53 protein-coding genes and 1 riboswitch (2 of these 54 cut by a window edge) are annotated in these 56,285 nt (G+C 61.0%); of the genes, 34 read left to right on the top strand and 19 right to left on the bottom strand.

Annotated features, from left to right (window positions below; translation table 11 throughout):
- From WHX55_RS29090 to madM, 11 genes are all read left to right on the top strand, one after another.
- Positions 1–3,221 carry the 3' portion of an Hpt domain-containing protein gene (locus WHX55_RS29090; protein WP_353741738.1) on the top strand. It extends 2,797 nt beyond the left edge of the window, so the window shows 3,221 of its 6,018 coding nt (coding positions 2,798–6,018); its start codon lies beyond the left edge, outside the window; it ends in the stop codon at positions 3,219–3,221.
- Positions 3,214–3,675: a chemotaxis protein CheW gene (locus WHX55_RS29085; RefSeq protein ID WP_353741737.1), complete on the top strand. Its 462-nt coding sequence runs from the start codon at positions 3,214–3,216 to the stop codon at positions 3,673–3,675. Before WHX55_RS29090 ends, WHX55_RS29085 begins: the two co-directional genes overlap by 8 nt.
- Positions 3,676–3,896: 221 nt before the next feature.
- Entirely contained in the window at positions 3,897–5,567 is a 1,671-nt protein-coding gene (gene mdcA, locus WHX55_RS29080) for a malonate decarboxylase subunit alpha (RefSeq protein ID WP_150755109.1), read from the top strand.
- Positions 5,567–6,442 (top strand): triphosphoribosyl-dephospho-CoA synthase, encoded by an 876-nt coding sequence (locus WHX55_RS29075; protein ID WP_353741736.1) that lies wholly within the window; start codon positions 5,567–5,569, stop codon positions 6,440–6,442. The genes mdcA and WHX55_RS29075 overlap by 1 nt, the downstream gene beginning before the upstream one ends.
- Complete coding sequence (locus WHX55_RS29070) at positions 6,442–6,741, top strand: malonate decarboxylase subunit delta (protein ID WP_007975424.1); 300 nt, start codon at positions 6,442–6,444, stop codon at positions 6,739–6,741. Before WHX55_RS29075 ends, WHX55_RS29070 begins: the two co-directional genes overlap by 1 nt.
- Positions 6,734–7,585, top strand: a complete 852-nt coding sequence (locus tag WHX55_RS29065; protein WP_353741735.1) for a biotin-independent malonate decarboxylase subunit beta — start codon at positions 6,734–6,736, stop codon at positions 7,583–7,585. The genes WHX55_RS29070 and WHX55_RS29065 overlap by 8 nt, the downstream gene beginning before the upstream one ends.
- Complete coding sequence (gene mdcE / locus WHX55_RS29060; RefSeq protein ID WP_353741734.1) at positions 7,582–8,385, top strand: biotin-independent malonate decarboxylase subunit gamma; 804 nt, start codon at positions 7,582–7,584, stop codon at positions 8,383–8,385. Before WHX55_RS29065 ends, mdcE begins: the two co-directional genes overlap by 4 nt.
- On the top strand, positions 8,379–8,999 hold the full coding sequence (locus WHX55_RS29055) for a malonate decarboxylase holo-ACP synthase (protein ID WP_353741733.1): 621 nt from the start codon (positions 8,379–8,381) through the stop codon (positions 8,997–8,999). The genes mdcE and WHX55_RS29055 overlap by 7 nt, the downstream gene beginning before the upstream one ends.
- Complete coding sequence (mdcH, locus tag WHX55_RS29050) at positions 8,996–9,907, top strand: malonate decarboxylase subunit epsilon (protein ID WP_353741732.1); 912 nt, start codon at positions 8,996–8,998, stop codon at positions 9,905–9,907. The genes WHX55_RS29055 and mdcH overlap by 4 nt, the downstream gene beginning before the upstream one ends.
- Before the next feature lie 65 nt (positions 9,908–9,972).
- Complete coding sequence (gene madL / locus WHX55_RS29045) at positions 9,973–10,389, top strand: malonate transporter subunit MadL (RefSeq protein WP_353741731.1); 417 nt, start codon at positions 9,973–9,975, stop codon at positions 10,387–10,389.
- Between the two features lies 1 nt (position 10,390).
- Positions 10,391–11,155 (top strand): malonate transporter subunit MadM, encoded by a 765-nt coding sequence (gene madM / locus WHX55_RS29040; protein WP_085716398.1) that lies wholly within the window; start codon positions 10,391–10,393, stop codon positions 11,153–11,155.
- A 111-nt stretch (positions 11,156–11,266) separates the two neighbouring features.
- Here the strand turns inward: madM and WHX55_RS29035 are convergent, their stop codons facing one another.
- Entirely contained in the window at positions 11,267–12,181 is a 915-nt protein-coding gene (locus tag WHX55_RS29035) for a LysR substrate-binding domain-containing protein (RefSeq protein WP_046039288.1), read from the bottom strand.
- A 131-nt stretch (positions 12,182–12,312) separates the two neighbouring features.
- Between WHX55_RS29035 and WHX55_RS29030 the strand changes: the two genes are divergently transcribed.
- Positions 12,313–12,930, top strand: a complete 618-nt coding sequence (locus WHX55_RS29030) for a hemolysin III family protein (RefSeq protein ID WP_150725075.1) — start codon at positions 12,313–12,315, stop codon at positions 12,928–12,930.
- Here WHX55_RS29030 and WHX55_RS29025 read toward each other — a convergent pair.
- Positions 12,927–13,844: a LysR family transcriptional regulator gene (locus tag WHX55_RS29025; protein ID WP_353741730.1), complete on the bottom strand. Its 918-nt coding sequence runs from the start codon at positions 13,842–13,844 to the stop codon at positions 12,927–12,929. The two genes, WHX55_RS29030 and WHX55_RS29025, sit on opposite strands and share 4 nt — an antisense overlap.
- A 109-nt stretch (positions 13,845–13,953) precedes the next feature.
- Here WHX55_RS29025 and WHX55_RS29020 point away from each other — a divergent pair, with 109 nt between their 5' ends.
- Genes WHX55_RS29020 through WHX55_RS29010 form a run of 3 tightly spaced genes read left to right on the top strand, consistent with a single transcriptional unit; the run spans position 13,954 to position 16,505 of the window.
- Positions 13,954–15,195 (top strand): D-amino acid dehydrogenase, encoded by a 1,242-nt coding sequence (locus WHX55_RS29020; RefSeq protein ID WP_353741729.1) that lies wholly within the window; start codon positions 13,954–13,956, stop codon positions 15,193–15,195.
- A gap of 27 nt (positions 15,196–15,222) precedes the next feature.
- Entirely contained in the window at positions 15,223–15,573 is a 351-nt protein-coding gene (locus WHX55_RS29015) for a RidA family protein (RefSeq protein ID WP_150725078.1), read from the top strand.
- Positions 15,574–15,602: 29 nt separating this feature from the next.
- Positions 15,603–16,505, top strand: a complete 903-nt coding sequence (locus WHX55_RS29010) for a transporter substrate-binding domain-containing protein (protein ID WP_353741728.1) — start codon at positions 15,603–15,605, stop codon at positions 16,503–16,505.
- Between the two features lie 122 nt (positions 16,506–16,627).
- Here WHX55_RS29010 and WHX55_RS29005 read toward each other — a convergent pair whose 3' ends face one another.
- On the bottom strand, positions 16,628–17,347 hold the full coding sequence (locus WHX55_RS29005; RefSeq protein WP_150755119.1) for a 16S rRNA (uracil(1498)-N(3))-methyltransferase: 720 nt from the start codon (positions 17,345–17,347) through the stop codon (positions 16,628–16,630).
- 142 nt (positions 17,348–17,489) lie between these two features.
- Positions 17,490–18,896 carry an adenosylmethionine--8-amino-7-oxononanoate transaminase gene (locus WHX55_RS29000; protein ID WP_150755120.1) on the bottom strand — a complete coding sequence of 469 codons (1,407 nt, stop codon included), beginning with the start codon at positions 18,894–18,896 and terminating at the stop codon, positions 17,490–17,492.
- A 224-nt stretch (positions 18,897–19,120) separates the two neighbouring features.
- Between WHX55_RS29000 and WHX55_RS28995 the strand changes: the two genes are divergently transcribed.
- The 3 genes from WHX55_RS28995 to WHX55_RS28985 all read left to right on the top strand — a co-directional run bounded on the left by WHX55_RS28995 (position 19,121) and on the right by WHX55_RS28985 (position 22,291).
- Complete coding sequence (locus tag WHX55_RS28995) at positions 19,121–20,857, top strand: flavin monoamine oxidase family protein (protein WP_353741727.1); 1,737 nt, start codon at positions 19,121–19,123, stop codon at positions 20,855–20,857.
- Between the two features lie 262 nt (positions 20,858–21,119).
- Entirely contained in the window at positions 21,120–21,671 is a 552-nt protein-coding gene (locus WHX55_RS28990; RefSeq protein ID WP_150755122.1) for a cytochrome b, read from the top strand.
- Between the two features lie 32 nt (positions 21,672–21,703).
- A complete protein-coding gene (locus WHX55_RS28985; protein WP_150755123.1) occupies positions 21,704–22,291 on the top strand; it encodes a YceI family protein in 588 nt (195 codons plus the stop codon).
- Between the two features lie 177 nt (positions 22,292–22,468).
- On the opposite strand, the gene WHX55_RS28980 is transcribed toward WHX55_RS28985, so the two are convergent.
- From WHX55_RS28980 to ahcY, 4 genes are all read right to left on the bottom strand, one after another.
- A complete protein-coding gene (locus WHX55_RS28980) occupies positions 22,469–24,337 on the bottom strand; it encodes a DEAD/DEAH box helicase (protein WP_150755124.1) in 1,869 nt (622 codons plus the stop codon).
- A 223-nt stretch (positions 24,338–24,560) separates the two neighbouring features.
- Entirely contained in the window at positions 24,561–25,376 is an 816-nt protein-coding gene (locus tag WHX55_RS28975) for a transporter substrate-binding domain-containing protein (protein ID WP_150755125.1), read from the bottom strand.
- 193 nt (positions 25,377–25,569) lie between these two features.
- On the bottom strand, positions 25,570–26,415 hold the full coding sequence (gene metF / locus WHX55_RS28970) for a methylenetetrahydrofolate reductase [NAD(P)H] (protein WP_046039302.1): 846 nt from the start codon (positions 26,413–26,415) through the stop codon (positions 25,570–25,572).
- 159 nt (positions 26,416–26,574) lie between these two features.
- Positions 26,575–27,984, bottom strand: coding sequence for an adenosylhomocysteinase (gene ahcY, locus WHX55_RS28965; protein WP_150755126.1), 1,410 nt, complete (start codon positions 27,982–27,984; stop codon positions 26,575–26,577).
- Between the two features lie 23 nt (positions 27,985–28,007).
- A riboswitch (S-adenosyl-L-homocysteine riboswitch) is annotated at positions 28,008–28,110 on the bottom strand.
- 198 nt (positions 28,111–28,308) lie between these two features.
- On the opposite strand from ahcY, the gene WHX55_RS28960 reads away from it, so the two are divergent.
- Both WHX55_RS28960 and WHX55_RS28955 read left to right on the top strand, forming a co-directional pair.
- Positions 28,309–28,713 carry a hotdog domain-containing protein gene (locus WHX55_RS28960; protein ID WP_046039304.1) on the top strand — a complete coding sequence of 135 codons (405 nt, stop codon included), beginning with the start codon at positions 28,309–28,311 and terminating at the stop codon, positions 28,711–28,713.
- A gap of 175 nt (positions 28,714–28,888) precedes the next feature.
- Positions 28,889–29,785, top strand: a complete 897-nt coding sequence (locus WHX55_RS28955) for a formate/nitrite transporter family protein (protein ID WP_150755127.1) — start codon at positions 28,889–28,891, stop codon at positions 29,783–29,785.
- Between the two features lie 3 nt (positions 29,786–29,788).
- On the opposite strand, the gene WHX55_RS28950 is transcribed toward WHX55_RS28955, so the two are convergent.
- A complete protein-coding gene (locus WHX55_RS28950; protein WP_150755128.1) occupies positions 29,789–30,958 on the bottom strand; it encodes an MFS transporter in 1,170 nt (389 codons plus the stop codon).
- A 315-nt stretch (positions 30,959–31,273) separates the two neighbouring features.
- On the opposite strand from WHX55_RS28950, the gene WHX55_RS28945 reads away from it, so the two are divergent.
- Positions 31,274–32,107, top strand: a complete 834-nt coding sequence (locus WHX55_RS28945; protein WP_150755129.1) for an EamA family transporter — start codon at positions 31,274–31,276, stop codon at positions 32,105–32,107.
- Positions 32,108–32,138: 31 nt separating this feature from the next.
- A complete protein-coding gene (locus WHX55_RS28940; RefSeq protein WP_353741726.1) occupies positions 32,139–32,522 on the top strand; it encodes an MAPEG family protein in 384 nt (127 codons plus the stop codon).
- Between the two features lie 114 nt (positions 32,523–32,636).
- Here WHX55_RS28940 and WHX55_RS28935 read toward each other — a convergent pair whose 3' ends face one another.
- The gene (locus WHX55_RS28935; RefSeq protein ID WP_150755130.1) at positions 32,637–33,821 is read right to left on the bottom strand and encodes an MltA domain-containing protein; all 1,185 of its coding nucleotides are present in this window, start codon (positions 33,819–33,821) and stop codon (positions 32,637–32,639) included.
- A gap of 128 nt (positions 33,822–33,949) precedes the next feature.
- On the opposite strand from WHX55_RS28935, the gene WHX55_RS28930 reads away from it, so the two are divergent.
- Complete coding sequence (locus WHX55_RS28930) at positions 33,950–34,399, top strand: cytochrome c (protein ID WP_353741725.1); 450 nt, start codon at positions 33,950–33,952, stop codon at positions 34,397–34,399.
- Between the two features lie 130 nt (positions 34,400–34,529).
- Here WHX55_RS28930 and WHX55_RS28925 read toward each other — a convergent pair whose 3' ends face one another.
- The 4 genes from WHX55_RS28925 to WHX55_RS28910 form a co-directional block, all read right to left on the bottom strand.
- On the bottom strand, positions 34,530–34,925 hold the full coding sequence (locus tag WHX55_RS28925; protein ID WP_150755132.1) for a DUF1090 domain-containing protein: 396 nt from the start codon (positions 34,923–34,925) through the stop codon (positions 34,530–34,532).
- A gap of 96 nt (positions 34,926–35,021) precedes the next feature.
- A complete protein-coding gene (gene ligB, locus WHX55_RS28920; protein ID WP_353741724.1) occupies positions 35,022–36,701 on the bottom strand; it encodes an NAD-dependent DNA ligase LigB in 1,680 nt (559 codons plus the stop codon).
- 281 nt (positions 36,702–36,982) lie between these two features.
- Positions 36,983–38,173: a methionine adenosyltransferase gene (metK, locus tag WHX55_RS28915; protein ID WP_008050251.1), complete on the bottom strand. Its 1,191-nt coding sequence runs from the start codon at positions 38,171–38,173 to the stop codon at positions 36,983–36,985.
- 18 nt (positions 38,174–38,191) lie between these two features.
- Positions 38,192–39,187 (bottom strand): metalloregulator ArsR/SmtB family transcription factor, encoded by a 996-nt coding sequence (locus WHX55_RS28910; RefSeq protein ID WP_150725093.1) that lies wholly within the window; start codon positions 39,185–39,187, stop codon positions 38,192–38,194.
- 261 nt (positions 39,188–39,448) lie between these two features.
- On the opposite strand from WHX55_RS28910, the gene tkt reads away from it, so the two are divergent.
- The 7 genes from tkt (at position 39,449) to WHX55_RS28875 (ending at position 46,428) form a co-directional block, all read left to right on the top strand.
- Complete coding sequence (gene tkt / locus WHX55_RS28905) at positions 39,449–41,446, top strand: transketolase (protein WP_150725094.1); 1,998 nt, start codon at positions 39,449–39,451, stop codon at positions 41,444–41,446.
- 150 nt (positions 41,447–41,596) lie between these two features.
- Positions 41,597–42,649: an erythrose-4-phosphate dehydrogenase gene (gene epd / locus WHX55_RS28900; protein WP_353741723.1), complete on the top strand. Its 1,053-nt coding sequence runs from the start codon at positions 41,597–41,599 to the stop codon at positions 42,647–42,649.
- A gap of 12 nt (positions 42,650–42,661) precedes the next feature.
- On the top strand, positions 42,662–43,825 hold the full coding sequence (locus WHX55_RS28895) for a phosphoglycerate kinase (protein ID WP_150725096.1): 1,164 nt from the start codon (positions 42,662–42,664) through the stop codon (positions 43,823–43,825).
- Positions 43,826–43,859: 34 nt separating this feature from the next.
- On the top strand, positions 43,860–44,081 hold the full coding sequence (locus tag WHX55_RS28890; protein ID WP_150725097.1) for a hypothetical protein: 222 nt from the start codon (positions 43,860–43,862) through the stop codon (positions 44,079–44,081).
- A 56-nt stretch (positions 44,082–44,137) separates the two neighbouring features.
- Positions 44,138–44,467 carry an MliC family protein gene (locus WHX55_RS28885; RefSeq protein WP_150755135.1) on the top strand — a complete coding sequence of 110 codons (330 nt, stop codon included), beginning with the start codon at positions 44,138–44,140 and terminating at the stop codon, positions 44,465–44,467.
- A 235-nt stretch (positions 44,468–44,702) separates the two neighbouring features.
- Complete coding sequence (gene fba, locus WHX55_RS28880) at positions 44,703–45,767, top strand: class II fructose-bisphosphate aldolase (RefSeq protein ID WP_007981624.1); 1,065 nt, start codon at positions 44,703–44,705, stop codon at positions 45,765–45,767.
- 250 nt (positions 45,768–46,017) lie between these two features.
- Positions 46,018–46,428, top strand: coding sequence for a hypothetical protein (locus tag WHX55_RS28875; RefSeq protein WP_353741722.1), 411 nt, complete (start codon positions 46,018–46,020; stop codon positions 46,426–46,428).
- A gap of 94 nt (positions 46,429–46,522) precedes the next feature.
- Here WHX55_RS28875 and WHX55_RS28870 read toward each other — a convergent pair whose 3' ends face one another.
- Complete coding sequence (locus WHX55_RS28870) at positions 46,523–47,191, bottom strand: polysaccharide lyase family 7 protein (RefSeq protein WP_150725100.1); 669 nt, start codon at positions 47,189–47,191, stop codon at positions 46,523–46,525.
- A 323-nt stretch (positions 47,192–47,514) separates the two neighbouring features.
- Here WHX55_RS28870 and WHX55_RS28865 point away from each other — a divergent pair, with 323 nt between their 5' ends.
- Genes WHX55_RS28865 through WHX55_RS28855 form a run of 3 tightly spaced genes read left to right on the top strand, consistent with a single transcriptional unit; the run spans position 47,515 to position 50,506 of the window.
- Positions 47,515–49,638: an EAL domain-containing protein gene (locus WHX55_RS28865; RefSeq protein ID WP_150755137.1), complete on the top strand. Its 2,124-nt coding sequence runs from the start codon at positions 47,515–47,517 to the stop codon at positions 49,636–49,638.
- A 45-nt stretch (positions 49,639–49,683) separates the two neighbouring features.
- Complete coding sequence (locus WHX55_RS28860; RefSeq protein WP_102699232.1) at positions 49,684–50,172, top strand: M48 family metallopeptidase; 489 nt, start codon at positions 49,684–49,686, stop codon at positions 50,170–50,172.
- A gap of 37 nt (positions 50,173–50,209) precedes the next feature.
- Complete coding sequence (locus WHX55_RS28855; RefSeq protein ID WP_007894945.1) at positions 50,210–50,506, top strand: winged helix-turn-helix domain-containing protein; 297 nt, start codon at positions 50,210–50,212, stop codon at positions 50,504–50,506.
- 122 nt (positions 50,507–50,628) lie between these two features.
- Here the strand turns inward: WHX55_RS28855 and WHX55_RS28850 are convergent, their stop codons facing one another.
- Positions 50,629–51,081 (bottom strand): GNAT family N-acetyltransferase, encoded by a 453-nt coding sequence (locus WHX55_RS28850; protein ID WP_151214102.1) that lies wholly within the window; start codon positions 51,079–51,081, stop codon positions 50,629–50,631.
- Positions 51,082–51,339: 258 nt separating this feature from the next.
- Here WHX55_RS28850 and WHX55_RS28845 point away from each other — a divergent pair, with 258 nt between their 5' ends.
- Positions 51,340–52,077 carry a transporter substrate-binding domain-containing protein gene (locus WHX55_RS28845; protein ID WP_150759061.1) on the top strand — a complete coding sequence of 246 codons (738 nt, stop codon included), beginning with the start codon at positions 51,340–51,342 and terminating at the stop codon, positions 52,075–52,077.
- A 156-nt stretch (positions 52,078–52,233) separates the two neighbouring features.
- Here the strand turns inward: WHX55_RS28845 and yccS are convergent, their stop codons facing one another.
- The 3 genes from yccS to dbpA all read right to left on the bottom strand — a co-directional run.
- A complete protein-coding gene (gene yccS / locus WHX55_RS28840) occupies positions 52,234–54,417 on the bottom strand; it encodes a YccS family putative transporter (protein WP_150725105.1) in 2,184 nt (727 codons plus the stop codon).
- 220 nt (positions 54,418–54,637) lie between these two features.
- Positions 54,638–55,816: an NAD(P)/FAD-dependent oxidoreductase gene (locus WHX55_RS28835; protein ID WP_353741721.1), complete on the bottom strand. Its 1,179-nt coding sequence runs from the start codon at positions 55,814–55,816 to the stop codon at positions 54,638–54,640.
- 152 nt (positions 55,817–55,968) lie between these two features.
- Positions 55,969–56,285 carry the 3' portion of an ATP-dependent RNA helicase DbpA gene (dbpA, locus tag WHX55_RS28830; protein ID WP_256589093.1) on the bottom strand. Its footprint extends 1,021 nt past the window's final position, so only the last 317 of its 1,338 coding nucleotides appear in the window; the start codon falls outside the window, past its right edge — the gene reads right to left on this strand; it ends in the stop codon at positions 55,969–55,971.

Raw genomic sequence — 56,285 nt, 5'->3', positions numbered from 1 at the left:
GGCAGCAACACCCCGGCGAACGTCAGGAGCTCAGCGCGCTGCTGGACGAATTGACCACCCTCGGCGAAGGCGCCCATCTGGCCGACCTGCACCCGGTGGATGAATTGTGTGAAGCATTGCTCGATCTGTACGGTGCCGTGGAGGAAAGCAGCCTGGCGGTCAGCGAGCGGTTTTTCCATGAAGCACAGGGTGCCCACGAAGCACTGATCAACATGCTCGACGAACTGGCCGCCGGCCAGGATGTCAGCCCGCAACCGCAACGGATCAGGGCCTTGCGCGAGCTGCTCGACGAGAGCCTCGACCCGTCGGCCATGGGCCTGATCCGCAGCGATGGCAGCCGCAACCTGAGCATCCGTGAATTGGGCGCCGCCACCGCCGAACTCGAGCACACGCTACCCCCTGTAGGAGCGAGCCCGCTCGCGATGGACGTTAACGATGACGCATTGTCATTGGATAAACGCGGCTCCGGTGAGTCCTTCGCTGGCAAGCCAGCTCCTACAGAGGACCGCGTTGTCGACTTGGACGATGAAATCGTCGCGATCTTCCTTGAAGAAGCGGTGGATATCCTCGAAAGCGCCGGTCAGGCCTTGCAGCGCTGGTTGCGCGACTCGGACAACGCCGCGCCGCTGTCATCCCTGCAACGGGATTTGCACACCCTCGAAGGCGGCGCACGCATGGCCGAGGTCGGGCCGGTCGGCGATCTGGCCCATGAACTGGAATGCCTTTACCAGGGCCTGGTGGACCGTCGTTATGCCTTCAGCGATTCACTGGCGCTGCTGCTGCAACAGAGCCATAAGCGACTGGCGTTGTATCTCGAACAGTTGCAGCTCAACCAGCCGCTGGACGATTCCCGTGAGCTGATCGAAGCCATTCGTGCCTACCGTCAAGGGCATGCGGGTATCGCCGAGGCGGCCCGGCAGGCAACCGGCAACGACTCGGCTGCGCACGATCCGGAATTGCTGGAGATCTTCCTCGAGGAAGGCTTCGACATCATCGAAAGCTCCGGGGCGGCGCTGGAGCGCTGGCAGGCCCAGCCTTCGAGTCGTCAGGAAGTGGAAACCCTGCTGCGTGACCTGCACACCCTCAAGGGCGGTGCGCGCATGGTGGAAATTACCGCGATTGGCGATCTGGCCCACGAACTGGAGTTCCTTTACGAAGGCCTGTCCACCGGTGTGTTGCAACCGACGGAGCCGTTGTTCGCGCTGTTGCAGCGCAGCCATGACCGCCTGGCGCAGATGCTCGATGCGGCCCGCGCCGGTGAGCCGATGCCGCCGGCCGACCGCTTGATCGATGCGATCAAGAACTTCAGCCACCCGGCCGTGCCGGAAACACCCGCGCCGGTTGCGACGCCGGCCACGCCCAAGGCCGAGCTGCTGGTGCCTCCGTCCGATACCGGCGCGGACATGGTCAAGGTCTCCGCGGAGCTGCTCGACGATCTGGTCAACCTGGCCGGTGAAACCTCGATCTTCCGTGGCCGGATCGAACAGCAGGTCAACGATGCGCAAATCGCCCTGAATGAGATGGAGACCACCATCGAGCGGATGCGCGACCAGTTGCGCCGCCTCGATACCGAAACCCAGGGGCGGATCCTCAGCCGCCAGCAAGTCGACGCCGAACGCCTGGGCTACGAGGAGTTCGACCCGCTGGAAATGGATCGCCACTCACAATTGCAGCAATTGTCCCGGGCGCTGTTCGAATCGGCCTCTGACTTGCTCGACCTCAAGGAAACCCTCGAGCGACGCAATCACGACACGGAAAACCTGCTGCAACAGCAGGGCCGCATCAATACCGAACTGCAGGAAGGCCTGATGCGCACGCGCATGGTGCCGTTCGAACGCATGCTCCCGCGTTTGCAGCGCATCGTCCGGCAGGTGTCCAGCGAACTGGGCAAGGACGTGGACTTCATCGTCGACAACGCCGAAGGCGAGATGGACCGCAACGTTCTCGAGCGCATGGCCGCGCCGCTGGAACACATGCTGCGCAACGCCGTCGACCATGGACTGGAGTCCGTTGACGTGCGGCTGGCGGCGGGGAAGCCGGCCAAGGGCAAGATCACTCTCGATCTGCTGCGCGAAGGCGGCGACATCATTTTCGACATCCGCGACGACGGTGCCGGTGTGCCGCTGGACGCGGTACGGCGCAAGGCGATCAAGCGCGGCCTGCTCGCCCCGGACAGCGTCATCAGTGATCACGACGTGTTGCAGTTCATCCTGCAACCGGGGTTTTCCACCGCCGAAAAAATCACCCAGATCTCCGGGCGCGGCGTCGGCATGGACGTGGTGCACGAAGAGGTGCGGCAACTGGGCGGCACCATGAGCATCGACTCGGTGCCTGGGCAGGGCGTGCACTTCCGCATTCGCCTGCCGTTTACCGTATCGGTCAACCGGGCGTTGATGGTGCAGTGCGGTGAAGACCAATACGCGATCCCGCTCAATACCATCGACGGCATCGTGCGCGTCCTGCCCAATGAACTCGAAGGGTATTTCCGTTTCGATTCGCCGACCTACGAATACGCCGGACAACGTTACGAGTTGTGCTACCTGGGTGAGCTGCTGAAAACCAGCCCGCGCCCGAAGCTGTTAGGCCAGAGCCTGCCATTGCCGGTGTTGCTGGTGCAGTGCAACGAACGGCACATCGCGGTGCTGGTGGACGCCATGGCCGGCACTCGCGAAATCGTGGTCAAGAGCCTGGGACCGCAGTTTGCGGCGGTGCAAGGGGTGTCCGGGGCGACGATTCTCGGGGACGGCCGGGTGGTGCTGATTCTGGATTTGCTGGCGCCGATCCGCGCCATGCAGGTCCGTGTCCCCCAGCGTCCGGCGGGGCAAGAGATCGAGGCCGAACCGCATCGGCCGCTGCTGGTGATGGTGGTCGACGACTCGGTCACCGTGCGCAAGGTCACCAGCCGCCTGCTCGAACGCCACGGCATGAACGTGCTGACCGCCAAGGACGGGGCTGATGCGATGCTGCTGCTGGAGGAGCACATGCCCGACCTGATGCTGCTGGACATCGAGATGCCGCGCATGGATGGCTTCGAAGTCGCGACCCAGGTGCGCAACGACGAACGCCTGCAACACCTGCCGATCATCATGATCACCTCCCGCACTGGCCAGAAACACCGCGACCGCGCCATGGCCATTGGCGTCAACGACTACCTGGGCAAGCCGTACCAGGAATCGGTGCTGCTCGAAAGCATCGCCTTGTGGAGCAAGACCCATGCTTGAGCACCGCACCAGCAACCTGACCGGCCTGCTGCTGCCGTTGGTCGACCGCAACCTGATCCTGCCCAACGTCGCCGTTGCCGAGCTGATCGATTACCAGCAGCCGGGGACGTTCGACCTCGACACACCGCCGTGGTACCTGGGCTTGGTGACATGGCGCGACCGGCAGATTCCGCTGCTGAGTTTCGAGTCGGCATGCGCGCAGAAAATCGTCATCGGCGAACGCGCGCGGATCGTCATTCTCAATGCTCTCGGTGGGCGCCCCGAGCTGAAGTTCATCGCGCTGTTGGTGCAGGGGATTCCGCGCTCCTGCAAGCTCGATAGCCAGCTCAGTTACGTTGATGTGCCGTTGTGTTCGCTGGAGCAGGCGGCGGTGCAGGTGGGCGAACAGGTGGCCAAGGTGCCGGATTTGTTGGCGCTGGAGGAATTGTTGGTGGATGCCGGGTTGATCGACTGACACTGGTTTTGCTGTGACTACACTGGCCCCTTCGCGAGCAGGCTCGCTCCCACAGGGTTTTTGTTTGCGACACAGATCCATTGTGGGAGCGAGCCTGCTCGCGAAGGCGTCAGTCCAAGCAACCATTAACCTGAGCGTAACGATCCACCACTCTGCTTGATTGATACGCTACGCCCAACACTCCTAAGGTGACCCCACGACAGCGAACCCGTGGAGTGGTCATGACAACAACAATATCCCCCGACTCGCGATGGACGCGGCGGCGCAGCGAAAAGCAGCGGCGCCTCGAGCTGGTGCGAGGCCTGGCCGACGGTGTGGTGTTGCCCACCGACAACATCGTCGCGGCGCTTGAAGCGCTGATCCTGCCTGGCGACCGCGTGGTGCTCGAAGGCAACAACCAGAAGCAGGCGGATTTTCTTTCACGCTCCCTGGCCAAGGCCGACCCCGCGAAGCTGCATGACCTGCACATGATCATGCCCAGCGTCGGACGCTCCGAGCACCTGGACCTGTTCGAACGCGGCATCGCCCGCAAGCTCGACTTCTCTTTCGCCGGCACCCAAAGCCTGCGCATCAGTCAGTTGCTCGAAGACGGCCTGCTGGAAGTCGGCGCGATCCACACCTACATCGAACTCTACGCACGGCTGGTGGTGGACCTGATTCCCAACGTCGTGCTCTCGGCCGGGTTCATGGCCGACCGCGCCGGCAACATCTACACCGGGCCCAGCACTGAAGACACTCCGGCACTGATCGAGCCGGCGGCTTTCAGCGACGGCATCGTCATCGTCCAGGTCAACCAGTTGGTGGACGACGTCAGCGACCTGCCGCGGGTAGACATTCCAGCGTCCTGGGTCGATTTCGTGGTGGTGGCCGACAAGCCGTTCTATATCGAACCGCTGTTCACCCGCGACCCTCGGCACATCAAGCCCGTGCACGTGCTGATGGCGATGATGGCGATCCGCGGAATCTACGAAAAACACAACGTGCAATCCCTCAACCACGGCATCGGTTTCAATACCGCTGCTATCGAACTGATCCTGCCAACCTATGGCGAATCGCTCGGCCTCAAAGGCAAGATCTGCCGCAACTGGACGCTCAACCCGCACCCAACCCTGATTCCCGCCATCGAAAGCGGCTGGGTCGAAAGCGTGCATTGCTTCGGCACCGAGTTGGGGATGGAGAACTACATTGCGGCGCGGCCGGATGTGTTCTTTACCGGGCGCGACGGCTCCTTGCGTTCCAATCGGATGTTCAGCCAACTGGCCGGGCAATACGCCGTGGACCTGTTCATCGGCGCGACTTTGCAAGTCGATGGCGACGGTCATTCTTCCACCGTGACGCGCGGACGCCTGGCCGGTTTCGGCGGGGCACCGAACATGGGCCACGACCCGCGTGGTCGTCGCCACGGCACACCGGCCTGGCTCGACATGCGCAACACCGACGTGGCAGAGCCGATGCTCGAACGCGGCAAGAAACTCGTGGTGCAGATGGTCGAAACCTTCCAGGAGGGCGGCAAACCGACGTTTGTTGAAACCCTCGATGCGGTCGATGTGGCGAAGAAAAGCGGCATGCCACTGGCGCCGATCATGGTCTACGGCGACGACGTGACCCACCTGTTGACCGAAGAAGGCATCGCCTACCTGTACAAGGCGCGCTCGCTGGAAGAACGCCAGGCGATGATCGCCGCTGTCGCCGGGGTGACCACCATCGGCCTGCGCCACAACCCCAAAGACACCGCGCGGATGCGCCGCGAAGGCCTGATCGCCTTGCCCGAAGACCTCGGCATCCGCCGCACCGATGCCACTCGCGAATTGCTCGCGGCGAAAAGCGTGGCCGATCTGGTGGAGTGGTCCGGTGGCCTCTACAACCCGCCCGCCAAGTTCAGGAGCTGGTAATGCACGCACTTAACCTGCAACCAAAAAGCCTGAGCCTGGCCGAACGGCTGGCGGACCTGGCGGTGGACGCACTGATTGATGAGGCTGATCTGTCGCCAAAACCGGCACTGGTCGACCGTCGCGGCAATGGCGCCCACACCGATTTGCACCTGGGGCTGATGCACGCCTCGGCGCTGTCCTTGTGGCCGGCCTTTAAAGAAATGGCGGAAGCCGCCATCGAGTTCGGCGAAATCGGCTTGCCCCTGCGCGAAGCCGTGGGCCGCATCGGTCGCGAAGGTGAGCAGGCCATGCTCGACACCACCGGGGGGGTGAATACCCATCGTGGGGCGATCTGGGCCTTGGGCCTGTTGGTCACTGCCGCTGCACTGGAACCTCAATCCTGCAGCGCCAAAAGCGTGGCGTTACGGGCTGCGCGGCTGGCCCTGCTCGACGACCGTTTTGCTCCACGCCCGCTCAGTCACGGTGCGCAAGTCGCCCAACGCTACGGCGCTCGCGGTGCCCGTGAAGAAGCGCAACTGGGTTTTCCGGCGGTGACCCAACGTGCTCTGCCACAACTGCTGCGCAGCCGCGCCGCCGGTCATGGCGAACAGAACGCCCGGCTCGATGCGCTGTTGGCGATCATGACCAATCTGGCCGACACCTGCGTGCTTTACCGCGCCGGTGAAGAAGGCCTGAGCACCATGCAACTGGGCGCCCGGGCGGTGCTCGATGCGGGTGGCAGTGCCAGCCTCGGCGGACGTCGCCGCCTGCATGAGCTGGACCAACAACTCATCGCGTTGAATGCCTCGCCCGGCGGTGCTGCCGACCTGCTCGCAGCCTGCCTGTTCATCGACCGTATCGGCTCGGACGACGGCCTTATCCAGGGAGCGTTTTGATGGAAACCTTATCCTTTGAATTCCCCGCCGGGCAGCCGCCACGCGGTCGCACCCTGGTGGGCTGTGTCGGCTCGGGTGATCTCGAAGTGCTGATCGAACCGGGTCAGGCCGGCAAGCTGACGATCAATGTGCAGACCTCGGTCAATGGCAGCGAACAACGCTGGCAGCATCTGTTCGCACGGATGTTCGACGGTCAGACGCCGCCGGCGATGGACATTGATATCCACGATTTCGGCGCGACCCCCGGCGTGGTGCGCCTGCGTCTGGAACAAGGCTTCGAGGAGATCGGCCATGACTGACAGCGCATCCCTGCTGAACAAGCACAGCTTCGTCGAACTCGGTGCTCGGCAACGGGCCAAGGCGTTGCTCGATGCCGGCACCTTCCGCGAACTGCTCGACCCCTTTCAACGGATCATGTCGCCGTGGCTGTCGCGCCAGGGCGTGGTGCCACAAGCCGACGACGGCGTGGTGATCGCCAAGGGCAATCTCGATGGTTTGCCGGTGGTGATCGCGGCCATCGAAGGGGCGTTCCAGGGCGGCAGCCTCGGTGAAGTCGGCGGAGCAAAAATTGCCGGTGCACTGGAACTGGCCGCCGAAGACAACCGCAACGGCATCCTGACCCGCGCCGTGCTGCTGCTGGAAACCGGCGGCGTGCGCTTGCAGGAAGCCAACCTCGGCCTGGCGGCCATTGCCGACATCCACGCGGCGATTGTCGATTTGCAGCAGTACCAGCCCGTGGTCGGTGTGGTGGCGGGCAGCGTCGGTTGCTTTGGCGGCATGTCGATTGCCGCCGGGTTGTGCAGCTATCTGTTGGTGACCCAGGAAGCGCGACTCGGCCTGAACGGCCCGCAGGTGATCGAACAGGAAGCCGGACTCGAGGAGTACGACTCCCGCGACCGGCCCTTTATCTGGAGCCTGACCGGTGGCGAGCAGCGCTTCGCCAGTGGCCTGGTGGATCGCTATGTTACCGACGACGTGGCGCAGATCCGACAGCAGGTAGGTGAGTTGCTCCAGCAAGGTTTGCCGGCACAACCACGTAGCCAACAGGCCGAGCTGTTCCTGCAACGGTTGGCGCGTCTGGATGCCGAACCGCAAATCGAGCCGTCTGTGGTTCGTGATCTGTACCAAGGAGAACGCCCATGAGTTCGTATTCCCTGCGAGGCCTGAACTGGTTCAACGCCTTGAGTACCGGGGCGAAAGCGGTCGAGGGTTTGCCGGCTTCGCTGAAGGTCGCGGACGGTTCGCTGGGCGATCAGCCTGTGCGTTTCATCGCGGTGGTGGCCGACCCGGAAAACCGCTTCGTCCGTGCCCGCAACGGCGAGGTGGGTTTGCTCGAAGGCTGGGGCCTGGCCAAGGCCGTGGATGAAGTCATCGCCGCCGATCAGAACAAGGCACAAAAACGCGCCTTGGTCGCCATCGTCGACGTGCCGAGCCAGGCTTACGGTCGACGTGAGGAAGCCCTCGGTATTCATCAGGCGCTGGCCGCTGCGGCGGGCAGTTATGCCCGTGCCCGTCTGGCCGGTCATGTGGTGATCGGCTTGTTGGTGGGCAAGGCAATGTCCGGGGCGTTTCTGGCCCACGGCTATCAGGCCAACCGCTTGATCGCCCTGCGCGATCCGGGGGTGATGGTGCACGCCATGGGCAAGGCGTCGGCGGCGCGGGTGACCTTGCGCAGCGTCGAAGAGCTCGAAGCCCTGGCTGCAAGCGTGCCGCCGATGGCCTATGACATCGACAGCTACGCCAGCCTCGGGCTGTTGTGGGAAACCTTGTCGGTGGAACAGATCGAGCAGCCGACGGTGGCGGATCTGGCGCGGGTGACCGAGTGCCTGCATCAGGCATTTGGTGATGCGGCCGCCGCTGGCCGTGATCTGAGCGGTCGCCTGGGTGCGGCCAATCGGGCGGCGTCGAGCAAGGTTCGCCAATTGCTGAGAGCGCAGTGGTGAGCACGCTATTGGCTCACGACCTGCTGTGGGGCATGACCCCGCAGCAGTTGCCGGCGGATGCGCCTGCCTGGGTGATTGAGTCGATCAGTGCCGGCCAGCCGGTGGTGGTCCGTCGTGCCTTGAGCGCGGCGGGGCAGGTGGCGGTGGGCGTGCGCGGGCCGTTGCGCGAACAGCGATTTGCAGCGGTGATGGCTGTCGCTGCCGTCACGCGGCGGGTGCGGCCGGAAGAGCTGTGCCATGTTCAAGGTCTGCGTGATTTCCCGGCGCTGCGGGCCTTGGCGCAACTGCGCTCGCACCTCGATGACTGTGGTTGGGTCTGGGGTGTCAGCGGCAGCGCCGGGTTCGAGTTGGCCAGTGGATTTGCCGCTTTGCATGAGGGCAGCGATCTCGACCTGATCCTGCGTACGCCACGTCCGTTGAGTCGTGTCGACGCCCAAGCGTTGGTAGCCGTTCTTGATGCCGCCGTGTGCCGCGTGGACCTGCAATTGCAGACACCGTCGGGTGCCGTTGCCTTGCGCGAATGGGCCGGTGCTTCGTCGCGGGTCCTGTTGAAAAGTGCCACTCAGGCCAGTCTGGTCACTGATCCGTGGAATCCACAGGAGCAAGCAGCATGAGTAGCTTGCTGGTGTTCCCCGGCCAGGGCGCGCAACAACCCGGAATGCTGGCGCGTTTGCCTCGGGAAACGTTGAACGAGGCGAGCGACCTGCTCGGTGAAGATGTGACGCAGCTGGATTCTGCCAAGGCGTTGCAGTCGACGAGGGCGGTTCAGCTTTGCCTGCTGATCGCCGGTGTCGCCGCTTCACGTCAGTTGGCCATGGCTCCGGACTACGTGGCCGGCTTGTCGATCGGCGCTTACCCGGCAGCGGTGGTGGCTGGCGCCTTGGGTTTCAGCGATGCGTTGCATCTGGTCAGGCTGCGCGGTGAGTTGATGCAGCAGGCTTATCCACAGGGCTACGGCATGACCGCGATCATCGGTCTGGACTTGGCCACGGTGGAAGGATTGCTGGCCCGGGTGCACAGCGAAGAAATGCCGGTTTATCTGGCCAATATCAACACCGATAACCAAGTGGTGATTGCCGGTAGCGACGCGGCGATGAAAGCGGTGGCCGAGTTGGCGAAGGGTTGCGGAGCTGGCTTGGTCAAGCGTCTGGCAGTGAGCGTGCCGTCCCATTGCCCATTGCTTGAGGCTCCCGCGCAACGACTGGCCGAAGCCTTCGCCAAAGTGCCACTGCAATCTCCGAAGATCGGTTACCTGAGCGGCAGTCGCGCGCGTCCGCTGATCAAGCCTGAAACCTTGCGTGACGACCTGGCCTTCAACATGTGCCGCATCGTCGATTGGCGCGGCACGGTACAAAGCGCCTACGAGCGCGGCGTACGTCTACAGATCGAACTGCCGCCCGGTGCAGTGCTGACCGGGCTGGCGCGCCGGGTGTTCGAGCAGGGCACCGTGATTGCCTTCGACGGTGCTCGCCTCGATACCTTGCAGGCGTTGATGCGTGAGGAGGGAAGTCGCCACTTTTAAATCACCCGACTTAAGGCTTCGAACAACAAAAACAACATTCGAAATGCACTTTGAGGACTACAACAATGATTATTTACGGTGTGGCGCTGTTGGCGATCTGTACGCTGGCAGGGGTGATCATGGGTGACATGCTCGGTGTGTTGCTGGGAGTGAAGTCAAACGTCGGCGGTGTCGGGATCGCGATGATCCTGCTGATTTGCGCACGGTTGTGGATGCACAGGCGTGGTGGCATGACCAAGGATTGCGAGCTGGGCGTCGCCTTCTGGGGCGCGATGTACATCCCGGTGGTGGTGGCGATGGCGGCGCAACAAAACGTGGTCACGGCGCTGCACGGTGGTCCGGTGGCGGTGTTGGCGGCGATCGGTTCGGTGGTGATCTGCGGCTGCACCATTGCCCTGATCAGCCGGACCCACAAAGGCGAACCCTTGCCCGATGAACCGATGGACGTAACGTCGGTTGGCGCACCGGCAGGAGGTCGCTGATATGTGGGATCTCATCAAGAACGGTCTGGAACACAACGGCCTGGTCACCGCATTCGCCTTTGTCGGCGTGATCATGTGGGTGTCAGTGGTGATCTCCAAACGCCTGACCTTCGGGCGTATCCACGGTTCGGCGATTGCCATCGTCATTGGCCTGGTACTGGCCTGGGTCGGCGGCACGATGACCGGCGGGCAAAAAGGCCTGGCGGACTTGACGCTGTTTTCCGGCATCGGATTGATGGGCGGCGCCATGCTGCGGGACTTCGCCATCGTCGCCACAGCATTTGAAGTGCAGGCCACGGAAGCGAAAAAGGCCGGCTTGATCGGTGTGATCGCGCTGCTGTTGGGCACGGTGCTGCCGTTCATTGTCGGCGCGTGCATGGCCTGGGCCTTCGGCTACCGCGATGCGGTGAGCATGACCACCATTGGCGCCGGTGCAGTGACTTACATCGTCGGGCCGGTGACCGGTGCGGCCATTGGCGCCAGTTCCGATGTGGTGGCGCTGTCGATTGCCACGGGTCTGATCAAGGCGATTCTGGTGATGGTCGGCACGCCGATGGCGGCGCGCTGGATGGGGCTGGATAACCCGCGCTCTGCGATGGTGTTCGGCGGGTTGGCCGGGACGGTCAGTGGCGTGACCGCCGGTTTGGCGGCGACGGATCGGCGCCTGGTACCTTATGGCGCGTTGACCGCGACGTTCCACACCGGGCTGGGCTGCTTGTTGGGACCTTCGTTGTTGTACTTCATTGTGCGCGGGATTGTTGGGTAGCCCGCCACATCGTCATTGAATGTTCAGACGCCTTCGCGAGCAGGCTCGCTCCCACACTGGAATGCATTCTCCTGTGGGAGCGAGCCTGCTCGCGATGGGGACGACGCGGTTTCAGACCTGCCGATTGGCATACATCCGACACTCCGCCAGCAACGCCAGCAGATTCGGATCACGCTCCTTGGCCTTCAGGAACACCACGCCAATGTGCTGCTGCAACCGGTACTTTTCCTGCAACGGGATCAGCTTCACCCGGTTCTCGTACACCGCCGCAATCCGCCCCGGCAGCAACGCATAACCCACGCCCGAGCTGACCATGCTCAGCAGGGTGAAGATGTCGTTGACCTGCATCGCCACCTTCGGCTCGAACCCTGCCTGCTCGAATACCCGCTTGCCATCCTGATGGGTGGCGAAGCCCTGGGTCAGGGTGATGAAGGTTTCGTCGCGGACCTCGGCCAGGTCGACTTCGGTGCGCTGGGCAAACTTGGAGTCGGCGGGTGTGGCGAGGAAGATATCGTCGGAAAACAGCGGGATCTGCTCGCAATCGGGATCGTTGACACTCTCGTCCAGCGACACCAGGGCCGCATCGACTTCCATGTTCTTGAGCTTGTAGAGCAGGTCGATATTGGAGCCCAGAATCAGGTCGATGTTGAGCTCGCTGCGGCGGATCTTCAAACCCATGATCAGCTGCGGCACGGTCTTCACCGTCAGTGAATACAGTGAGCCCAGTTTGAAACGTTCGGCCGAGAACCCGGCAGCTTCGCGGGTCAGGCGCACGCTTTCGACGACATCCTGAATCAGCTTCTGCGCCCGCTCTTCCAGCACATAAGCGCTTTCCAGCGGCGTCAGGCTGCGGCCTTCGTGCTTGAACAAGGGGCAGCGCAGGGCGCTTTCCAGGGAATGGATCGCCCGATGTACGCTGACGTTACTGGTCTGCAACTCGGCAGCGGCCCGCGCCAGGTTGCCGGTGCGCATGAAGGCCAGGAACACCTCGAGTTTTTTCAGGGTCAACTCTTCATCGATCAGCATGGGGCGGACTCTTTTTGGAATGACTCGATTGTGCCCAATTACGCCGGGCCCGTCGTACAGAAACATTGCGCTTTTACGCTTCAAGCCTGAGCCTTGCGCTCTGCGACAATGAAATTCGAGGTGAGCAACGCATGTATCACGGGGAAAGACTGAACGCCTGGACGCATCTGCTCGGGGCTGTGGCGGCGTTTATCGGCGGAGTGTGGCTGATTGTGCTGGCCAGTCTCGACGGCAGCCCGTGGAAAATTGTCAGCATGGCGATCTACGCCTTTACCTTGCTGGTGCTTTACAGCGCATCGACCGTGTACCACAGCGTGCGCGGGCGCAAGAAAGCGATCATGCAGAAGGTCGATCACTTTTCGATCTATCTGTTGATCGCCGGCAGCTACACGCCGTTCTGCCTGGTGACCCTGCGCGGGCCGTGGGGCTGGACCCTGTTCGGGATTGTCTGGGGACTGGCGCTGATTGGCATCCTGCAGGAGATCAAGCCGCGTTCGGAAGCACGCATTCTGTCGATCGTGATTTATGCGGTGATGGGCTGGATCGTGCTGGTGGCGGTCAAGCCGCTGCTCGCGGCGCTGGGCCCCGCCGGGTTTGCGTGGTTGGCATCGGGCGGGGTGCTGTACACCGTCGGGATTATCTTTTTTGCCCTCGATCATCGCCTGCGCCATGCCCACGGGATCTGGCATCTGTTCGTGATCGCCGGGAGCTTGCTGCACTTTGTGGCGATATTCTTTTATGTGCTTTAAGGCTGTACCGGGACCAGGCGATCCAACTGCTCCCGGGCTCGACGGCTGAACACCTGCAACAGGTCGTTCAAGGTGTGGGGCGGTGGTTCGGCGGCGCGGGTCACTGCGTACAGGGTGATGGGTAGCGGCGGTGCCAGAGGGCGGATCGTTGTGGTGACGGGAGAGGCGCCAAGGGCGGTGAACGGGTCGATCACCGCCAGGCCCGCGCCGGATTCCACCATCGCCCGTGCCAGTGAGTAGGTTTGCACGGCGATGCGTACCCGGGGCGGCGGTTCGACCGCTTCCAGATAACTGTCGAGCCGCGCGGCCAGTGGATCGGCGCTGGATAAACCGATCAGCGGCGCATCCGCCAGCGCCATCAGCGGCAACGGTTTACCCACCTCTTCCTGAGACCAGTAACCCCTCGGCGCCAGCGCCACCAGCACGCCGGACGCCAGCGCCTGGGCCTTGAGCCCCGGGTGATCCGGGCGTTGCAGGGTCAGGGCGACATCCACTTCGCGCATCAACAGGTTCTGCACCAGTTCACGACTGTGGGCGCTGGAGAGTTCGCAAACGATGTCCGGGTAACGCCCGGTCCATTCGTGAATGGCCGGCGGCAGCAATGACAGGGCCAGAGCCGGGGTGGCACCGATGCGCAGGCTGTGGCCAGGCTCGCGGCGCAGGCTCTGCGCCAGGCGTCGCACGCCTTGCAGGCTTTCGCTGACCTTGTCCACTTCGCGCTCCAGTTCCAGCGCTTCCGGCGTCGCCTGCAACTTGCCGCGCACCCGCAAGAACAGCGGGAAACCCAATTGTTGTTCGGCGTGCTGCAACACCTTGCTCACCGCCGGCTGCGAGACGTGCAGCAATTGCGCGGCAGCGCTGATCGATCCGGTCTGGCGGATGGCCTGGAAAATTTCGATATGGCGAAGGCGCATGGCAAGTCCATAACCTTTGTTTATGGGTTTGCCATCTTTATGCATTGTTCAGCGTCTGTCACCTGGCTCTAACCTTGGCCTTGTCTTCACAACGGTTTTAAGGACGGACATGGCTCAGCGTGTGTGCATCATCGGTGGCGGCGTGATCGGCCTGGCAACGGCCTATGCGCTGGTGCGCGACGGCTTCGAGGTGATGGTGGTCGAGGCGCGGGACTCGCTGGGCAGCGAAACCAGCTTCGCCAACGGCGGCCAGTTGTCCTATCGCTATGTCGCGCCCCTGGCCGACGCCGGTGTGCCTTTGCAAGCCATCGGCTGGATGCTGCGCGGCGACTCACCGCTGAAGCTGCGCCCGCGCTTCGACCCGGCCCAGTGGCGCTGGATGGCGTCGTTCCTCGGCGCCTGCCGTCGCTCGGTCAACCGCGAGAACGCCGCGCACTTGCTGCGTCTGGCGCTGTTCAGCCAGGACACCTTGAAGTCCTGGCGCGAGGACGATGGACTGGCGGGATTCCAGTGGCGGCGCAATGGCAAGCTGGTGACTTTCCGCCAGAGCAGCAGCTTCGAGCATGCGCGCCAGGGCCTGGCTGACCCGCAGCAACAGCAGGTGTTGTCGCCGGCCGAATGCGCGCAACTGGAACCGGCGCTGATCGATTCGCCCTTTGTCGGGGCGATCTACACCCCGGATGAAGAGGTCGGCGACTGCCACGGTTTTTGCCAGCAACTGGCCGTCCGGCTGCAAGCGTCCGGCCGTTGCGAGTTTCGTCTCGGGCAAGCGGTGACCGGCATCCGCCACAGCAACGGCAGCGTCAACGCCATCGAACTGGGTGAGCAAGTGCTGCCGGTCGATCAACTGGTGATCGCCGCTGGTCATCGCAGTCCGCTGTTGGCGCTTCCCGGGCTGCAACTGCCGCTTTATCCGCTCAAGGGCTACAGCCTGACCGTGCCGATCGGCGCCGGTCACCGGGCGCCGGACGTGAGCATCACCGACTACGACCGCAAGATCGTCTACGCCCGCATCGGCAAGCAATTGCGAGTGGCGGCGATGGTCGACATCGTCGGCTTCGACCCTGCGCTAGACCCCAAGCGCCTGGCGCTGATCAAGCGTCAGGCCCATGACACCTTTCCAAATGCCGGCGCCTATGACGAAGCCGTCGAGTGGGCCGGCATGCGCCCGGCCACCCCCAGCGGCGTGCCGTTGTTGGGCGCGACGGCGTATCGCAACCTGTGGCTCAACCTCGGCCACGGCGCGCTGGGTTTCACCCTGGCATGCGGCAGCGGGCGCTTGCTCAGCGAGCTGATCGGCGAGCGCCGGCCTTCCATCGACCTGCGCGGTTTCAACCACCGGGCCGCCTGAACACCGATTTCTGAAGAGGACACTGCAATGACCATTACCCGACTGCACAGCAACCCGCGCCTGTCTGGCGCCGTGACCTTTGGCGACCTGGTGTTTCTCTCCGGGCAGGTGCCGGACGATGCCCGGGATGCCAGCGGCCAAACCCACGAAGTGCTGGCGAAAATCGATACCTTGCTGGCCGAGGCGGGCAGCGACAAGGATCATCTGCTCAGTGCGACCATTTACCTGAAGAACATCACCGAGGATTTCGCCGCGATGAACGAGGTCTGGTCGGCCTGGTTGTCGCCCGGGCAGGCCCCGAGCCGCACCACCGTGCAGGCCGAACTGGCCCGCCCGCAGGTGCTGGTGGAAATCACCGTCATCGCTGCACGCGTCTGATAAACCAACACCCACAACGGAGAATAACAATGCAAAAAATCACGTTGCTCGCTTGTACGCTTGGCCTGTTGCTCGGCAGTCAGGTTCAGGCCAATGAAGCGCCGCTGACCGGCACCCTGAGCAAGATCGCCAGCGCCAACAGCATCACCCTGGGCTATCGCGATGCTTCGGTGCCGTTCTCCTACGTGGGTGATCACAGCGGCAAGCCGATGGGTTACTCGGTGGATCTGGCGGGCAAGATCGTCGAGCGCATCCAGCAGCAACTGGCGCTGCCGGACTTGAAGGTGAAGTACAACCTGGTGACCTCGCAGACCCGCATTCCACTGGTGCAGAACGGCACCGTGGACCTGGAGTGCGGCTCCACCGGCGTGACCGCCGAACGGCAGAAGCAGGTGGCGTTCTCCTATGGCTTCATCTACGTCAAAGGCCAGTTGCTGACCGCGAAGAACAGCGGGATCAAGAGCTTCGCAGACCTGCGCGGCAAGAACGTGGTGACCACCGCCGGCACCACCAACGAGCGCTTCCTGAAAAGCTACAACGTCGATCACAAGATCGACATGTTCGTGATCAGCGCCAAGGACCACGGCGAAGCCTTCCAGATGCTGCAGTCGGGCCGGGCGGCGGCGATCTACATGGACGACGCGCTGCTCTACGGCGAGCGCGCCAAGGCCAATGACCCGCACAAGTGGGTGGTGGTCGGGGAGGAGCAATCGCGGGAGATCTACAGCTGCATGGTGCGCAAGGACGATCCGCAGTTCCTGGCGCTGGTCAACGGCGCGTTGGCGGACCTGTACAGCTCGGGCGAGATCAATGGCATCTACAAACGCTGGTTCGAGCAGCCGATCCCGCCGAAGGGTTTGAACCTTGAGTTCCCGATGACCAGCGAACTCAAGGCGATCATTGCCAAACCGGTGAGTGATCCGGTGCAGTAGTCATCCAGACCGTGTCGTGGCCATTCGCGAGCAGGCTCGCTCCCACATTGGACCTGTGGTGCTCACAAATTTTGTGATCACTGGAGATCTACTGTGGGAGCGAGCCTGTTCGCGATGAGGCCCTAGAAATCACCCCAAAGCTGCTGGGCCACGGCCAGTGCAACAACCGGCGCGGTTTCGGTGCGCAGCACCCGTGGACCGAGGCGGGCGGCGTGGAAGCCGCTGGCCTTGGCCTGATCGACTTCGGCATCGGACAAACCACCCTCCGGACCGATCAGGAATGCCAGACTTGAAGGTTTGGCATGGCTCACCAGCGGTTCAGCCACTGGATGCAGCACCAGCTTCAACTCGGCTTGTGTTTGCTTCAGCCAGTCAGCCAGTAACAGCGGCGGATGAATCACCGGCACTCGCGAGCGACCGCACTGTTCGCAAGCGCTGATCGCCACCTGGCGCCAGTGCAGCAGGCGTTTGTCGGCGCGCTCGTCCTTGAGCCGGACTTCACAGCGCTCGGTGAAGATCGGGGTGATTTCTGTGACGCCCAGTTCCGTGGCTTTCTGGATCGCCCAGTCCATGCGCTCGCCCCGGGACAGGCCCTGGCCGAGATGGATTTGCAGCGACGACTCGATCTGCCCGGCGAAGCTTTCATCGATCTGCACCACCACGCGCTTTTTGCCGACTTCGACCAGTGCGGCGCGAAACTCCTGGCCCGAACCGTCGAACAACTGCAACGCATCGCCCTCGGCCATGCGCAGCACGCGGCTGATGTAATGGGCCTGGGCTTCGGGCAGCTCGTGCTCGCCGATGCTCAGGGGGGCGTCGATAAAGAAGCGGGACAGTCTCATGCTGGGTCTCGGTAAAAGGTGTAAGTATCTGTCGGCCCCATCGCGGGCAAGCCCGCTCCCACAGGTACAGCGCAATCCTGTGGGAGCGGGCTTGCCCGCGATGACGGTAGTCCGGTCAGCGCTGAAGCTTAGGTGAAATCAATCAACCCGGATCACGGAAACCCGGATGGAAGTCCTTCGGCACTGCCACGCTGACGCTGTCACGGGTCGCAATGTCGATCCCTTCGCTGGCCACTTCGGCAAGGAAGTCGATCTGCTCCGGGGTGATCACATACGGCGGCAGGAAGTACACCACGCTACCCAATGGGCGCAGTAAAGCACCGCGCTCCAGAGCGTGCTGGAACACCTTCAGGCCACGACGTTCCTGCCATGGGTAAGCTTCCTTGCTGGCCTTGTCCTTGACCATCTCGATGGCCAGCACCATGCCGGTCTGGCGCACTTCTGACACGTTCGGGTGGTCGACCAGATGCGCCGTCGACGAAGCCATGCGCTGGGCAAGGGCCTTGTTGTTTTCGATGACGTTGTCTTCTTCGAAAATATCCAGGGTCGCCAGGGCCGCCGCGCACGCCAGCGGGTTGCCGGTGTAGCTGTGGGAATGCAGGAAGGCGCGCAGGGTCGGGTAGTCGTCGTAGAACGCGCTGTAGACTTCGTCTGTGGTCATGCACGCCGCCAGCGGCAGATAGCCGCCGGTCAGGGCCTTGGACAGGCACAGGAAATCAGGGCGGATGCCGGCCTGTTCGCAGGCGAACATCGTCCCGGTGCGGCCGAAGCCGACGGCGATTTCGTCGTGGATCAGGTGCACGCCGTAGCGGTCGCAGGCCTCTCGCAGCAGCTTGAGGTACACCGGGTGGTACATGCGCATGCCACCGGCGCCCTGGATCAGCGGCTCGACGATCACCGCCGCGACCGTGTCGTGGTTTTCGGCCAGGGTCTGCTCCATGGCCGCGAACATGTTGCGCGAGTGTTGTTCCCAGCTCATGCCCTCGGGCCGCAGGTAGCAGTCCGGGCTTGGCACCTTGATGGTGTCCATCAACAGCGCTTTGTAGGTCTCGGTGAACAGCGGCACGTCGCCCACCGACATCGCCGCCATGGTTTCGCCATGGTAGCTGTTGGTCAGGGTGACGAAGCGCTTCTTGGCAGGCGTGCCGCGATTGAGCCAATAGTGAAAGCTCATTTTCAGCGCGACTTCGATGCAGGACGAGCCGTTATCGGCGTAGAAGCACCGAGTCAGGCCTTCCGGCGTCATCTTCACCAGGCGCTCGGACAACTCGATCACCGGTTGATGACTGAAGCCGGCAAGGATCACATGTTCGAGCTGGTCGACCTGGTCCTTGATGCGCTGGTTGATCCGCGGGTTGGCGTGGCCGAACACGTTGACCCACCAGGAGCTGACCGCATCGAGGTAGCGCTTGCCTTCGAAGTCTTCCAGCCACACGCCTTCCCCGCGCTTGATCGGGATCAGCGGCAGTTGTTCGTGATCTTTCATCTGGGTGCAGGGATGCCATAACACGGCGAGATCGCGTTGCATCCACTGATTATTCAGGCCCATTTTCACTCTCCTGGAGGCGGTCCGTGACCAGCGCGGACAAACAATCGCGCAAGCCTATGCAATGCGTGCCACGGGGACAACCCATTGTGTCGAATGAGCTACTTTATCCAGGCCGATAGACGTTGCTGGCGGCGCTTTGATGGCTGACGTATTCTTCGCGGTTCTTGAGCCGTTCGGCTCGCAAAAAACTGCTGTTTTCCTCGTGTAATTCCGGAGTTCGCTGAATGTCTGTCGGTTGGCTGCGCGCCTGTGCGCTGGTGATGTTGGGGCTGTTCAGCGTGTCTGCGCTGGCCAAGGATAAAACCGCGATCGTGATCGGCGGTGGCCTGTCGGGCCTGACTGCCGCGTATGAGCTGCAGAACAAGGGCTGGCAAGTCACCTTGCTGGAAGCCAAGTCGAGCCTGGGCGGTCGTTCCGGCATGGCCACCAGCGAGTGGATCGGCAACGACAAGGCCCAGCCGGTGCTGAACAAGTACGTATCGACCTTCAAGCTGAGCACCACGCCGGCCCCTGAATTCGTGCGGACCCCAGGCTACCTGATCGATGGCGAGTATTTCTCCGCCGCCGACCTGGCGACCAAGCAGCCGGCCACCGCCGAGGCGCTCAAGCGCTTCGACAAGACCGTGGACGATCTGGCGCGCTCGATCGATGACCCGCAGAACCCGGCCGCCAACAATACGCTGCATGCGCTGGACCAGATGAACGTGTCGAGCTGGCTCGACAAGCAGAACCTGCCGGCCACTGCCCGCCAGTTGATCAACCAGCAGATCCGCACCCGCTACGACGAACCTTCGCGATTGTCGCTGCTGTACTTCGCGCAGCAGAGCCGCGTCTACCGTGGCGTCTCCGATCGCGACCTGCGTGCTTCGCGCCTGGTCGGTGGCAGCTCGGTGCTGGCCCAGGCCCTGGTCAAACAGTTGAAAACCATCAAGACCAATTCCCGGGTCTCGTCGATCATTCAGGACAAGGACGGCGTGACCGTCAAAGTCGACAACGTCAGCTATCAGGCTGACTACGTGGTACTGGCCGTGCCACTGCGCGCCCTGAACAAGATCCAGATGACCCCGGCGCTGGACGCCCAGCACCTGGCAGCGATCAAGGGCACCAACTACGGCTGGCGCGACCAGATCATGCTGAAGTTCAAGACGCCGGTGTGGGAAAGCAAGGCGCGCATGTCCGGCGAGATCTACAGCAACACCGGCCTGGGGATGTTGTGGGTCGAGCCTGCCCTGAAGGGCGGTGCCAACGTGGTGATCAACCTGTCCGGCGACAACGCGCGGGTGATGCAGGCATTCGGTGACAAGCAGATGGTCGATCAGGTGTTGATCCGCCTGCACGCGTTCTATCCACAGGCCCGTGGCTCGTTCACCGGTTATGAAATCCGTCGCTACAGCACCGACCCGTCGATGGGGGGCGCGTACCTGGCCTTCGGTCCGGGCCAGATCAGCAAGTTCTGGCGCCTGTGGGAACGCCCGATTCAGCGCGTAGCCTTCGCTGGCGAACACACCGATACCCTGTATCCGGGCACCCTGGAAGGCGCGCTGCGTACCGGTCAGCGTGCAGCCAGTCAGGTTGAAGACCTGGCGGCAGGCAAGTCGTTCGAACCGGCGAAAGTGGGTCCGGCTGCCGCAGCGGTGGGCGCTGGTGCGGTGGTGGCGAAGAAAGGCAATTTCTTCAGCAACCTGTTCGGCGGCTCGGATGACGAGAAGAAACCAGAGCCGGTCAAGGCACCTGAGCCAGTTGCCCCGCCTGCTCCGGTTCCAGCCCCGGCCGTCGCGCCGACACCGGTGGAAGCACCGAAGCCTGCGACCCCGGTAAAAACCGAGGCGGCCAAAAAGGCTCCGGCGAAACCGGCTGCCAAGACCGAGGCGAAAAAAGCCCCGGCCAAGAAAGCCGAACCGGAGAAGAAGCTGGCAGTCAAACCTGCGGCAACCCCGGCAACGGATACCAAGGCGCAGTAAGCCCTGGGATCAAAAAAACGCGGCGTAAATGCCGCGTTTTTTTATGCCTGGAGAAAGCCGGAGCAAAAATCGAATAAAACATTTGATACAGGTGTTCTTCGGTTTGTATTCACTTTTCCTGACACTTTCGACTTTAATCTTTCCTTAATTCGCCTGTTTCAGACTCTTGATCGTATTTCTCGATATTTCAAAGCAAAATTTTCCGCTTTAATTCGATAGATAACTCGATAGTCTTGGGCCAGCACTTACAGGGATCTAGGCAATGCAGCTACGTAACTCTACCTCCCGCTACGGCTGGGTCAGTATCGTCATCCACTGGGGTGTGGCACTGGCGGTCTTCGGTCTGTTCGCGCTTGGGTTGTGGATGGTCGGGCTTGACTACTACAGCACCTGGCGCAAAGACGCTCCGGACCTGCACAAGAGCATCGGCCTGGTGTTGCTGGGTGTGATGTTGCTGCGGGTGCTGTGGCGCTTCATCAGTCCGCCGCCACCGACCCTGTCCAGCTACAGCCGCATGACGCGCCTCGGCGCCAGGTTCGGCCATGGCTTTCTGTACATCAGTCTGTTTGCCGTGTTGATTGCCGGTTACCTGATTTCCACCGCAGAAGGTGTCGGTATCCCGGTGTTTGGCTTGTTTGAAGTCCCTGCGCTGGTATCCGGACTGCCGGACCAGGCAGATACCGCTGGCGAGATTCACCTCTACCTGGCATGGGTGCTGGTAATTTTTTCCGGCCTCCATGCGTTGGCAGCATTGAAGCACCACTTTATCGATCGTGATGTGACCCTCAAGCGAATGCTGGGTCGCAACTCCTGAAGTTCAACCTCGACTCCAAAGGAAAACAAAGCATGTTGAAAAAGACTCTGGCCGCTCTGGCAATCGGCTCCGCCCTGTTGTCCGCCGGTAACGTAATGGCCGCTGACTACGTGGTTGACAAAGAAGGCCAGCACGCCTTTGTTGACTTCAAGGTCAGCCACCTGGGCTACAGCTTCATCACCGGTACTTTCAAGGACATCGACGGCAAGTTCAGCTTCGACGCTGCCAAGCCTGAAGACAGCAAGATCGAGTTCAACGTGAACACCGCCAGCGTGTTCACCAACAACGCCGAGCGCGACAAGCACATCGCCAGCAAAGACTTCCTGAACGCCAGCAAAGCCAAGTTTGTTTCCACCAGCGTCAAACCCACCGGTAAAAACGCCGCTGGCAAGGACACTGCTGACGTAGCTGGCGACCTGACGATCCTCGGTGTAACCAAGCCAATCGTGGTCAAGGCCACGTTCCTGGGTGAGGGCAAGGATCCATGGGGCGGCTACCGTGCAGGCTTTGAGGGTACTTTCAGCCTCAAGCGTTCCGATTTCGGCAAGCAGAAAGACCTGGGCCCATCGTCCGATGCGGTTGAGATGTACGTGACCTTTGAAGGTGTAAAAGCGAAGTAATGCTGAGACTGTAGGAGCGAGCCTGCTCGCGATAGACCTGAGAGCGCCGCGGAGCATCAGGCTTCCAGCGTTATCGTTGACGACCATCGCGAGCAGGCTCGCTCCTACAGGATTTCATCAGCCATAAAAAATGCCCCGGTTCTCACGAACCGGGGCATTTTTTATTACAGCGATAACTCAGCGATTGCGGGTCAGCAGCGCTGGTTTCTCGCCACGAGGACGGCTTGGCAGTTGATCCAGCTGCTCAGGTGTCGGGAAGCGGTCAGCCTTCGACTCCTTGTGCATGATCTTCGGTGCCGGACCGCGCGGGTTCTGTACGGCAGGTTCCGAACGCGGCTGGTCGTCACGGGCCGGACGGCGATTGCGCGAGTCTTCGCGACGAGCCTGGCCGTCGCGCGGTGCGCCACTGCGAGGGCCGCTACGCTTGGCCGGTGGGGTGCCGGTGCTGGCGCCATCGCTGTTACGCGGACCGTTCTGGCGACCTTGTGGCTTGCCGGAACGTGGAGCGCCCGAACCTGCCGCGGTGCCTTGTGCCGGAGCACCTGGACGACGACCACGACCTTGCGCGGGTTTCTGCTGCGGCACGTAGTCGACGCGGTTACCGAAGTTATCGATATCGTCGTCCAGGAACTCGTCCGGGGCACGGTCAGCGGCGGCACGAGGAGGCTGCGACGGACGCTGTTCGCGAGCCGGAGTGCCTTCACGTGGCTTTTGCTGGCGGGCAGGGCGCTCGCCGCGTTCGCCGGCCGGTTTTTCCTTGCCCTTGTCCTTGCCTTTGTCCTTGCGACCGCCACCACCACCGCTGCCGTTCGGACCGTCACCGCGCGGGCCACGTGGATTGCGTGGGTTACGCATGTCCGGACGCTCGCGCACTTCAGGTTTCTCGGCTTCCACGGCGCTCGCATCGAAGCCCATCAGGTCGCCGTCGGCGATTTTCTGCCGGGTCATGCGTTCGATGCTTTTCAGCAGTTTTTCTTCGTCCGGGGCTACCAGCGAAATCGCCTCGCCCGAACGACCGGCTCGGCCGGTACGGCCGATGCGGTGCACGTAGTCTTCATCGACGTTCGGCAACTCGAAGTTGACCACATGTGGCAACTGGTCGATGTCCAGACCGCGAGCGGCGATGTCGGTGGCAACCAGGATGCGCACGGTGCCAGCCTTGAAGTCGGCCAGGGCTTTGGTGCGGGCGTTCTGGCTCTTGTTGCCGTGGATCGCGACGGCGCTCAGGCCGTGCTTGTCCAGGTACTCGGCCAAGCGGTTGGCACCGTGCTTGGTGCGAGTGAACACCAACACTTGTTCCCAGGCGCCGGCGGTGATCAGGTGCGCCAGCAGCGAACGCTTGTGGCTGGCCGGCAGGCGGAATACGCGCTGTTCGATACGCTCGACCGTGGTGTTCGGCGGCGTGACTTCGATGCGTTCCGGGTTGTGCAGCAGCTTGCCGGCGAGGTCGGTGATGTCCTTGGAGAAGGTCGCCGAGAACAACAGGTTCTGGCGTTTGGCCGGCAGACGCGCCAGCACTTTCTTCACGTCATGGACGAAACCCATGTCGAGCATGCGGTCGGCTTCGTCCAGCACGAGGATTTCCACGTGGGACAGGTCGACGCTGCCTTGGCCGGCCAGGTCGAGCAGGCGGCCAGGGCAGGCCACCAGCACGTCTACGCCGCGGGACATGGCCTGAACCTGCGGGTTCATGCCGACACCGCCGAAGATGCAGGCGCTGACGAACTTCAGGTCACGGGCATAGACCTTGAAGCTTTCATGCACTTGGGCTGCGAGTTCGCGAGTCGGGGTCAGGACCAGTACGCGCGGCTGGCGCGGGCCGTGACGCTGGGATTTGTCCGGGTGACCGTTGGGGAACAACCGCTCCAGGATCGGAAGGGCGAAACCGCCGGTTTTACCAGTACCTGTCTGTGCCGCGACCATCAGGTCGCGACCTTGCAACACGGCGGGAATGGCCCGCTGTTGCACCGGAGTAGGCTCGGTATAGCCCGCTGCCTCGATGGCGCGGACTAAAGCCTCGGAGAGACCGAGGGAAGCAAAGGACATGAGTAATCCTGTTTTAAGTTAGGGCTTGGCCCAATGGGAGTCTTGCCTGGCGCGAATGGCGTTTAAGAGGACGCAATCCCGTCCGGTCCTGCTGGGTCTCGAAGGCTCGTCTGCAAGCGCTCGCGCGGGCTGAAAGCTGCGCAGTAGCGGGGTTGAGATGCCTTTAACGATTCCGAGCGTCCGGGCGTGAGCCTGGCGGGAAGGCCGGAGTATAACAGAGCAATCACTGTGCGCCGCTTTCCTGCTGCTCAACGGTTTTTTCCGTGGCGGCCGTGGTCTTTTCAGTCTTCACGCTGGCTGCCGGTTCCGCGCCGTAGCGGGCACTCAGTTCAGCGTAGGCGGGCTCGCGCTTGAAGCGTTTGAGTTCGGCGCCGAAACGCTGCACCAGCAGATCCATGCCCGCATTGCGCCGCACTGCGAGAAACTGGCTTTGCTGGCTGATGATCGTGGGGTTTTCGGTGATCTTGTCGCGGATGCCCAGCTCGTCGAGCAAATGCTGGCCGACCCGGCGGTCGGTAATCAACAGATCAATCCGCCCGCGTACCAGTTTGCCGAAGTTGGCTTCATGGGTGGGGGCCGGCTCGCGGGTGAACAGCGTCGAATCGCTGAAATCCTTGCTGTACAGGTAACCCGGCGAGGTGCCGATGGTCAGGCCTTGCAGGTCATCGAGGGTGCGAAACGGATGGGGCCGTTCATTGGCGTAGAACATCACGAACTGGACTTCAGACAGTGGTTCGCTGGGGTAGAGCAGGGTCGCATCGCGTTCGTCGCTGTGAAAAATGTCCAGCGCGCCGTCGGCCTGGCCTGATTCAAGCATCGACAGGCAGCGTTTCCAGGGCAGGAACTGCCACTCCACTTCGATGCCCAGGCGCTTGAAGACAATGGCGGTGGTTTCGTAGTCCAGGCCCAGGGATTTGCCGTTGTCTTCGTACACATAAGGCGCCCACGGCTCTGTGACAATGCGCAGCTTCTCGCCCCGGGCGGCGAAGCTCAGGCAAGTGAATACAAGCACGGCGACTAACTGCGTGATCAAAGGCATGGGCTTGAGATTACGACGAGAAACCGGAAAGAGCCAGAAACTGACCGCAGATGCTCTAACTCCGTGGATTGCCGCACATTAATAGTGCGTTGAAAGCAAAAGATCGCAGCCTGCGGCAGCTCCTACAGGGAATACACATTTCTCTGTAGGAGCTGCCGCAGGCTGCGATCTTTTGATCTTGCTTTAACGACTTTTAACGCGGCAACTTCAGGTTGTTCCACACCGCCAGGCTCGCTTCAGCCTGGTTCAGCGTGTAGAAGTGCAGCCCTGGAGCGCCACCCTGCAGCAGTTGTTCGCACATCTCGGTGATGACCTGTTCGCCAAAGCGCTGAATGCTCTGGGTGTCGTCGCCGTAGGCTTCCAGTTGCTTGCGGATCCAGCGCGGGATTTCCGCACCGCAGGCATCGGAGAAGCGCGCCAGCTTGCTGTAGTTGGTGATCGGCATGATGCCCGGCACGATCGGGATGTTCACACCCAATGCCCGCACGCGTTCCACGAAGTAGAAGTAGCAGTCGGCGTTGAAGAAGTACTGGGTGATCGCACTGTCGGCGCCAGCGTTGGCCTTGCGCACGAAGTTGGCCACATCGTCTTCGAAATTGCGCGCTTGCGGATGCATTTCCGGGTAAGCGGCGACTTCGATGTGGAAATGATCACCGGTTTCTTCACGAATGAATTCAACCAGGTCATTGGCGTGGCGCATTTCACCGCTGGCCATGCCCATGCCCGAAGGCAGGTCACCGCGCAGGGCGACGATACGCTTGATGCCGGCGGCCTTGTACTGGGCCAGCAGGCCGCGCAGGTCAGCTTTGCTATCGCCCACGCAGGACAGGTGCGGAGCGGCAGGGATTTTGACTTCGCTTTCGAGCTGCAACACGGTGTTCAGCGTGCGATCACGGGTCGAACCGCCGGCGCCATAGGTGCAGGAGAAGAAATCGGGGTTGTAGGCGGCCAACTGGCGAGCAGTGGCCAGCAGCTTTTCTTGCCCAGCATCGGTCTTCGTAGGGAAGAACTCGAAGCTGTAGCGACGATCTTGGGACATGGTCATATCCTTGGAAACAAGAACCATCGAGGCGCCGCTTTCCAATGTGGGAGCGAGCCTGCTCGCGAAAGCGGTTAAACAGTCAACTCAGATGTTGAATGTCATGGCCTCTTCGCGAGCAGGCTCGCTCCCACAGGGAAAGCGAACAGTCAGCGACTGTTAGTAGCGGTAAGCGTGCGGCTTGAACGGACCTTCGACGGTCACGCCGATGTAGTCGGCCTGGGTCTTGGTCAGTTGAGTCACGACGCCGCCGAAGCCGCGGACCATTTCCAGGGCCACTTCTTCGTCGAGTTTCTTTGGCAGTACTTCAACGGTCAGGCGCTCGGCCTTCTGGGCTGGCGACAGGTCGGCGTACTTTTGGCCGAACAGGAAGATCTGAGCCAGAACCTGGTTGGCGAACGAACCGTCCATGATGCGGCTCGGGTGGCCGGTTGCGTTACCCAGGTTAACCAGACGGCCTTCGGCCAGCAGGATCAGGTAGTCGTCGTTGTGCGGATCGAAATCGCCAGCGCCGGTACGGTGGATCTTGTGAACCTGCGGCTTCACTTCTTCCCATGCCCAGTTCTTGCGCATGAAAGCGGTGTCGATTTCGTTGTCGAAGTGACCGATGTTGCAGACAACAGCACGCTTCTTCAGGGCTTTGAGCATGTTCGAGTCGCAAACATTGACGTTGCCGGTGGTGGTCACGATCAGGTCGATCTTGCCCAGCAGCGCCTTGTCGATGCTTGCTTCGGTACCGGTGTTGATACCGTCGATGAACGGCGAAACCAGTTCGAAACCGTCCATGCAGGCTTGCATGGCGCAGATCGGGTCGACTTCGGAAACCTTGACGATCATGCCTTCCTGACGCAGGGACTGAGCGGAACCCTTGCCCACGTCGCCGTAGCCGATAACCAGCGCTTGCTTGCCGGACAGCAGGTGGTCGGTACCGCGCTTGATCGCATCGTTCAGGCTGTGACGGCAGCCGTACTTATTGTCGTTCTTGCTCTTGGTCACCGAGTCGTTGACGTTGATGGCCGGGATTTTCAGCTCGCCCTTGGCCAGCATGTCCAGCAGGCGGTGAACGCCGGTGGTGGTTTCTTCGGTCACGCCGTGGACGCGATCCAGAACCTGTGGGTACTTCTTGTGCAGCAGCTCGGTCAGGTCGCCGCCGTCGTCGAGGATCATGTTGGCGTCCCATGGCTGGCCATCCTTCAGGATGGTCTGCTCCAGGCACCACTCGTACTCTTGTTCAGTCTCGCCTTTCCAGGCGAAAACCGGGATGCCGGCAGCGGCGATGGAAGCGGCGGCCTGGTCCTGAGTCGAGAAAATGTTGCAGGACGACCAGCGCACTTCGGCACCCAGGGCAACCAGGGTCTCGATCAGCACGGCAGTCTGAATGGTCATGTGGATGCAGCCGAGGATCTTCGCGCCCTTGAGCGGTTGCTCTTCGGAGTACTTGCGACGCAGACCCATCAGGGCTGGCATTTCGGATTCGGCGATGATGGTTTCGCGACGGCCCCAGGCAGCCAGGGACATGTCGGCGACTTTGTAATCGTTAAAATCTGCAGGCGTGATAACAGCGCTCATGAAGAGCCTCCATTCGTAATGTATGCGAATGGGCGCCGTTGTGCGTTTAGTGTCCAGCCAGTGAAGGCCAGGCAACGCCCCATCCGAGCCTGACAGGTCGAACCTGCTGCAGCGCCCCTCGGACAGGTGGCGGGAAAACGGTATCTAGTAGAGGTTACCGTTTTGAAACGGTGGCGATTATAGCGGGCTATGCCGATCTTCCAAAGCGTTTCTGTCGGTCAATGTCCGAACGGTAATCGAGACCATAGACGATGCTCAATAGAGCTCTAGGTCGGGCTCTGCCATGATGGTCAGCATCATTCGGCAAGACGCTCAGGAGTGAACATGAACTTCCACACCCGCAAATGGGTAAAACCCGAAGACCTCAACCCCAACGGCACGCTGTTTGGCGGCAGCCTGCTGCGCTGGATCGACGAAGAGGCGGCGATCTACGCCATCGTCCAGTTGGGCAACCAGCGTGTAGTGACCAAGTACATTTCTGAAATCAACTTCGTCAGCGCCTCGCGCCAGGGCGATATCATCGAGTTGGGCATTACCGCCACCGAATTCGGCCGCACTTCGATCACCCTGACGTGTGAAGTGCGCAACAAGATCACCCGCAAGAGCATCCTCACCGTTGAAAAGATGGTGTTCGTGAACCTCGGTGAAGACGGCTTGCCGGCGCCTCACGGCCGGACCGAGATCAAATACGTCAAGGACCAGTTCAAGGATGATGACGCCGGTCAGTGAGATCGGTGGCGTCCCCATCGCGAGCAGGCTCGCTCCCACATGGGCGGCGCTGTACCTGTGGGAGCGAGCCTGCTCGCGAAAGCGGTTCTGTATTCGCCGGAGATTTGTCTGGGCACTGAACAGCTGTGAACCCCGCGTGTCGTAGCTAAATAGCCCGCCACAGGTTGCGCATCCCATGAACTCGGCACAAGACGGCAAGACCCCGAACCTTTCGGCGCAAGAAGAGCACGAAGTCGAAAAGAGCCAGCCGCCCCGCGCCGCGGTGCTGCACGAGATCATCCGTACCCAGGGCGACCAGGAACTGGAGCGCAGCATTGCCGCGTTGTGGTGGTCGGCGCTGGCGGCGGGGTTGACCATGGGCCTGTCGTTGATGGGCATGGGGTTGCTCAATTCGCGCCTGCCTGATGGCGAAGGGTTCAAGGTGATCGCGAGTTTCGGTTACTGCGCCGGTTTTCTCGCCGTGATCCTGGCCCGTCAGCAACTGTTCACCGAAAACACCCTGACCGCCGTGCTGCCGGTGATGACCAAACCGACGCTGACCAACTTCGGCCGGCTGCTACGGCTGTGGACGGTGGTGCTGGTCGGCAACCTCTGTGGCACCTTGCTGGTGGCGTACGTGATGCTGGAGCTGCCGATTTTCGACAGCAAGACCGATGTCGCCTTCCTCGATATCGGCCGCAAGGTCATGGAAAACCACGCCAGCCAGATGTTCGCCAAGGGCATCATTTCCGGATGGATGATCGCCACCATGGTCTGGATGATCCCGTCCATGGAGAGCGCCAAGATGTGGATCATCATCCTCATCACCTACCTCATGGCGTTGGGGGATTTCACCCACATCGTGGTCGGTTCGCTGGAGGTTTCGTATCTGGTATTTGCCGGCGAGTTACCGTGGAGTGATTTCTGGCTGGTGTTCGCCGGTCCGACACTGGCGGGGAACATCATCGGTGGCAGTTTTATTTTCGCGCTGATCAGCCATGCGCAGATTCGCAGCGAAAGTGGGCCGCCGAAGAAATCAGCGGATCAGAGCGAAGCGCCCGATCCGCAGGTGATCAAAAAACAATCAAGCTGATCCTCATCCCGTCACATCAAGCGCAGCCGCACCGCGACGCTGGCGATAGATAAAGAACAGTGCAGTCAACACGGTCAGTCCGCTGACCAGTGCACCGGTCCACGGCAAGTCCGCCAGGTCCGCGCCGCTGGCCACCACCAGGCCGCCAATCCATGCCCCGGCGGCGTTGCCGAGGTTGAAGGCGCTCTGGTTCAGGGTCGACCCCAGGTTCGGTGCCTCGTGGGCCTGATCGATGATCAGAAGTTGCAGGATCGGGCACAGGGCGAAGGCAAACGTCCCCCACAACACCAGCGTGATTGCCGCCGGGATCACCGAATGGCTGGTTTGCGTGAATGCCGCCAGTACCACCAGCACCGCCAGTGCCATGCCCACCAGCGAAGGCAGCAAGCGGCTGTCCGCCAGACGACCACCGAGCATGCTGCCGGCGGTCAAGCCCACGCCGAACAACAGCAGCATGATGGTGACGCCGTGGGGGCTGACACCGGTGATGTCCTGCAGGATCGGCGCAATGTAAGTGAACACACTGAACAGGCTGGTCGAGGCCAGCACGCTCATGCCCAGGGCCAGCAGCACGTTGGCCTTGCCCAGCACCTTGAACTCGCTGGCCAGGTTGGCTTTATCCATCGCGATGTTTTTCGGCAGCCAGACCCATTGCGCAATCGCCGCCAGAACCCCGATCACCGACACCGCCCAGAAGGTCGAGCGCCAACCTGCGTATTGCCCGAGTGCGGTGCCCAGTGGCACACCGAGCACATTGGCCAGGGTCAGGCCGGTGAACATCATGGCAATCGCCTGAGCCCGTTTGTTGGGTGCCACCAGCCCGGCGGCCACCACCGAACCGATACCGAAAAATGCGCCGTGGCACAGTGCCGTGATCACTCGCGCGGCCATCAGCGTGGCGTAGTTAGGTGCCAGTGCACAAAGCATGTTGCCGAGGATGAACATCAGTGTCATGCCCAACAGCGTGGCTTTACGCGGCATGTTGGCGGTGCCGACCGCGAGGATGGGGGCACCGAACACCACGCCCAGGGCGTAGCCGGTGATCAGCAATCCGGCATCGGGAATGCTCACGCTGAGGTCGCGGGCGACATCGGGCAAAAGCCCCATGATGACGAATTCAGTGGTGCCGATGCCGAACGCGGCAACAGCGAGGGCAAGCAAAGCGAGTGGCATGCGCAAGGTCTCTGTCGGTAGTCTTGACGCTGTGATCAGGCATACGCAGGCCGACGACCGTTCTCGACGAGAGCGGGCCGGGCAGAATTTTTATAGGAATTAGTCTGTGCGCAACTGAGTGCGGCGTGGTCGCTTGCAGTATAAACAGCCACTGAAATATGGCGAATCAATTCTGTACCTGGCCCCTGTAGGAGCGAGCTTGCTCGCGATGGACGTGAACGAAGACGTGTATTCACTGGTTGGCTGCGGTGCCCTCACGTTTTTCGCGAGCAAGCTCGCTCCTACAAAGGGTAGGGTCAAAAAAAGGAGTAGGCCGTGCTTGCGACGGCGTTGGTGTTGGTGGCGGCGCTGTTGCATGCGGCGTGGAATACCCTGATCAAGTTCAGTGCGGAGCGGTTGTTGGTGGTGGCCTGCATGGACAGCGTGGCGCTGCTCTTTGTCGTGCTGATGTTGCCGTTCCTGAGCGTGCCGCCACTGGAGATCTGGCCATGGATCCTGGCATCGGCGGCGTTCGAGTTGCTCTATCGCTATTTGCTGATCCAGGCCTATCGGGTCGGCGACCTCGGGCTGGTCTATCCATTGATGCGCGGCCTGTCACCGTTGGTGGTGCTGGCGCTGACGCTGATCTTTGCCGGGGAAGTACTGACCCATCAGCAGATTTTCGGCATCCTGCTGATCCCGTTCGGCATGTTGTGCCTGCTCTGGCAGGGCGGTGGTGGAGCGCGTTTGCCGTGGTCGATGTTGCCGGTGGTGGCGCTGATCGGCCTGTGCATCGGTTGCTACACCTACATCGACGGGCAGGCATTGCGGCGCTGGTCCCATCCACTGGATTACCTGGTCTGGGTCACCTTGCTCAGTGCCTGGCCGTTTCCGCTGTTGGCGTTGGTGCGCAAACGGCCTGCGTTCATGCTGTTCTGGCGCGAGCAGTGGCGACTGGGCCTGGCCGTCGGGTTCTGCGTGTTGTTCAGCTACGCTCTGGTGCTGTGGGCGATGCAATTGGGCTCGATTGCAGAGGCAGCGGCGTTGCGCGAGATCAGTGTGATCCTGGTGGTGCTGTTCGGTATGCGTTACCTCAAAGAACCTTTTGGCGGGCCGCGCCTCTTAGCCTGTGGGCTGGTGCTGGTCGGCATACTGGTGATGAAATTCTGACTGCTGTGAAACTTGAAGAAGGGACTGCTTTATGACGGTTGCTCTGTGGTGCATTTTGATCGCGATCTTCCTGCCGTATGTGTGTGTGGGCGTGGCCAAGATCAGTGGCGGGTTCAGGTTGAGAGACAACCATGATCCCCGGGATTTTCTCGATTCGCTGGATGGCTTGGGCAGGCGCGCGAATGCGGCGCAACTGAACAGCTTTGAAGTGACCCCGGCGTTCGCTGCGGCGGTGATCGTGGCGCACCTGGCCGGCAATGCCGAACTGGTGACGATCAATGTGCTGGCCGTGCTGTTCATTACCAGCCGCCTGCTCTACATCATTTGCTACCTGGCGGACTGGGCGACACTGCGGTCGCTGATGTGGTTCGTGGGGATGGCGTTGATCGTGAGTTTCTTTGTGGTGTCGGTCTAAAAATCTTCAGGGTATTTGCGGGCCTCATCGCGAGCAGGCTCGCTCCCACAGGAGTGTGCGTTCCAATGTGGGAGCGAGCCTGCTCGCGATAGCTATCTGGCAGCCACCGCTGGTTTAGGGTTTTGTCTTCTCTGCATCGGCCACCTGCGGCACTTGTGGCAGCGCAGCACCTTTGGGCCAGAGCATCCAGATCTGCCCCTGCTGTTTCATGTCCCCGGCCAGTTGCCCGGCCGCATCGCCGGTGCCCCAGAACAGATCCGCCCGAACCTCGCCGGCAATGGCGCCGCCGGTGTCCTGTGCTGCCACGGGGCGAACCAGGGCCGTGCCGTCCGGTCTGGTGGTGGACAGCCACAACAGGCTGCCCAGCGGAATCACCTTGCGATCCACCGCCGCGCTGTAACCGGCGGTCAAGGGTACGTTCAGCGAGCCGCGCGGACCTTCGTTGCTATCCGGGTTGCGGGTGAAGAACACGTAGCTGGGGTTGCTGCCGAGCAGTTCGGGAATCCGCGACGGATTGGCCTTGGCCCAGGTGCTGATGGCGCCCATGGTCACGTCTTCTTTTTTCAACTCGCCCTGTTCCACCAGCCAGCGGCCGATCGGTCGATACGGATGGCCGTTCTGATCGGCGTAGGCAATGCGCAACTGGCGACCATTGTCGAGCTGGATACGACCCGAACCCTGGATTTGCAGGAACTGCAGGTTCATCGGATCGGTCAGCCAGGCCACGACCGGCGCCTTGACCCCTTTGCTTTCGATGGCTGCCGCATCGTCGTATGGCTTGAGCACGCGACCTTCGAGTCGACCGCGCAGGCGTTTGCCCTTGAGTTCCGGGTAAATGCTGTCGAGGGCGACGATGATCATGTCCTCGGGGACGCCATAGACCGGGACACTGGCAACGCCAGTCTGGGTCAGGCTCCCGGGATAGACCGGTTCGTAGTAGCCGGTAATCAGGCCGTTGGGGTTGTCGTTGGCGGCGCGCAGGCCATAGACATCGAGGTTCTGTTTGAGAAAACCGCGAATGTCGCTGGCGGTTTGCGGCACGTTGGCGGCCGCGGCGCAGGTACCACCCCAGACCGGGTCGGCCTTGAGTCGGGTGCAGGCGCTGCGCCACGAACCGAAGCCGGCGACCAGGTCGCTGTCGGACACCGCCGGCAGTGCTTCCCATGTGGCACTGGAGTAGGTGGCCAAGGCGTGGGTTTTCGGTTGTTGGTTGTCGCCACCGGTGCAGCCTGCGAGCAGGGCCACCATCGGCAGGGTCCAGGCCAGGCTGTGACGCCATGCCTTGAAACGGCTGTTCATGGAGTGATTCCTTTGCCGGTTGCCTGAGCGCTCCATGCGTTCAAACAACCCTTGTTGATAATAGGGCTATTGGTCTTTGCCGATGACGCGAGGATACTGGCCGCCGTTTCCCGTGACCTGAAACCACCATGACTCTTAAAAGACTTTCTGTTGTATTGCTGGCCTGCCTGACGTTGTCCGCTTGTGGCGGCATCGACCCCAACTCGCCGCTCGGCCAGCGCAAGGCCATTTTCAAGCAGATGCTCAATACTGGCGAAGACCTGGGCGGCATGTTGCGTGGGCGCATTGCGTTCGATGGCCCGAAGTTCGCCGAAGGCGCGGTGAAACTCGATGCGTTGTCCCGTGAGCCGTGGCAGCATTTTCCGCAAGTGCGCGAGGAAGATCACACCAGCGCCAAGAGCGATGTCTGGGAGCAGCAGACACGCTTTCAGGCAATGGCCCGCGACCTTGAAAGCGCCACCGGTGAATTGGTGATCGCCAGCCAGGTTCAACCCTACAAGGTCAGCAACCTGGGGCCGGCGGTGCAGAAAGTCGAAGATGCTTGCAGTGCTTGTCATAAGGCGTTTCGGGATCATTGACCCAGCGGTGCCCGGTCTGACGTCTTCGCGAGCAGGCTCGCTCCCACAGGAGACCGCATGACCCTGTAGGAGCGAGTCTGCTCGCGAAGACTGCTTCGGCAACACCGAAATCTATGTTCGTTATCTGTTTTTACTTATCCAGCTCATCCAATGCGTTCTGCAATTCCTTGCGGGCATCGGCGAGTTTGTCCTTGCGCTTGTTGATCTTGTCAGCGTCGCCTTTGCTCATGGCCTTGTCGAGGTCCGCCTGACGCTTGCTGACTTCGTGCTTGGCGTCGAGCACCTTGTTTTCCCGTTCCTTCTTCAGCGAGGCGTCGGTGCAGTTGGCTTCGACTTCGCTCAGGGCCTTTTCCAGGCCGGCCTGCTGGTCGGCATTGCCGTGGACCTTGGCCAGTTCGATCTGGTTGACGATACCTTGCTTCTTGGCGGCGCAACCGGTCAGCCCCGGCGCTTCCTCGTCCGCCATCAACGGGGTGGCCAGCACGCTGCAAAGGGTCAACAGGGCGAGCGGTGAAAGAAATTTCATAAAAGCTCCATGTAGGAAAGCAAGCAAGCCGGTGTGGCAATGGCTTGTTGGAGCCCAGCGGTCCCCTGGGGTTCCCGGTGGGCGCAGGGCCGACAGCTAAAAGCCGTCAATCCCCGCATCACGTAACGTTTCACTCAAGGCCAGAACCTGCGGATCGCGGAAAAATGCGTTCAGTTGCGCCGCGCGTCCTGGCCCGATATCGGCCTCGGCCCGCCATTGTTCGATGTCTCGCTGCGCCAGTACCTGCCATGAATCGCCGAGATGCGCCTGGCCTGTCGGCGGCAATCCCAGGGCTTTGAGCCAGTGCGCGAACGGGCGTTGCCGGGCTCGGTTGAAGCTGTCTGCAAGGCGAGCCGCGCTGCGCTCGCCGAAACCGTCAATGGTAGCAAGCTCTTGGGCGTCGAGGGTCAACCAATCCAGCAGACTGTTCAGGCGACCTGTTGCAAGAAGTTTTTCCCAGGTACCCGGACCCACATTGGGCAGCGCCAGACCCTGTTTGCTGCTGAGCCAGGTCAGGCGCGCGAGAAACTGGCTCTCGCAGCCCGGAGTCGGTTGCCAGCAACTCAATAAATGGAAGTCTGCTGCCAGCGGCACGTTCAATTCGGCGCGCTCGCTGCTGCGTAATACAACGCTATCGAGCCTGGGAATGGTCAGCCCGGCCAGGCTGATGGCGACCTGATCACCCGGACGGATGTCCAGCGCCTGCCAGCGCTGCAACGAACCGACGCTGACGTGTTTGATCTGCCGGTCATCGAGCTTTATCGGGGTCAGTTCAAGTACCGGAGTGATTCGCCCGGTCCGGCCGATCCTGAAATGAACCTTGCGGACATCGGCCAGTGCCTGGGCGAAGGGGTATTTCCAGGCGATGGCCCAGTAGGGTGACCTGGCCTGCCAGCGTTCGGCGGCTGGGCGCTGGTTCTGGCGCAGGACCACGCCGTCGCTGGCAAAGGGCAGGGCGGAGTTATACCAGTGTTCGCGCCAGCGTTCGGCATCGACGACGGAGGCGATTGGCTGGCTGTATGCCGTGGTACTCGGGAAGCCCAGCGCAGTCAGCGCCACGGCACGCGCGGGCACGCTCGCCGGCCCTTGGGGCCAGTCCCAGACAAACAAGTCGATGTTGGTGGCCTGTTCGGTGCTCAAGATCTTGCGCGCCATCAGGCCGGCTACCGAGCCACGAGCATTGAGGCTACCGGCCCGGGCCTGTACATGATCGGTCAGGCGCCAATACAATTCGCCTTGCACGATCAAGTCCCGGGCCTGCGATAGCCGTTGCGGGATGGCCGGAATCTGCCGCGCAGGAACCGTCCAGTCCTGACCGCTCTCGCCGTCGCCGCGGCTGATTGCCTGGGCCAACAGACCGTTGCGGTAAACCAGGGTCACCGCCACACCATCGATTTTAGGCTGGACCCAGACGTCCACCCGGTCACGCAGCCATTTTTCCACGGCGGGCCGATCGTGCAGTTTGTCCAGGCCGGTGTGGACGATGGGGTGGGGCAGCGTGCCACGCGCAGTGCGCAAGGGGTCTGCGGACGGGCTCAGATTGAAGCAGTGGCGCCATTGGGTGAGTCGCGCGCGGGACTGGTCGTAGAGTTCATCGGCAACCAGTGAGCGTCCCTGACGGTGATAGCTGTCGTCCCAGAGGTCGATTTGTTGTTGCAGTTTGCCGACTTCGTTCTGGGCGCGTTCGGATGGCCAGTCCGGGCACTCGGTGGCGTTGGCGGTCAGGTGGGCAAAGGTCAGTAGAACGGCGAAAAACAGGCGCAGGTCGGGAAGCATCTTGAGCGTCCTTGCTCGGTGAGGTGCGTGAAGGCTAGGTCAGTATCAGTTGGCGTAGCGGGTGGGGTTTTTACCGAGTGTTTCTGGTGACTGGGCGGGCCTCTTCGCGAGCAGGCTCGCTCCCACAGGGATTTGCGTTTGCCCACAGGTATCAGTCACGCCAAAGATCAACTGTGGGAGCGAGCCTGCTCGCGATTGCGGCTACGCGGCCTCAAGCGCAAGGCAATAAAAAGCCCCGCAAGGCGCGAACCGTGCGGGGCTTCGGGTGTTGCGGGGAAGTCTTACAGGCCGGCAGCAGAACGCAGAGCGTCGGCGCGGTCGGTTTTTTCCCAGGTGAACGTGGTGAAGGTGTCGTCACCAACGGTCTTGGTCGCCGGGGTGCGACCGAAGTGGCCGTACGCAGCGGTTTCCTGATACATCGGGTGCAGCAGGTCGAGCATGGTGGTGATCGCATATGGACGCAGGTCGAACACTTCGCGGACCAGTTTGACGATCTTGTCATCGCTGATCTTGCCGGTGCCGAAGGTGTTCAGCGAGATCGACGTCGGCTGGGCAACGCCGATGGCGTAGGACACCTGAATCTCGCAGCGCTCGGCCAGGCCGGCAGCGACGATGTTCTTGGCCACGTAACGACCGGCGTAGGCCGCCGAACGGTCAACCTTCGATGGATCCTTGCCGGAGAACGCGCCACCGCCGTGACGGGCCATGCCGCCGTAGCTGTCGACGATGATCTTGCGACCGGTCAGGCCGCAGTCACCCACCGGGCCGCCGATGATGAACTGGCCGGTCGGGTTGATGTGGAACTGGGTGTCCTTGCTCAGCAGTTCGGCAGGCAGCACGTGCTTGACGATCAGCTCCATCACGCCTTCGCGCAGGTCGTTGTACGACACTTCCGGATTGTGCTGGGTCGACAGAACGACGGCGTCGATACCGACAACCTTGCCGTTTTCGTAACGGCAGGTCACTTGCGACTTGGCGTCCGGACGCAGCCAAGGCAGCAGGCCGGATTTACGGGCTTCGGCTTGCCTTTGTACAAGCTGGTGCGAGAAGGTGATCGGTGCAGGCATCAGTACGTCGGTTTCATTGCTGGCGTAGCCGAACATCAGGCCCTGGTCGCCGGCGCCCTGATCTTCAGGCTTGGCACGGTCAACACCCTGGTTGATGTCGGGCGACTGCTTGCCGATGATGTTCATCACGCCGCAGGTCGCGCCGTCGAAGCCGACGTCGGAGCTGGTGTAGCCGATGTTGGTGATCACGTCACGAACGATCTGCTCCAGGTCAACCCAGGCGGAAGTGGTGACTTCGCCGGCGATGATCGCCACGCCCGTTTTCACCAGAGTCTCGCACGCCACACGGGCGAACTTGTCTTCAGCAATGATGGCGTCCAGCACCGCATCAGAAATCTGGTCGGCGATTTTGTCCGGATGCCCTTCAGACACGGACTCGGAGGTGAAAAGGGAGTATTCGCTCATCTCGATGTTTTCCTGAAATTACCGATGGTGAGTGTCGCCAGCCGGCCGCTGAAAATGGCGGACCTGGATCTGGAAACCATTACGTAAGCCTACATAGAGGCTTTCCCCGGGAACGAGTCCCGCAGCGGTGGCCCAACGGGCCAGATCGTCCTGTTCAAACCCCAACCAGAGATCACCGCAGGCCTCCTTGGCCCAACTCTGGTTGTGGCTACATAACTCTGTCACTAGCAGGCTACCGCCTGATTGCAGCAAATTGGCCATGTGCTTGAGCGCATCGGCCGGCGCGGCAAAATGGTGCAGCACCATGTTCAGTACCACGCAATCGGCCTTGAGGCTGACGCCGTTCAATGCATCGGCCAGTTGCAGGCTAACGTTAGTCAGCTTGTCGCGTTCGCAGACCTGGCGCGCCAGTTCGAGCATCGCGCTGCTGTTATCCAGCGCCGTGACCTGCGCGAAGCGGCGCGCCAGTTCCGGCAGGAATGCGCCATCGCCGGGGCCGACTTCAATGGCCGTGGCGTCTTTGTCGAAGCTCAGCTTGTCGAGCAGGGCCACCACGCTTTCGCGGTATTGCGGCAGGCCGGCGATCAAGTCTTGCTGGGCGCGAAACTTCTCCGCAACCCGTGAGAAAAAGTCCTGGCTGGCGGCCGCCCGTTGCCCATGGACCTGGGCGATACGCGACTGTACGTCGGCCGGTAGCGTCAGGTTGTCCACTTCTTCGAGCAGGGCTGCGTGCAATTTGCCGCCCAGCAGTTCGGTATGGGGCAGGGCGCGACGGTAGAAAATCGCATTGCCTTCGCGGCGCGTTGCCACCAGGTCGGCCTGGGCCAGTACCTTGAGGTGGTGGCTCATGCCTGACTGGCCGATACCGAAGATCTGCGCCAGCTCCAGCACACCGAACGAATCGTTGGCCAGTGCGCGCAAAACATTCAAACGCAGGGGATCGCCACCAGCCTTGCACAAGGCCGCCAGCTCATCGCAATCGTCATGTTGAATGGAGGGCACGCGTAAATTCATAAGGCCGGCAGTCTAGTCACGAGCCGAAAGCATCGCAAGAGCAATATCAAAAAGTTTTGATATTGCTCGATAGGTGGCACTTCTTGACGTTAGGTTCAGTCAACAAAGCCAGAGCAGAAAGGTTTCATCACGTTAATACGTCGTTATCCATTGGAAAAACGCCTCCAGATGACTATCTGTCATTGCCCCGAGGCGGCCCGGTGAGGGAAAATGCTCGCCTTTTTTCCGTTTCGTTTTATTCAAGCCCCCAGGAGAACAGCGATGCCTAGCCGTCGTGAGCGTGCCAACGCCATTCGTGCCCTCAGCATGGATGCCGTGCAAAAAGCCAACAGCGGCCATCCCGGTGCCCCGATGGGTATGGCGGATATCGCCGAGGTACTTTGGCGCGACTACCTCAAGCACAACCCGAGCAATCCATCGTTCGCCGACCGTGACCGCTTCGTGCTGTCCAACGGCCACGGCTCGATGCTGATCTACTCGCTGCTGCACCTGACCGGCTACGACCTGTCGATCGACGACCTGAAGCAGTTCCGTCAACTGCACAGCCGCACCCCGGGCCACCCGGAACTCGGCTACACCCCGGGCGTAGAAACCACCACCGGCCCACTGGGCCAAGGCCTGGCCAACGCCGTGGGTTTTGCCCTGGCTGAAAAAGTCATGGCAGCGCAGTTCAACCGTCCTGGCCACAACATTGTCGACCACCACACCTATGTGTTCCTGGGTGATGGCTGCATGATGGAAGGCATTTCCCACGAAGTCGCTTCCCTGGCCGGTACCCTGGGCCTGGGCAAGCTGATCGCCTTCTACGATGACAACGGCATCTCCATCGATGGCGAAGTCGAAGGCTGGTTCACCGACGACACGCCGAAGCGTTTTGAGTCCTACAACTGGCAAGTGATCCGCAACGTCGACGGTCACGACCCGGAAGAGATCAAGACGGCGATCGACACTGCGCGCAAAAGCGATCAGCCAACCCTGATCTGCTGCAAGACCACCATCGGCTTCGGTTCGCCGAACAAGCAAGGCAAGGAAGATTGCCACGGCGCCCCACTGGGTGACGCGGAAATCGCCCTGACCCGTGCAGCGCTGAAATGGAATCACGGCCCGTTCGAAATCCCGGCCGATATCTACGCCGAGTGGGATGCCAAGGAAGCAGGTAAAGCCGTGGAAGCCGAGTGGGATCAGCGTTTCGCTGCCTACTCCGCAGCATTCCCTGCCGAAGCCAGCGAACTGGTACGTCGTCTGAGCGGTGACCTGCCGGCTGACTTCTCGGAAAAAGCCTCGGCCTACATCGCCGAAGTGGCCGCCAAGGGCGAAACCATCGCCAGCCGTAAAGCCAGCCAGAATGCCCTGAACGCGTTCGGCCCGTTGCTGCCTGAGTTCCTCGGCGGTTCGGCTGACCTGGCCGGTTCCAACCTGACCCTGTGGAAAGGCTGCAAAGGCGTCACCGCCGAAGACGCCAGCGGCAACTACATGTACTACGGCGTGCGCGAGTTCGGCATGACCGCGATCATGAACGGCGTCGCCCTGCACGGCGGCCTGGTGCCTTACGGCGCGACCTTCCTGATGTTCATGGAATACGCGCGCAACGCAGTGCGCATGTCGGCCCTGATGAAGCAGCGGGTGATCCACGTCTACACCCACGACTCCATCGGTCTGGGCGAAGACGGCCCGACTCACCAGCCAATCGAGCAACTGGCCAGCCTGCGCTGCACGCCGAACCTCGATACCTGGCGCCCAGCCGACGCCGTTGAATCGGCGGTGAGCTGGAAGTACGCGCTGGAGCGCAAGGACGGTCCTTCGGCCCTGATCTTCTCGCGTCAGAACCTGCAGCACCAAACCCGTGACGCCGGCCAGATCGCCGACATCAGCCGTGGTGGCTATGTGCTCAAGGACTGCGCGGGCGAGCCTGAGCTGATCCTGATCGCTACCGGTTCGGAAGTCGGCCTGGCCGTTCAGGCCTTCGACAAACTGACCGAGCAGGGTCGCAAGGTTCGCGTGGTGTCCATGCCGTGCACCAGCGTGTTCGATGCCCAGGAAGCCGGCTACAAGCAATCGGTCCTGCCGTTGCAGGTCAGCGCCCGTATCGCCATCGAGGCTTCCCATGCGGACTACTGGTACAAGTACGTGGGCCTGGAAGGCCGCGTGATCGGCATGACCACCTACGGCGAGTCGGCGCCTGCGCCGGCCTTGTTCGAAGAGTTCGGCTTCACCCTGGAAAACATCCTGGGTCAGGCTGAAGAGCTGCTGGAAGACTGATCCAGAAGTTGCGTCGTCTGGACTGTCGCCTTCGCGAGCAGGCTCGCTCCCACATTGGAATGCATTCTCCTGTGGGAGCGAGCCTGCTCGCGAAAGCGGTGGTTCGAACGGCGCAACACTGACTGATTCACATCGGTAATCGAGAACCCCATGCCTCAACCGCGTCCTTACAAAGTTGCACTCAACGGCTACGGCCGGATTGGTCGTTGCGTCTTGCGTGCGTTGTTCGAGCGAGGCGACAAGGCCGGGTTCGAGATTGTCGCGATCAACGATCTGGCAGACATGGCCAGCATCGAATACCTGACACGTTTCGACTCCACCCATGGCCGGTTCCCCGGCGAAGTGAAGGTCGACGGCGATTGTCTGCATATCAATGGCGACTGCGTGAAGGTCCTGCGCAGTGCCACCCCCGAAGGCATCGATTGGGCGTCCCTGGGCGTCGATCTGGTGCTGGAGTGCTCCGGCGCTTATCACACTCGCGAAGATGGCCGGCGTTTCCTCGACGCCGGCGCCCCGCGTGTGCTGTTTTCCCAGCCGATGGCCAGCGAGACGGATGTAGACGCGACCATCGTCTATGGCGTGAACCAGGATTGCCTGACCGGCGACGAGTTGCTGGTGTCCAACGCGTCCTGCACCACCAACTGCGGCGTGCCGCTGTTGCGCCTGCTGAATCAGGCCATTGGCCTGGACTACGTGTCGATCACCACCATTCACTCGGCGATGAACGATCAGCCGGTCATCGATGCCTATCACCACGAAGACCTGCGCCGCACCCGTTCGGCGTTCCAGTCGGTGATTCCGGTGTCCACCGGTCTGGCGCGTGGTATCGAACGGCTGCTGCCGGAACTTGCCGGACGAATTCAGGCCAAAGCCGTGAGGGTGCCGACGGTCAACGTGTCCTGCCTCGATATCACGATGCAGACCGCCACCGCGACCGACGCCACCGAGGTCAACCGGATCCTGCGCGAAGCCGCCACCAGCGGCCCGCTCAAAGGCCTGCTGGCCTACACCGAGCTACCCCACGCAAGCTGTGATTTCAACCATGACCCACATTCGGCCATCGTCGATGCCAGTCAGACCCGCGTTTCCGGCCCACGGCTGGTGAACATCCTGGCCTGGTTCGACAACGAATGGGGTTTTGCCAACCGAATGCTGGACGTTGCAGAACACTATCTGCAAACAGCAATTTCAAAAAAACCGTAGGAAGTGCGACCCATGACCGTGTTGAAGATGTCCGACCTCGATCTGCAAGGTAAGCGCGTATTGATCCGCGAAGACCTCAACGTCCCAGTCAAGGACGGTGTTGTCACCAGCGATGCGCGTATCCTGGCCTCGCTGCCGACCATCAAGCTGGCCCTGGAAAAAGGCGCGGCCGTGATGGTCTGCTCGCACCTTGGCCGTCCGACCGAAGGCGAGTTCTCGGCCGAGAACAGCCTCAAGCCAGTCGCTGACTACTTGAGCCGTGCTCTGGGGCGTGAAGTGCCGCTGGTGGCCGATTACCTGGGCGGTGTTGACGTGAAAGCGGGCGACATCGTGCTGTTCGAAAACGTGCGCTTCAACAAAGGCGAGAAAAAGAACGCCGACGAACTGGCCCAGCAATACGCCGCCCTGTGCGACGTGTTCGTGATGGACGCCTTCGGCACCGCTCACCGTGCCGAGGGTTCGACCCACGGCGTGGCCAAGTTCGCCAAAGTCGCTGCTGCCGGCCCGCTGCTGGCCGCTGAACTGGACGCACTGGGCAAAGCCCTGGGCGCCCCGGCCCAGCCAATGGCGGCCATCGTCGCCGGCTCCAAGGTGTCGACCAAACTCGACGTGCTGAACAGCCTGAGCCAGATCTGCAACCAGTTGATCGTTGGTGGCGGCATCGCCAACACCTTCCTGGCCGCTGCCGGTCATCCGGTCGGTAAATCCCTGTACGAGCCGGACCTGCTGGACACCGCTCGCGCCATCGCCGCCAAGGTCAGCGTACCGCTGCCAGTGGACGTAGTGGTTGCCAAGGAATTCGCCGAAAGCGCCGTTGCGACCGTCAAGCTGATCGCTGACGTTGCTGCCGACGACATGATCCTGGACATCGGTCCGCAGACCGCGGCGAATTTCGCCGAGTTGCTGAAGTCGTCGCAAACCATCCTGTGGAACGGTCCGGTCGGCGTGTTCGAATTCGATCAGTTCGGTAACGGCACCAAAGTCCTGGCCCAGGCCATCGCGGACAGCGCAGCGTTCTCCATTGCCGGCGGTGGCGACACCCTGGCCGCCATTGACAAGTATGGTGTGGCCGAGCAGATCTCCTACATCTCTACCGGCGGTGGCGCGTTCCTCGAATTCGTCGAAGGCAAAGTGCTGCCAGCCGTTGAAGTCCTGGAAAGCCGGGCCAAGGCCTGAGGGTCGCCCGTTTGACCAGGCAGGGAGTGTTGAAATGGTCAAGACGTTAGCGCTGTTGATCGTCGCGGGTTCACTGGCGGCTTGCGGGAGTAACCCGAAAGCCACGCCGGAACCTGCGCCGTCTGCGCCACAGAGCGGTTGCTACCAGGCCGACTGGCAGGCGGAAACCAATCCGGTGCTCAACAAGCGCGCAGGTCCCGAGGGCCTGGACAAATACGAGACCCAGGCACCCGCCAAGGAACATGGCTGTCCTTGACGGGTCTGACTCTTTACTCAGGGCTGGCGGCGTGCGCCGTCAGTCGAGGGGCACGGATGAAAGGTTTTATCGCAGTTGCGGCATTGGCGTTGTTGGCGGGTTGTACTCAGTTGAACCTGTTCCAGTCGTCCGCGCCTGTGGATAACTGGACCACCTGGACCTGCGACAGCCAGGCCAAAGTGCTGTGGCGCTACACCGACGACAGCCTTAGGGAAGTCGACGTGCGCCTGGGCGGTGCCGATCAGGTCTACCGCTTGAAGCAGGAACCGGGTGCATCGGGTTCGCTGTACAGCAATGACATGCTGGCGTTTCACATAAAAGGTGAGGAAGGCCTGGTTTACTGGGTCGCCACCAATGATTTGATTGGCCGTGGTTGTCACCTGTAGGAGCGAGCTTGCTCGCGATGGTCGTTAACGATGACGCTGGGTGCCTGAATGCCCGCGTTGTCTGGGCCACCATCGCGAGCAATCTCGCTCCCACAGAGGGACCGACGTTTTAGAGTTGATGCAACACCCGAATCCGCAGCCCGGGCCAACCCCCGATCTGCAAAAACTTGAATAGCCGCCGCCGCTACGGCAGGCTGGCACGATTAACGACCCTCAACCGGGAGAGATATACACAATGGCACTTATCAGCATGCGCCAGATGCTGGACCACGCAGCCGAGTTCGGCTACGGCGTTCCAGCCTTCAACGTCAACAACCTTGAGCAGATGCGCGCCATCATGGAAGCCGCTGACAAGACTGACTCCCCGGTGATCGTCCAGGCTTCGGCCGGTGCTCGCAAATACGCCGGCGCACCGTTCCTGCGTCACCTGATCCTGGCAGCCATCGAAGAATTCCCGCACATTCCGGTGTGCATGCACCAGGACCACGGCACCAGCCCTGACGTCTGCCAGCGCTCCATTCAACTGGGCTTCAGCTCGGTGATGATGGACGGTTCCCTGGGCGAAGACGGCAAGACCCCGACCGACTACGACTACAACGTGCGTGTTACCCAACAAACCGTGGCCATGGCTCACGCCTGCGGCGTTTCGGTAGAAGGCGAGCTGGGCTGCCTGGGTTCGCTGGAAACCGGCATGGCCGGTGAAGAAGACGGCATCGGCGCCGAAGGCGTTCTGGATCACAGCCAGATGCTGACCGACCCGGAAGAAGCCGCTGACTTCGTAAAACGCACTCAGGTGGATGCCCTGGCCATCGCCATCGGTACCAGCCACGGCGCGTACAAGTTCACCAAGCCGCCTACCGGCGACGTGCTGGCCATCGACCGCATCAAGGAAATCCACAAGCGCATTCCGAACACTCACCTGGTGATGCACGGTTCGTCTTCGGTTCCGCAAGAGTGGCTGGCGATCATCAACCAGTACGGCGGCGACATCAAGGAAACCTACGGCGTACCGGTTGAAGAAATCGTCGAAGGCATCAAGCACGGCGTGCGCAAGGTCAACATCGACACCGACCTGCGTCTGGCATCCACTGGCGCAATGCGTCGCCTGATGGCTACCAACCCGAGCGAGTTCGACCCGCGTAAATTCTTTGGCGCGACCGTCACTGCCATGCGCGACGTGTGTATCGCTCGCTACGAAGCCTTCGGCACTGCCGGCAACGCTTCGAAGATCAAGGCGATCTCGTTGGAAGGGATGTACCAGCGTTACCTGAAGGGTGAGTTGAACGCCAAGGTCAACTAAGTTTTCAGCGCGTTAATGTTGAATTAAAAAGCCCGCAGCGATGCGGGTTTTTTATTGTCTGTAATATTTATTATTGTGAGAAATAAGGCGTTTGAGAGTTCTTTGTGGTTCGGGTTTCTGTAGGGAAAATAGAGTGTGTGCGAAGTGTTATTCTTTATTTTTGTTGCTTGGTTGATTGCTGTGGGGTTTTGATATTTAAATTAACTCGTACGTGAGTCGTGCATAACTTCATGGATGAAAGGAGATGCTGATGTTATTCAGTAAAATATTAAGGTGTTTCTGTAGCAGTGTTTTTCTGTTGATTTTGCCGAGCATGGGCTCAGCTGCATCGGAGGATGGCATTTTTACTGCTTCGATCGATAGCCGGGGTAAGGTACTGGCAAAATCATCAGAATGGATTTCTGCTGTAAAGGTCGATCCTCGTTCAGGATATTATTCCATTTATAAGGTCGTTTTCAAAACAGGGGTTTTTAAAAGTGCTCCGGCATTTTGTGCTGTCTCTGTAACGGATGTTGATACATTTGATGATATTTTTTATGCAAATGCAAAGTTGGCCGGTACGCCAAGTTCTGGCGGCGTAAAAATTATTACTCATTTGGTTGGCAGTGCGGAGAAGGATTATGACCCTTCGAAGAGTTTTATGTTGATGTGTATGAGGTGATTTTACGCGTTGCCAATGAGCTAAGTTGACTTGAAAAACCGTCGTGGACGGTTTTTCTTTTTGGAAGTCAGATGTAGCGGAGGCGTTCAAGGGCCTACTGGTTGTGATCGATATCCAGCTTGCTGAAGGTCACTTTGCCGCCTTCAGTGGTGTACCCGGTGTTGTCCTGCACATACACCCCGGCCTTGAAGTACAGCGGTTTGTCGCGCCAGGTTGTGCTGATTTGCGTATCCCACTGATAACCTGCCGCGCTGATGCCCAAGGCGCCACCGGGGCTGAGGTGAATGAGGTAGTTGAACTCCTGGTCGAGTTTCACCCCCGTCGCAACGGTGATCACCCGCCCTGTATCGTCATCGGGATGCATCCGGACCTTGGCAACGATATTGCCGGTGCCTGTACTGGTTTTGTATTGGTATTCGACCTTCACCATTGGTTTCTGGCTTTGATAGGCATGGATCTGGCCGATGACGATCTTCCCGGAACTCGGCACCTGGTTTACTGCCAGAGTGGCATACAACAAATTGTCGGCCTCCGGGTAATACCAGTTTTTCAACGTGCCGTTGCTGTAGGTTTCACGCAATTCGGTGCGTGGATAAATCGCGTTTTCGGTACGGGAGCCGGTCACGGGCGTCCAGAAAAACAATGTGCCAGTATCTGAATGGAAGTATTGATCCTTGAAGCCATCCACCAGTTTGGCGGTTTCGACGGTGTACGGCGGGCTGCCGACGGGAACGCTGAGGTTCCAGGTTGCGAGATCGATCATGTCGGTTCTTCCACTTGATTGATGCTGCACGGGCGTGCAAGAAGCTCTAGGCCGCGCCTTTGGGGCGGCCTTTATAAGCGTAGCGGGAGATTTTGTTAACGCCCGCCTGACGGGTGGTTGACGTCAACATCCTGTCGAAATGCCATCTTCCCGGTTTTCATGGAGCTGAACCATCGACCGTTAGTCGGTAAAAAGACACAATGATTAGATGATGGCCTACTGACACCTTCTGCTTTTGCAGAACCGGGTCTAGAGTGATGGCACCGTATTTGTCCGGTTTTCACGAGAAGCCGGCCTGACACCCCCGCAATTAGAGAAGCAGCATGGAATGCGCGCAACCCACGCCAGTAGACGGCGGCTCAACCCTTTTAGTCGTCGACGATTACCCTGAAAACCTGATCAGCATGCGCGCGTTGTTACAGCGCCAGGACTGGCGGGTCATTACTGCCGCCTCGGGTTTCGAGGCCCTCGGTTTGTTACTTGAACACGACATCGACCTGGTGCTGCTGGATGTGCAGATGCCGGGCATGGACGGCTATGAAGTGGCGCGCCTGATGCGCGGTAGCCAGCGGACCCGTCTCACGCCGATCATTTTCCTGACCGCCAACGAACAGTCCCGGGACGCCATGATCAAGGGCTATGCCAGTGGTGCGGTGGATTACCTGTTCAAGCCGTTCGACCCGCAGATCTTCACGCCCAGGGTCCAGGTGTTGCTCGAACACCAGCGTAACCGCCGAGCCTTGCAGCGCCTGAGTCATGATCTGGAAGCGGCTCGTGCCTTTAATGCGTCTGTGCTGGATAACGCTGCCGAAGGCATTCTGGTATTGGGTGAGGACGGTCTGATTCGTTTTGCCAATCCGGCGATGTCACGGTTGCTCAATGCCACGGTGCAGGAACTGCAAGGCAAGGAGTTTGTGGACTACCTGCAAAAACCGCATATCCCGATCTGGGCCGATTCCGAGTTGCTGGCCGGATACAAACGCGGCGAAACCCTGCGCCTGCACGATGCCCTGCTACGGACGGCGCCCGGCCAGCAGGTGCCGGTGGCCTTGTCCTGCGCGCCATTGCCCGCCGAGCAACAGGCGATGGTAGTGACCGTGCTGGACATGTCGGTGGTGCGCCATCTGCATCAGCAACTGGAGTTTCAGGCGGTCACCGATCCGCTGACCGGATTGCTCAACCGCCGGGGGCTCTATCAGACAGTAGAGAACCTGCTGTTGCGCGGTGAGCGTTCCGACAGTTCCTGGGTCTTGATGTACCTGGATCTCGACGGCTTCAAGCGAGTCAATGATTCGCTCGGGCACGATGCCGGCGATCGGGTGCTGCGCTGGGTCTGCGAACAGTTGAAGGCTTGCCTGCGGCCCTTCGACATTCTGGCGCGGATGGGCGGCGACGAATTCACTGTGCTGCTGGATCTGGAGTTCCCCGAGCAGGCGGCGAAGATTGCCGAGAAACTCATCGAGCGAGTGTCGATCTGTCAGCAGGTCGATGGCCTCGATATCGTGCTGGGTGCCAGCATCGGCATCGCCACGTTCCCCGATTGTGGCGCCAATCTCGACGGTATGCTGCGGGCGGCCGACATCGCCATGTACGAAGCCAAGCGTGCCGGCCGCCAGCAATATCGCTTCTACGATCACGAAATGAACGGCCGGGCGCGCACGCGGCTGATGCTGGAAGAAAGTGTGCGCACAGCCATCGAGAACCGCGATTTCAATCTGGTGTATCAGCCTCAGGTGGCGATTGCCGACGGGCGGCTTCGTGGCTTCGAGGCCTTGTTGCGCTGGCAGCATCCGAGCGTTGGCGATGTCCCCCCGGGGCTGTTTTTGCCATTGCTGGAGGAGGCGCGGCTGATCAGTCGCCTGGGCAGCTGGATCTACCATCGCAGCATCGGGCAGCGCAAAGCCTGGGGGGCTCTGTTTACCGAGGACCTGGTGCTCGGCGTCAGCTTGAGCAGTACGCAGTTCGGCATGCCCAACCTGGTCACCGAGTTGCGCCAGGTGCTGGAGCGCCATGGCTTGCAACCGCGTCATCTGGAAGTCGAGGTCACGGAAGAGGCCTTGATGCACAACCCCGAAGAAACCCGCAAGCAATTGCGCCTGCTGCACAATCTGGGCGTACGAGTGGCATTGGATGACTTCGGGGCCGGACCCTGCTCGCTGTCGCTCTTGCGCGACCTGGAGCTGGATACCCTCAAGATCGACCGCCATTTGATCGCCCGGTTGCCGGAGTCGGTACGGGATGCGGCGCTGGTGCGCAGTGTGATCGACCTGTGCAAACAGTTCGGGATGCTGGTGATTGCCGAAGGGGTTGAAACCGTCGCGCAGTATGAATGGCTGCAAGCCAATGACTGTGAATATGTGCAAGGCTTTCTGGTGGCCCGGCCGATGATGGCCGAAGACACCGGGGTCTTTGTCCAGCCGTTTGACTGGAGCGCGCTGGCCCGCTGAATTCGCTACACTGGCGAACTTTTAGTGACCTGTATTGCCGCCCCGATGACCGTGTTGAAATATCTCCAGGCTTATCCCGCTACCTTGCAGGATCAGGTGCGCCAGCTGATCGCCGACGGTCGGCTGGGCGATTACCTGAGCCAGCGTTACCCGCAAAAGCACGGGGTGCAGAGCGACAAGGCGCTGTACACCTATGCCCTGGACCTCAAGCAGGAATACCTGCGTAATGCCCCGGCCATCGACAAGGTGCTGTTCGACAACCGCCTGGACCTGACCCACCGTGCCCTTGGCCTGCACACCACGATTTCCCGGGTGCAGGGTGGCAAGCTCAAGTCCAAGAAGGAAATCCGCATCGCGTCGCTGTTCAAGGAAGCGCCTTGCGAGTTCCTGAAAATGATCGTGGTGCATGAGCTGGCGCACTTCAAGGAATCGGACCACAACAAGGCATTCTACAAACTGTGCGAGCACATGCTGCCGGGTTATCACCAGGTGGAATTTGATGTGCGGGTGTACCTGACGTGGCGGGATCTGTAGGAGCTGCCGCAGGCTGCGATCTTTTGAGGAGCATTGGATGGACGTGAGCAAGACCAAGAGCAGCTTCTATCGCCGGTTGTACGTGGCGTACCTGATCGACAGCGGGCTGGCCAGCAGTGTCCCGGCGCTGACCGAGGTCACCGGCATGCCCCGGCGCACGGCGCAGGACACCATCGCGGCGTTGGCGGATCTGGATATCGTTTGTGAGTTCGAGCAGGAAGAAGGCGCGCGCAACCATGCGGGGCGCTATCGGATTCGCGAGTGGGGGGCGATCGATCGCGGGTGGATCGAGCGTAATCTGCGGCAGATCAAGGCGGTGCTGGAGTATCCCTGAGATCTGCATTGCCGGAGCTGACGCCATCGTCGGAACGCCGCCCGGAGCAGGCTCGCTCCCACAGTTGATTTGAGTTGTTAACACAATCCAGTGTGGGAGCGAGCCTGCTCGCGATAGGGCCTTCAGGAACGACGCATGCCAATGTGTGGAATGCCATCCTCGATAAACTCCTCGCCCGTCACGACAAACCCGTACCGCCCGTAATACCCCTGCAAATGCGTCTGGGCCGAGAGGTAGATCGGCGTTTCCGGCCAGCGTTCTTCAATCTGCTTCAACGCCTGGTCCATCAACTCATGTCCAAGCCCGGCGCCTCGTGCGTGTGGAGCAATGATTACCCGACCGATCACTACGTCCCCGCCTTGCAGTTCCGGGTCGAGCAGCCGCAGATAGGCCACCAGTTGATTGCTGTCCCAGGCCATCAAGTGACAAGTGTCACCTTCCAGGTCCTGGTCATCCACGTCTTGATAAGCGCATTGCTGCTCGACGACGAACACTTGCGCACGCAACTGCAAAATGGCGTACAGCTGCTCCTTGCCCAGGTCGCTGTGGTGTTTGCAGATCCAATCGACTGTCATGTTTTGATTCCCTGAAAACGTCGTTCCGATACTAAGCGCACTCACGCCAGAAGTCTTTATGGCGGAAGAATCTGTGACATAGGCCAAAATGCCATCATTCATTTCTCGCGCGGATGTCTTCTTTGTGTAATCTGGATCGAAGCGCTGTGCTGTGGCGTCGATGAGCTAATGTTGAGTACCCGGGTCTTGCCGGTACAGGGGCCTTGGGGTTTTGGCTGAAAACACGTCGGGCAACCTGCCCGCTAAGGATTTCCTGGCATGCCGCGATTGCATCGAGCTTTTGCCTTGATTGGATTGCTGTTGCTGGTTCAGGGGGCGGCGGCAGAAAAACTGCGGTTGGTCGCTGATGCCTGGCCACCCTTTACCGACGCCACGCTCGTCAACGGTGGGTTGGCCACAGACATTGTCAGTACCGCGCTCGCCAGGGCCGGTTATGCCAGTGATTTCGAGCAGGTGCCCTGGGCACGGGCCTTGATGGGGTTGGGTGAGGGCCGATACGACGTGCTGGTCAACGCCTGGTATACCGAGGAGCGAACCAGGCTTGGCCAGTTCTCCGGCGAGTACCTGCTCAATCGCGTGCGCTTTCTCAAGCGCAAAGACGCGCCCATCGAATTCAATAACCTGCAGCAATTGCACACTTATCCGATCGCCATCGTACGTGGATACGCCTATTCGCCTCCGTTCGACAACGACGAGTCGTTGCAGAAAATCCCTGTGCACAGCTTTGCCATGGCGGTGCGCATGCTCGCGGCCGATCGGGTCAAGCTGACGCTGGAAGATGAGTTCGTCGCCCGCTACTACCTGGCTCGTGAGTCGCCCAAGGTGCGAAACGCCGTGGAGTTCCTGCCCAAGCCATTAAGCGAGAACAGCCTGCATATCATGGTCAGCCTGAAGAATCCTGAGCATGCACGGATCGTTGCCGGTTTCGACCGCGAGATCGCGGCGATGAAGGCGGACGGGAGTTATGACAAGTTGATGAGGCAGCATGGGATGTAAGTGAGTTGATCCAGATACTGTGCTGTTGCTGATAACCTCATCGCGAGCAGGCTCGCTCCCACAGTAGATCTTCAGTCGACACAAGTTTTATGAACACCAGAGCCCCCTGTGGGAGCGAGCCTGCTCGCGATGAGGCCCGCCCAGACACCACAAATCTCAATCCTCGCTGGTGTCCTTGATGAGATGCGCCGCCAGCGTCCTCAACGGCCCCAACTGCCGGCAGATCAGCGCCAGTTGTGTCTGCACCAACCGCTGCCCCTCATCGATTTCATCAGGCATCTGTTCCAGTTCATTGGCCAGTGCTTCTTCTTCATCGCTCTGAATCTCGATCGAAGACTTGCTCGCCAGCCCTTGGGCGATCGCGTCGATGCTGGCGGCCAGTTTCACCCCGGCCCCATCGATCAAATGCTCGCGCACGTCCGCCGGAAGTTGGGTTTCCCGGTGCGCGCCCAGGCCCGACAGGTAACTGAGCAACGTGTGCGACAGCACCAGGAAGCGGAAGCCCACATCCGCTTCCTTACGAAAGTGTCCCGGCTCCATCAGCATGTTGGCCAGTGTGGTCGACAGCGCCGCATCGGCGTTGTGCGCGTTGCGGCGGGCCAGGCGGTAAGCCAGGTCGTCGCTTTTGCCCGCCGCGTATTGCTGCATGATCTGGCGCAAGTAAATGCTGTTGCAGGCCAGGGTATTGGCCAGCACTTTGTTCAGGCGTCGGCCCTGCCAGTCCGGGAGGAACAGGAACACCGCCAGCCCGGCGATCAGGCTGCCGAGCAAGGTATCGAACAGCCGTGGCAGGAACAGCCCGTAACCGTCACCCACCTGGTTGAAGCAGAACAGCACCATCAGGGTGATTGCAGCCGTCGCCAGGGTGTAGCGGGTGGTGCGGTTGGTAAAGAACACCACCCCGGCGGCAATGGCGAAACACGATTGGATCAGCGGGTTCGGGAACAGGTCGAACAGCGCCCAGGCCAAGGTCAGGCCGATGGCGGTGCCGATGATCCGTTGACCGAGTTTGCGGCGAGTGGCGCCGTAGTTCGGTTGGCAGACGAACAGCGTAGTGAGGATGATCCAGTAGCCTTGGGACGGATGAATCAAATGCACCATGGCGTAGCCGATGCTCAAGGCCAGAGGCAATCGCAGGGCATGGCGGAACAGCAGCGAGGTCGGCGTCAGCTGCGTGCGCAAGCGCAGCCACACGTCCTTGAGGCTGCGCGGCGAACGGTCGAGCAGGCTGCTGTCGGTGGCGTCGGCCAGGGCGTCGGGGTTACTGGCATCGCTGAGCAGGCGGTCGAGAGTACCGAGGTTGGCCGCCAGTGCCCGCAGTGAACGCAGCAAGCCGCGCCAGGCCGGGTTGCTCTGGATGCGCAGGTGTTCGAGGGAGGCATCCAGGTCGCTCAGGGCCTCGGCGAAACTGGCGTCATAGGTGAACGGCTGGCGCATCTGGATCGATTCGGCCAGGGCCCGGCAGGCCTTGCCTTGCTGACGCAACAGGCGTTGGCAGCGGAACAGTACGTCGCTGTGAAAGAAGGCGTCGGCCAGGGCGTTGTAAGGGTAGTGCGAAGAACTGGCGCGTTCGTGGATGTCCTGGGCGAGGAAGTACAGCTTGAGGTAGCGGCTGACTTTCGACCCCGGGCGACCGTTGCCGACCCGGTGCAGGATGATCTCCTTGGCGGCGTTCAGTGCCGCCACCACCCGACCGTTCTGCTGGGCCAGTTCCAGGCGCCGCGCCTCCACGTCCATCTGCCGGATCGGCTCGAACAGCGAGGATTTCAGCTTCAGGTAAAAGCCCAGCTCACGGAACAACCGCGCCAGGCTCTGCTGCACCGGCTGATTGGAAAACAGCGCCTGCCACAGCACCGACAGCAAGCCGTACCAGGCAGCACCGGCCACCAGCAGCAACGGCTCGTGCCAGACGTCGCTGACCGCACCGCCACGCTGGTCCACGCCGATCATGGTGTAGACCGACAGAATCAGCGTCGCCGAGGCAATCGCGCCATAGCGTTCGCCGAGGGCGCCGAGCATGGTCAGGCAGAACGCGGCCAGGGCGAAGGCGATGATAAACAGCGAGGGGTAGGGGAAGAGCAGTTCGACAGACAGGGCGGCAACCGCGAAACACACCAGCGTCACGGCCAGCGCGTTGATACGGCCCTGCCAGCTGTCGTCGGTTTCTGCCAGGGCACTGGCGATAATCCCCAGGAACAACGGGATCAGCAGGCCCATTTCATCCTGATACCAACACAGCGCCATGGTGCCGGTCAGGGCAATGAATACCCGCACGCTGTAGCTGAATTTATCCAGCGCCCAAAGGCGACGCAGAGACTGGCGGAACGAAGTCGATGACATGAAATGCGAAGGCCTTCCGAGGCAATGACGCTAAATTGAGCCACTAATGACGCCGACGCAATGGCGTCGATCACATCAGACAGCAAAATCTGTTCCTTGATACCACGCGTATTCAATGTAGGAGCGAGCCTGCTCGCGATGAGGCCGGTACATTCAATATTGATGTCGACTGTTAGACCGCTATCGCGAGCAGGCTCGCTCCTACAGGTTTTGGGTTGGATCAGACGTACTGCGCAGCCGCGTAGCCCGAAGCCCACGCCCACTGGAAATTGAACCCGCCCAGATGCCCGGTCACGTCCAGCACTTCACCGATGAAGTACAACCCCGGGCTTTTCAGCGATTCCATGGTCTTGGACGACACTTCATTGGTGTTGACGCCGCCCAGGGTCACCTCGGCGGTGCGATAGCCTTCGGTGCCGGCGGGCACGACTTTCCAGCTCGCCAGTTTTTCCGCGATATCGGCCAGTTCCGCGTGGGTGTACTGCTTCATCGGTTTGGAGACGAACCAGTTGTCCGCCAGCAGGTTGGCCATCTTCTTGGTGAAGATTTCACCGAGCAGGGTTTTCAGCTCGCTGTTGGGGCGTTCGGCTTGTTGCTGTTGCAGCCAGCCCGGCACGTCGTGATCCGGCAACAGGTTGATCTCCACGGTATCGCCGGACTCCCAGAACGACGAAATCTGCAAAATCGCCGGGCCGCTGAGGCCGCGGTGGGTGAACAGGATGTTCTCGCGGAAGCTCTGGTCGTTGCAGCTCACCAGGCAATCCACCGATGTACCGGACAGCTCAGTGCACAAGGCCTTGAGCTGATCGGTGATGGTGAACGGCACCAGGCCGGCGCGGGTCGGCAGCAGCTCGTGGCCGAACTGTTTGGCCACCTGGTAACCGAAACCGGTGGCGCCCAGGGTCGGGATCGACAGGCCGCCGGTGGCGATCACCAGGGATTCGCAGGTGATTTGGTCGAGCGTGGTGTCCAGCAGGTAGCCGCTTTCGAGCTTCTCGATGGTCTGGATCGAGGTGTCCAGGTGCAGGCTGACGCCGACCTGATCGCACTCGTTGAGCAGCATCTCAAGGATGTCGCTGGATTTGTTATCGCAGAACAACTGGCCGAGTTTTTTCTCGTGGTACGGCACGCCGTGCTTGGCCACCATGCCGATGAAATCCCACTGGGTGTAGCGGGCCAGGGCGGATTTGCAGAAGTGCGCGTTCTGCGAGAGAAAATTGCCCGGTTCTGTGTACATGTTGGTGAAATTGCAGCGGCCACCGCCCGACATCAGGATTTTCTTGCCGGCCTTGTTGGCATGGTCGAGCAACAACACCTTGCGCCCGCGCCCGGCGGCGGTCAGTGCACACATCAACCCTGCGGCGCCAGCGCCAATGATCACGACTTCGGTAGAGCGCAAAACGGTGTCCTCTTAGTGTTCCACCACAAAACAAACTGTGGGAGCGAGCCTGCTCGCGATGGGGCTGCACATTCAACATAGATGTTGTTTGACAGTCCGCTATCGCGAGCAGGCTCGCTCCCACAGGGGATCTTCTTCGGGTCGAAGATCGCTTACAAAATACGTACGCGCAACGAACGGCCCTTGATCTTGCCGTCGTTCAAACGCTGCAAGGCCTGCTTGGCGACGCCGCGCTCCACGGCCACATAGGCCTGGAAGTCGAAAATCGCGATCTTGCCGACCTGGGCACCGGGGATGCCGGCGTCACCGGTCAGTGCGCCAAGAATGTCGCCCGGACGAACCTTGTCCTTACGGCCGGCAGCGATGCACAGGGTGCTCATCTGCGGCAACAGCGGGCCACCACCCTTGGAGGTGAGGTTGTCCACCTGATCCCAGGTCAATGGTGTTTTCTGCAATTGCTCGATGGCCT

It is taken from the genome of Pseudomonas fluorescens (assembly GCF_040448305.1).
Classification (GTDB): Bacteria; Pseudomonadota; Gammaproteobacteria; order Pseudomonadales; family Pseudomonadaceae; genus Aquipseudomonas; species Aquipseudomonas fluorescens_BH.
The sequence above is the reverse complement of the archived record's forward strand: the minus strand, read 5'-3'. Positions and strand labels throughout refer to the sequence as shown.

Coding starts and splice junctions, on each gene's coding strand:
- WHX55_RS28855 (WP_007894945.1), top strand. CDS start 50,210: ATGGACGTGAGCAAGACCAAGAGCAGCTTCTATCGCCGGTTGTACGTG.
- WHX55_RS29085 (WP_353741737.1), top strand. CDS start 3,214: ATGCTTGAGCACCGCACCAGCAACCTGACCGGCCTGCTGCTGCCGTTG.
- WHX55_RS29000 (WP_150755120.1), bottom strand. CDS start 18,896: ATGGGCCTGAATAATCAGTGGATGCAACGCGATCTCGCCGTGTTATGG.
- WHX55_RS29035 (WP_046039288.1), bottom strand. CDS start 12,181: ATGCTGATCGATGAAGAGTTGACCCTGAAAAAACTCGAGGTGTTCCTG.
- ligB (WP_353741724.1), bottom strand. CDS start 36,701: ATGCTTCCCGACCTGCGCCTGTTTTTCGCCGTTCTACTGACCTTTGCC.
- WHX55_RS28910 (WP_150725093.1), bottom strand. CDS start 39,187: ATGAATTTACGCGTGCCCTCCATTCAACATGACGATTGCGATGAGCTG.
- WHX55_RS29015 (WP_150725078.1), top strand. CDS start 15,223: ATGACCATTACCCGACTGCACAGCAACCCGCGCCTGTCTGGCGCCGTG.
- WHX55_RS28960 (WP_046039304.1), top strand. CDS start 28,309: ATGAACTTCCACACCCGCAAATGGGTAAAACCCGAAGACCTCAACCCC.
- WHX55_RS29010 (WP_353741728.1), top strand. CDS start 15,603: ATGCAAAAAATCACGTTGCTCGCTTGTACGCTTGGCCTGTTGCTCGGC.
- WHX55_RS29020 (WP_353741729.1), top strand. CDS start 13,954: ATGGCTCAGCGTGTGTGCATCATCGGTGGCGGCGTGATCGGCCTGGCA.
- mdcH (WP_353741732.1), top strand. CDS start 8,996: ATGAGTAGCTTGCTGGTGTTCCCCGGCCAGGGCGCGCAACAACCCGGA.
- WHX55_RS28870 (WP_150725100.1), bottom strand. CDS start 47,191: ATGATCGATCTCGCAACCTGGAACCTCAGCGTTCCCGTCGGCAGCCCG.
- metF (WP_046039302.1), bottom strand. CDS start 26,415: ATGTCCCAAGATCGTCGCTACAGCTTCGAGTTCTTCCCTACGAAGACC.
- yccS (WP_150725105.1), bottom strand. CDS start 54,417: ATGTCATCGACTTCGTTCCGCCAGTCTCTGCGTCGCCTTTGGGCGCTG.
- WHX55_RS29030 (WP_150725075.1), top strand. CDS start 12,313: ATGTATCACGGGGAAAGACTGAACGCCTGGACGCATCTGCTCGGGGCT.
- WHX55_RS28845 (WP_150759061.1), top strand. CDS start 51,340: ATGCCGCGATTGCATCGAGCTTTTGCCTTGATTGGATTGCTGTTGCTG.
- WHX55_RS29075 (WP_353741736.1), top strand. CDS start 5,567: ATGCACGCACTTAACCTGCAACCAAAAAGCCTGAGCCTGGCCGAACGG.
- WHX55_RS29005 (WP_150755119.1), bottom strand. CDS start 17,347: ATGAGACTGTCCCGCTTCTTTATCGACGCCCCCCTGAGCATCGGCGAG.
- WHX55_RS28875 (WP_353741722.1), top strand. CDS start 46,018: ATGTTATTCAGTAAAATATTAAGGTGTTTCTGTAGCAGTGTTTTTCTG.
- WHX55_RS28940 (WP_353741726.1), top strand. CDS start 32,139: ATGACGGTTGCTCTGTGGTGCATTTTGATCGCGATCTTCCTGCCGTAT.
- WHX55_RS28885 (WP_150755135.1), top strand. CDS start 44,138: ATGAAAGGTTTTATCGCAGTTGCGGCATTGGCGTTGTTGGCGGGTTGT.
- WHX55_RS29070 (WP_007975424.1), top strand. CDS start 6,442: ATGGAAACCTTATCCTTTGAATTCCCCGCCGGGCAGCCGCCACGCGGT.
- WHX55_RS28930 (WP_353741725.1), top strand. CDS start 33,950: ATGACTCTTAAAAGACTTTCTGTTGTATTGCTGGCCTGCCTGACGTTG.
- WHX55_RS29025 (WP_353741730.1), bottom strand. CDS start 13,844: ATGCGCCTTCGCCATATCGAAATTTTCCAGGCCATCCGCCAGACCGGA.
- fba (WP_007981624.1), top strand. CDS start 44,703: ATGGCACTTATCAGCATGCGCCAGATGCTGGACCACGCAGCCGAGTTC.
- WHX55_RS28890 (WP_150725097.1), top strand. CDS start 43,860: ATGGTCAAGACGTTAGCGCTGTTGATCGTCGCGGGTTCACTGGCGGCT.
- WHX55_RS28860 (WP_102699232.1), top strand. CDS start 49,684: ATGACCGTGTTGAAATATCTCCAGGCTTATCCCGCTACCTTGCAGGAT.
- madM (WP_085716398.1), top strand. CDS start 10,391: ATGTGGGATCTCATCAAGAACGGTCTGGAACACAACGGCCTGGTCACC.
- WHX55_RS28850 (WP_151214102.1), bottom strand. CDS start 51,081: ATGACAGTCGATTGGATCTGCAAACACCACAGCGACCTGGGCAAGGAG.
- WHX55_RS28865 (WP_150755137.1), top strand. CDS start 47,515: ATGGAATGCGCGCAACCCACGCCAGTAGACGGCGGCTCAACCCTTTTA.
- WHX55_RS28980 (WP_150755124.1), bottom strand. CDS start 24,337: ATGTCCTTTGCTTCCCTCGGTCTCTCCGAGGCTTTAGTCCGCGCCATC.
- mdcE (WP_353741734.1), top strand. CDS start 7,582: ATGAGTTCGTATTCCCTGCGAGGCCTGAACTGGTTCAACGCCTTGAGT.
- WHX55_RS28995 (WP_353741727.1), top strand. CDS start 19,121: ATGTCTGTCGGTTGGCTGCGCGCCTGTGCGCTGGTGATGTTGGGGCTG.
- mdcA (WP_150755109.1), top strand. CDS start 3,897: ATGACAACAACAATATCCCCCGACTCGCGATGGACGCGGCGGCGCAGC.
- WHX55_RS28950 (WP_150755128.1), bottom strand. CDS start 30,958: ATGCCACTCGCTTTGCTTGCCCTCGCTGTTGCCGCGTTCGGCATCGGC.
- madL (WP_353741731.1), top strand. CDS start 9,973: ATGATTATTTACGGTGTGGCGCTGTTGGCGATCTGTACGCTGGCAGGG.
- tkt (WP_150725094.1), top strand. CDS start 39,449: ATGCCTAGCCGTCGTGAGCGTGCCAACGCCATTCGTGCCCTCAGCATG.
- ahcY (WP_150755126.1), bottom strand. CDS start 27,984: ATGAGCGCTGTTATCACGCCTGCAGATTTTAACGATTACAAAGTCGCC.
- WHX55_RS28985 (WP_150755123.1), top strand. CDS start 21,704: ATGTTGAAAAAGACTCTGGCCGCTCTGGCAATCGGCTCCGCCCTGTTG.
- WHX55_RS28975 (WP_150755125.1), bottom strand. CDS start 25,376: ATGCCTTTGATCACGCAGTTAGTCGCCGTGCTTGTATTCACTTGCCTG.
- WHX55_RS28990 (WP_150755122.1), top strand. CDS start 21,120: ATGCAGCTACGTAACTCTACCTCCCGCTACGGCTGGGTCAGTATCGTC.
- epd (WP_353741723.1), top strand. CDS start 41,597: ATGCCTCAACCGCGTCCTTACAAAGTTGCACTCAACGGCTACGGCCGG.
- WHX55_RS28925 (WP_150755132.1), bottom strand. CDS start 34,925: ATGAAATTTCTTTCACCGCTCGCCCTGTTGACCCTTTGCAGCGTGCTG.
- WHX55_RS29065 (WP_353741735.1), top strand. CDS start 6,734: ATGACTGACAGCGCATCCCTGCTGAACAAGCACAGCTTCGTCGAACTC.
- WHX55_RS28895 (WP_150725096.1), top strand. CDS start 42,662: ATGACCGTGTTGAAGATGTCCGACCTCGATCTGCAAGGTAAGCGCGTA.
- WHX55_RS28935 (WP_150755130.1), bottom strand. CDS start 33,821: ATGAACAGCCGTTTCAAGGCATGGCGTCACAGCCTGGCCTGGACCCTG.
- WHX55_RS28955 (WP_150755127.1), top strand. CDS start 28,889: ATGAACTCGGCACAAGACGGCAAGACCCCGAACCTTTCGGCGCAAGAA.
- metK (WP_008050251.1), bottom strand. CDS start 38,173: ATGAGCGAATACTCCCTTTTCACCTCCGAGTCCGTGTCTGAAGGGCAT.